The organism is Duganella sp. CF402 (genome assembly GCF_900109645.1).
In the GTDB taxonomy this organism is placed as follows: Bacteria; Pseudomonadota; Gammaproteobacteria; order Burkholderiales; family Burkholderiaceae_D; genus Rugamonas.
Map to the genome: position 1 here is coordinate 1305581 of NZ_FOBG01000001.1, position 57671 is coordinate 1363251.

The window sequence follows — 57671 nt, forward strand, 5'->3', positions numbered from 1 at the left end:
CATGTCGTAGGCCGGCGCCAGTTCCAGCGGCGCCCCCTCTTCCACTCCCGGCACGAAGGCCAGATTCCCCTCATGCATATCGCTGTTGGCGATCAGGCGGCCGAAATACCACAGGCGGTTGATGCGCTGCTGTGTATCGCCGCTGATGTAGCGGCCGGACCGCATGCGCGCGGCGGCCCGGCTCCAGTTCTCGCCCGCCATGCCAAACAAGGCGGCGTCCAGCGCGGCCCAGGTACAGACGGCGGAACGGCCGAACTCCCCGTGGCGGTCGAAGCGCTCTACTTCAAGAAAGGTGCGGTTGTCCGCGCGGCAGATGCGGCTCCGCGCCGCAGGCAGCCCCAATTCCGTGGCGACAGCTTCCAGTGCGAGATGCTCGCACACCAGCAAATCGGCCCAGCGCTGCACGCCCGGCGTATGGTCGTTGCCGGAGAATTTGACGATGACGTGGGCGCGATGGCCTTCATGTTCGCGGAAGGTGGTAAATTTCGGGAACTCGCCGCCCGCCGACGAACCGGCGTCACCGGCCTGCATGGCGGCGGCGGCCAAAGCCGGGTAGCCCGCTTCGCTCGCCGGCGCCGCGCTGTGCTGCATGGCCTCCAGGTGGCGGCGATAGGCCGCCTCGCCGATGATGTAATTCCCGGCCGTGTCGTGGCCAAAGTGCGCCAGCATGTAAAGAATGTCGTCCTCGGGCCATTTCTGCGGATCCGGCCCCACTTGCAGCAGGCTGGCATAGTTGCGCGCGAAGTTACGGCCCAGGAAGCCCTGCGGCCGCATGTCATCCATCGGATATGGCAGGCCGGGGAACCAGCCGTCGCGCATCTCGGGCGCCAGCGGCCATTCAAGCGGCTGTTCGTAGCGCAGCGCGCAGCCGGCCGGATAGATCGGATCCAGCATGGCGATCTGTTCGCCGCGTCCCTTGCGGTCGATGCGGTACACCGGCAGCGATTCGGCGCTACCGCGCAGCGGGCGGCGTGCCGCGTAGCTGGTGCGGCGGGCAGCGCCTCGCACCACCACCTGGTCGCCAAGCTCGCGCACCATGCGCATCATGGTGGCGCGACTGAGCGTCGGGCGGCTTTTTTGCAGCCGTAGCAGCAGGTCGGCGCCCGACAACACGCGCGCCAGCCGGAGAATATGCAGGATATCAGTCATATGAAACGTTACTTGAAACGATTCCAGTAACATAAATATAGCATATTCAATGACTTATAGCGTTACGGCACCATCAATATGAAACAATCAGGCAACAGGTGTCAACAGCGGTTTGCCGGCGAAATGGGCGCGCAGATTGTCCACCACCAGTTGGCCCATTGCGTGGCGTGTCTCCACCGTGAGGCTGCCCACGTGCGGCGTCAATACAACATGTTCAAGTTCGCGCAGCGCGGCCGGCACGCGCGGCTCGTCGGTAAACACGTCCAGCGCCGCCATGCCCAGTGTGCGGTCGCGCAGCGCTGTGATGAGCGCTTCCTCGTCCACCAATGAGCCGCGCGCTATATTCACCAGCGTACCTTGCGGCCCCAGAGCCGCCAGCACCGCCGCATCCACCGTGTGGCGCGTGGCCGGGCTGCCAGGCGCGGCAACCACCAGATAATCACTGGCCTCGGCCAACGCCAGCAGCGAAGGTGTGCGCGGCACACTCACGCCCTCTTTGACGCGCGGCTGGTAATACTGCACCTGCATGCCAAACGCCTGCGCCCGCAGCGCAATCGCCTGGCCGATGGCGCCGAAACCGTAGATGCCGCACACTTTGCCGCGCAGGGCGCGCGTGGGCGCCAGCGCCTTGCCGGCCTCCCACGCGCCAGTGCGCACATAAAAGTCCAGCGCCGGCAGCCGCCGCGCGGCCGACAACAGCAGCGTCAAAGCCAGATCCGCCACATCGTCGGTCAGCACGCCCGGCGTATTGGTCACCGCCACGCCCCGCGCTCGGCACGCGTCCAGGTCCACCGCATCCGTGCCGATGCCGTTCACCGCGACGATTTCGACCTTCGGCAACTGCGCCAGCTGCGCCGCCGTGATGCCGATGCCGCCCGTGGTCAGCACCGCGCGGACCTTGCCGGTCACGCCCTCCAGCCAAGCCGCCCGCTCGCCGGCCGGCTGCTGCCACAAATGGCGGCAATCAAAATACTGCTCCAACTGCGCCATCACACTGGCCGATTGGCTGGCCGCATATACCAATACTTCCGGTTTCATGTCTATACCTACTCTGGTTTGCCTGTGGCGATTGTACAAGCGAAGCCGATTTCCCGCTGGCAGTCGTAGACTTTCAGTCAGCATTTCCGTATGCTTAAACCACCCCATGAACGATCACGCCTACACCCATCGCGTCCTGATCGCCGCCCAGTGCTGGCTGTGCACCGCCGTTTTTGCGGTGCTGGCATGCCTGGGCACCGGCGGTACGGCCCATGCCAGTCCCGAACGCTGGGATCAACTGGCTACGCCGCTATTCGAGCATCTGGGGCTGGACCAGGGCATGCCGCACCCGGTCGCGATGGCGCTGGCTCAGGATGGCGACGGCTTTATCTGGATCGGCACCCAGACTGGCCTGGCGCGCTGGGACGGCTACCGCATGCGCAATTTCCGCCACGACCTGGCCGACCCTACCAGCCTGCCCGGCGACTTTGTCCAAAGCCTGCACGTGGACGTGGCCGGCCGCGTCTGGGTCGGCACCGTGGCCGCCGGCCTGGCGCTGTACGACAAGCACACCGAACGCTTCGTGCGGGTCAACGATGAACTGAGCCGGGGCCTGGTCAGCGCCATCGTCAGCGACGCCAAGGGCAATCTGTGGATTGGCACCCCGGACGGCCTCAAATATTACGACCTGGTCCACAAGACCATGCGCCGCTACAGCCACGAAGACACGCCCGGCCTGCCCGACAACCAGGTGCGCTCGCTGTTGATGGACCGCGCCGGCAACCTGTGGATCGGCACTGCCACCGGCCTGGCGCGCATGCGGCCCGGCGGCACCATCGTCGGGGTCCCGGTGCGCGGCGAAGGCAGCGGCAACTGGAGCGACACCGTGCTGGCGCTGGGCGAGAACGCGCGCGGCCAGATCGCCTTTGGCACGCTGAAAAGCGGCTTTGGCCTGGTCGAGGCGCAAGCCGACAACGGCCGCATCGTCGCCCTGCGTGGCGTCAAGGACGTGCAAGCCAATATGGTGCTGGCGGTGACCGAAACCTCGCAAGGCATCTGGTGGGCCGCCACCTACGGCGGCGGCGTAATTGAATACCGCACCGATAGCAATCGCGCGGTGCGCATCCAGCACCAGCCGGCGGTCTCCTTCAGCTTGAGCAACGACCGCACCGCCGCCCTGCTGCGCTCGCGTGGCGGCATGGTATGGGTCGCCACCGAACGCGGCGTCGACCTGTACGATCCGCACAGCGAAGCGATCGACTCGGTGTTCGGCGCCGAGGGCGCGCAGGAATCGGCGGTCTCCGCGCTGATGACCGACAGCCGTGGCGAAGTCTGGATCGGCCTGGCCGACCAGGGCATCGATATCGTGCCGCGCGATGGCGCCCGGCGCGCCGTGCTGCGGCCCGACCCGCACCAGCCCGATACCGCGCTGCCCAACCGCATGATACTGACGCTGGCCGAAGCGGAACCGGGCGAAGCCTGGATCGGCACGCAGCTGGGGCTGTACCACACCAGCCGCAATGGCAAGGCCGTCAAGCGCGTGCCGCTGGCGCAGCACAATCCCTATCCACGCATCGGCACCCTGCTGGCGCGCAAGGGCGAGCTGTGGCTGGGAACCTACGATGGCCTGCTGCGTTACACCCCGGCCACCGGCGTGCTGCGGAACTACGTACAGGGGCCACAGGAGGGCGGCGGTCTGAGCGACAATCGCATCACGGCGGTCATCGCCGACAATGATGGCGCGCTGTGGGTCGCCACCCGCAACGGCTTGAATCGGCTCGATCCCGACAGCGGCAAGGTGGAACAGGTCAAGGCCAACCCGGCGCGCACCGACGCGCTGTCGGAATCGGTACTGAGTTCGCTGGTAATGGACCGCCTCGGCCGGCTGTGGGTCGGCACCCACGGCGGCGGCATCTGCGTCATGACCGGGCGCGATGCGCTGGGCGAACCGACCTTCGAGCGCGTGACCGCCACCGCCGGCTTGTCCAACGGCACCGTCATGGCGCTGCAATCGGACCCGGTGGGCCGCATCTGGGCCGCCACCTCGGACAGCATCGCCGTCATCGATTCCGGCAGCCTGCGCGCGCGTTCGCTCAGCCGCGCCGACGGCCTGGCCTTCCGCACCTTCTTCATCGGCGCCAGCACCGTCACCCATGAACGCGACATCGTGTTCGGCGCCACCGCCGGCATGGCGGTGATCTATCCCGGACGGCTGAACGACTGGGTGTATCGCCCGCCGCTGGTCATCAGCGCGGTGCGGCTCGACCAGCGCAACGTCACGCCGGCCGAGCTGACCGGCAAGGAGGGACCGACGCTGGTACTCCATCCCGGTAACGAAACCTTCGAGGTGGAGCTGGCCGCGCTGGACTTTTCGGCGCCGCAACGCAACCGCTATTCCTACCTGCTGGAAGGCTTCGACCAGCGCTGGCTGGAAGTGGACGCCAGCCGCCGCATCGCCACCTACGGCCACCTGCCGCCGGGCCACTACGTGCTGCGCATGCGCGGCAGTAACCGCGAGGGCTTGTGGAATTCCGACGAAACCACGCTGCGCGTGATCGTGCTGCCGGCCTGGCACCAGACCTGGTGGGCGTGGCTGGGCTACTTCCTGGCCGCGTGCGCGCTGGCGTGGGCACTGGTGCGCTGGCGCGTGCGACAGCTGCACCGCAAGGGCGAGGCCTTGCAGGCGCTGGTCTACTCGCGCACCCAGCACCTGGAAAAGCTGAACGCCATCGTCAAATCGATCAACGAGCAAATCGATTTCGACGCGCTGCTGCACACCATCCTGCACGAATCGACCATCATCAAGGGCATCGACTCGGCACTGGCGCTGGTGCGCGACAACGGCACCGAGACCCTGAGCCTGCGCGCCGCGTGGGGCCGCATCGACGCCGCCGACGCCTACCGCATCGACCTGCGCCAGGCAGAACTGCGCTACGCGCCGCAGGCCAACATGATCGCGCCCGACATCTTCGAAGTGCACCATGCGCATTCGCTGCCCGGCGACGTGTGCGCGCTGCTGTCGGTGCGGGTGGTGATCGACGGCCAGGTCGAGGGCTACCTGATCTTCGAGAACTACCAGTACCAGGCCAGCTTCGCCGAAAGCGACCTGGATCTGCTCAAGGCGCTGAAAGAGCCCTTCGTCTCGGCCTTCCAGAAAGCGCATTCGATGCGCATGCTGGAGCAGGCCCGCGCCAACGCCGAAGCGGCTACCCGCGCCAAGAGCGACTTCCTGGCCAACATCAGCCACGAGATCCGCACGCCGATGAACGCCATCCTCGGCTTCGCGGGGTTGGGCACCCATCTCGACCTGCCGGCGCAGCCGATGGACTACTTCCGCAAGATCAGCCGTGCGGGCCAAAGCCTGCTGCAGATCATCAACGACGTGCTGGACTTCTCCAAGATCGAGTCGGGCAAGCTGGAACTGGAAGCCCTGCCGTTCGACCTGCCCGACACCCTGAACCAGATCGCCGACCTGTTCTCGTGGCGCGCCGCCGAGCGCGGACTGGAACTGGTGCTGTGGGCCGCGCCCGACGTACCATCCAACCTGCTCGGCGATCCGCTGCGGCTGGGGCAAATCCTGGTCAACCTGGTCGGCAATGCACTCAAGTTCACCGCGCGCGGCCACATCGAACTACGCGTCGAGTTGGACGATGCCACTCCCAACGTGGTGCCGGGCGGGCCGCTGGTGCTGCGCTTCACCGTCGAAGACAGCGGTCTTGGCATCAGCGAAGAACAGCAGGCGCGCCTGTTCCAGGCCTTCGCCCAGGCCGACGCCAGCACCACGCGCCTGTACGGCGGCACCGGCCTCGGACTGGCCATCTCGCAGCAGTTGGTGCGCAAGATGGGCGGCGAGATCCGGGTCGATAGCGAGCCGGGCGTCGGCAGCAGTTTCAGTTTCACCGTGCACCTGCAAGCGGCGGCCGACCAGACGCCACGCCTGCCGCCGGTGCCGCCGGCCGCGCAGGGCAAGCGCGTGCTGATCGTCGACGACAGCGAAAACACCCGCCACGTGCTGAAGATCCAGCTGCAAGGATTGGGGCTGAGTGCGCGCGCCGTAGCCTCGGGCAGCGCGGCGGTGGCGGCCATGCAGCTGGAAAGCTACGACGTGCTGCTGATCGACGCCGACATGCCGGACCTGGATGGCATCGAAACCCTGCAGCGCATCGCCGAAGACGGCGAACTGGCGACCGTGCCGGCGGTGCTGATGGTGACCGCCTACGCGCGTGAACACAACAAGGAAACCATCGAGCAGGTGCGCCTGATGCCCTTCCTCGACAAGCCGGCCAGCCCGCAACTGCTGCGCAATGCCGTGCTGGCGGCGCTGGGCATGGAGTCCAGCCAGCAAGCGGTCAGCATCAGCGCGCCGCCGTCGGTGGCGGTGCAGCGCATCCGTGGCGCGTACGTGCTGGTGGTGGACGACAACGCCATCAACCAGCAGGTGGCCAGCGAAATCCTGCAGCGCGCCGGCGTGCGCGTGGACGTGGCCAGCAGCGGCGAGGAAGCGGCGCGCATGACCGCGGCGGGTAATTACGACGCGGTGCTGATGGATATCCAGATGCCGGACATGGACGGCTACCAGGCCACGGCCCTGATCCGCTCCAACGAGCGCCACGCGACCCTGCCCATCATCGCCATGACGGCGCACGCGGTGGCCGGCTACCGCGAACGCTGTCTGGCAATGGACATGAACGACTACGTCACCAAACCGATCGACCCGGACACCCTGTACGCGGTGCTGGCCACCTGGGTAACGCCGGACCCGAGCCGCGTGGCGGCCGCGCCGGAAATACCGCTGCGCCGGCCGGAGTTCCCGGCCGGGCCGGCGCGGGCCCGGCCCGGCATCGACGTGCCTGCGGCGCTGGAACGGCTGGGCGGCCACGACGCGCTGCTGTCGCAACTGCTGGCTTTGTTCGCGCACGACTTTGAATCCAGTTTGCAACAGATTCAAGATGCAATCCACTCCGGCCAAATGTTACATGCGGCCGATTTGGTGCACCGGATTCGCGGCGCGGCGGGTAATCTTTCTGCAAACGAACTTTTTAAAACGTCAATTGCGCTGGAAGACCGTCTCAGAGAGGAACCGGCCGCGCTGTCCGACTTGCTGCGTGCATTCATGCAAGCGTTCGAAGTTGTCATGACTAGCGCGCGGCGCGAGATTGTGGCGCGCGAACCCGAGACCGAGCAGACTACCTAGCAACTTGCTAGCTTTGAAAAATGGCTTGAGATCGCATCGTGCATGTCTTACGATGAAATCGTGTTCTCCGCACAGGCAATCCCCACCCCAAACGAAAGGGCAAGACATGGCTACGCATTCCCCGCAAGACCTCGACCTGCTGCTGTCCAAACTCGCTGGCGACGACAGCTTCCGCCAGAGTTTCCTGAAAGATCCACAACTGGCCCTGGGCGGCCTGGGCATCAAGCTCGACGCCAGCCAGATTCCAAGCATCCGCAGCCTGCCTGCGAAAGAAGTCATTGCCGCCGACCGTCACGCCATCCAGGGCAAAGTGGAGAGTGCAGCCGGCGCTGTTCCGTTCTTCCTGTCGGGCCAACGCTAAGCGCTCCTCTCTGACAGATCCGCCCGGCCTCGCGAGGCCGGGTTTTTTTTACGGCTCGTAATGCAGCTCGACGGTATTTTGCGCGCCGGAGGCCGGGCCGCAGCCGCACACGGCGATCACCATGTCCTTGAGCGGATCGAGGCCGAGCGCGCGCTCAATATCGATTTCATTGACGGCGGCGGTGACGAAGGCCGGCATGCCGGCTTCGGTGGCGAGCAAATAGAAAGTCTGCGACAAATGGCCAGCGTCGAGCAATAGCGCGCGATAGGCCTTGGCGTGATTGCGGTACTTCCAGAAATTACGCTCCACGCGCGACACCAACACCACCAGCATCGGCGCGGGCTGGAACCAATCCTGGTCGGCCACCATGCGCAGCGCCAGCTCCTCGGTTTCAGAGGGCGCCATCTCAGCCAGCGGTTCCAGCGCGTGACGTACCGGTTGATAGTGATACAGGCCGGGTGCGATGCCCTCTATCCGCTGCGCCAGCACATACACCTCAGTGGGATGCAGGCCGCCGGCCGATGGCGCCAGCTTCTTCAATACGTAGGCGTCGGGCGCCATCTCCTTTTCGCCCTGTGAGCCGAAGGCGCGTTGCAGCAAGCGCGAAGCGGTCGCCAGCGGCACCACGGCGCTATGGTCGAAATTGCGGTTGGTATAGCGCTGGAATAGCGTGTCATCGAGCCGCGCGCGCTCCGGCTGTGGCAAGGCGATAGAGAGGCCATCGTTGCGGCGATCAACAGTGGGACCGGGCGGCGTACCGTAGTTATCGACCAGTTCTTCAAAACTGGGGAACTGCATGCCCTTGTCGACGCGCATGTCTGTCCAGCGGCTAAACATATGCAAGGCAGCGGACAACGGCCGCCAGTGCTGGGAGCGCAGCACCTCATCACGTTCGCGCAAGGCAGCGCTTTCAGGCGCGTCACTGAGCAGCAGGCCCTGTTTCAGCAGGCGCGCGATGACGGCAGCACCGAATTGCGATTCGCAAGTGGCGCGCTCCTGCCACAGCGTGAGACTGATGGCGCCCAGCGCTTGCACCTCGGCCGCATCGACGATCGCCTCCTCGCCGAGATGCGGCGCCAGCGCGACCCACTGTATCGTCGCGCCGATGGCGCCCTGCCCGGCAAACAGCGCGGCCCAGTCCACATCCAGATCCTCGCGCGGCTCCACGAACAGCACAGCACAACGCCTGATTAGCATGATGCCTCCGATAGAAATCGACAGCATCTAAACTAACATACTTCAGAATGTCCAGCGAGCCAGGATGTTGTAGGGGCGGCCTTGGCCGATGTGGCTGTGCAGAAGCACGAACTCGCGCACAGTCCACTCGACTGGCGCCACGCTTTGCGGCGTCGCTGCCACGTCGTCGTACAGCAGCGTGACGTGCGGCGTGTAGCTGGCCGTGTTGCGCAGGCCCGAAGTCTTCAGCAGCGCGCCGGACAGGTTTTTGTAGAAGCCTGTGAGGCCGACCACGCCCTCACCGCCCGTCAGTACCAGCGGGCGATGGCGCGGGCCGGTGATGAAGGTCTGCGCGGTATCGAAGCTGACTTTGAACGGCAGTGTGCTATCGGCCACCAGCGCGGCGGCGCGCGAGGCGGTTTTGATCAGCGCATCCGGCATGCCGGGGAAGTCGCCCAACACGCACAAGGTCGCGTGCAGTTTGGCGTCGTCGACAGGCTTACCGCTCATGCCATGCTGCGCCTTGAGTTCCGGCGTCAGCGCGCGAATGGCGCTAATCGCTTGCGGGTCCGGCATGACGGCGAAGAACAGCCGGTCGGTGTTCTTCGCCGGTGGCTCAAAGTCGAATAAAGATGCCTGGCTCATTTGACACGCTGCTTTTCAAGTTTGCGCGCCAGCGTGCGGCGGTGCATGCCAAGCCGGCGCGCCGCTTCGGAGATGTTGAAGTCCGTCTCCGCCAGCACGGCGTGGATGTGCTCCCACTCCAGCGTCTTCACCGAAGTGGCGCGCGTGGTCAGCTCAAGCTCGGCGGCGCCAGCCACATGCTCGAACGCGGCTTCGATATCGTCGGTGTTGGACGGCTTGGCCAGATACTGGCAGGCGCCCAGTTTGATCGCCTCCACCGCCGTGTTGATGCTGGCGAAACCGGTCAGCACCACGATCAGCATTTCCTCGTCATGCTCGTGCAGCATCTGCACGCAGGCCAGGCCGGACGAGTTGCCTTTCAGTTTCAAGTCCACCACGGCGTAACCCGGCGAATTGTCGACCAGCAGCGCGCTGGCTTCATCCACGTTCTCCGCCAGCAGCACTTTGTAGCCGCGACGTTCGAAAGAACGCCCCAAGGTACGGGCGAACGCCGCATCATCCTCCACCAACAGCAGTACTCGTTCTTCTTCTGTCGTCATTGTTGTTCCGATTCGATTTCAATGGCGGACATCGGCAGCGTCAGACGCACCAACGCCCCGCCCTGCGGCAAATTGGTCGCCTCGACTTCGCCGCCCAGCGTGCGCGCCACGTTCACCACCAAAAACAGTCCCAGCCCGCCGCCGGGACGGCCTTTGCTGGAATTGTATGGTTTGCCGAACTGCGCCAGGATGGTCGGGTCGAAGCCCGCGCCTTTGTCGGTCACTTGCAGCACCAGTGTATCGCCTTCCACGCTGGTCTCCATGCGCAGCCACGCAGGCGACGCTTCCAGCGCATTATCCAGCACATTGCAGATCATCTGCTTGAGCGTTGAATCGGACACCACCGGATGGTCCGGCACGATACGGTTTTTAAACTCAAATTCCACCACCGGACGGCCGACACGCCACTCCGCCACCACTTCCTCAAGGAAGGTGTTGATGGTGGTGGCCGCCGACGATTCGCCGCGCGTTTCGCCGGCCGACAGCAGGATGCCGCTGACGATGGATTTGCAGCGCTTGAGCTGCGTCTGCATTTCGCTGATTTCTTCCAGCAGTTCCGGATTGCCTTTGAATTCGGGCATACGCTTCCAGTCGCCAAGGATCACGGCCAGCGTCGCCAGCGGCGTCCCCAGTTCATGCGCCGCGCCGGAGGCCAGAAGGCCCATGCGCACGATGTGTTCTTCCTCTGCCGCCCGCTGGCGCAAGTCCGCCAGCTTGGCCGCGCTGCTGCGCATGTTCTGCGTGATCCGCGTGATGAACACCACCAGCAGCGCCGCATCGAGAATGAAGCAGATCAGCATGCCCTGCACATACAGGCTGAAGATGCCCAGCGCGTGATCCTGCGGCAGCGGCAGCGGTTCCGAGAACAGCGCCAGCCCGGCGATACACATGCCGGTGACGATCACGATGGTCCAGGTCGACCACGTTTCGAGCAGCACCGCGCCCAGAATCACGTGCAGCAGGTACAGGAACACGAACGGATTGGTGGCGCCGCCGCTCAGGTAGAGCTGCGCCGTCAGGCTGGCAACGTCCACGGTCAGCGCCAGCAGCAGTTCGCTGTTGGACACCACCTGGTTTTCTTGCCAGCGCAGGATGCTGGCGACGTTGAACGCGATCAGGCACGCCAGCACGTTCAGCATGGCCGGCATCGGCAGCTGCACGCCCAGCAAAATGGAAGCGGTGGCGATGGTGGTGATCTGCCCCACCACCGCGATCCAGCGCAGCTGGATCAGCTGCTGCATGTTCTTGTGGCCCGCCGCCGAGGTGATGGTGTTGGCGGAAGCATTCACCGCCGCCAGTGGCTCTATCACCGGCATGCCCGGCCGGCCACGATCATAAGGATTAGGATTTTTGTTTGCGCGCATCTCGGATTACCCAGACTACCGCAGCGGCCACCATCAGGGCCAGTGCGTACCAGGTGATAGCATAAACCAAGTGGTTGTTGACGAAGGAAATAACCGTCAATCCGCCTGTCGGCTGCACGCCCGCCACCGGACCGGCGGCCAGCGCCGACTGCGCATCGGCGTCAACGAAATACGGCGCAACCGGCGCATTGCCGAGGCCACGCGCGGCAGCAATCGCCTGTACGTCCCGCGTGTACCAGTAGTTCCGCGCAGGCTCATTGGCGCGCAAGCGCCCTGCCTTCTCGCTCAGGCGCAGCAGACCGTTGAAGGTGACGGTGGGACCGGCAGCCGCAGCGCAGGCATCCGCCGCAGCCGCAGGCGGCGCTGGCTGTGGCTTCCAGCCGCCGAGGCCCGCCTCAATGAAGCCACGGTTAATCATCACGATGCCATCGGCCGTGCACAGCGGCGTCACCACCCAGTAGCCGATGCCGCGTTCCAGCGACGCCAGCACCTGCGTGGTCGAACCGTCGAGCAGCACGCCGCTCAGTTGCACACGGCGATAGTCGTCCGCTTCGGGGCTCAAAGCCGGCCACTGCGCGCGCAACGGCGCCGGTACCGGTGCGCCATGCACGCGCTGGTCCACGCGCTCGATCAGCGCCAGTTTCCACTGCAACCTGAAGACTTGCCACGTCCCTAAAGCAAAAAACCCTGCAAACATCACCCCGGCCACGAGGGCCAGGATGACGCGCAGGGCGCGGGGACGTTGGCGCTTAATCGCGCCCGTCATCATTGCATGTCTTGCATGTTGTGAACATCGTTGCCCATCGAAGGCATCATGTTCTTGTTCATGTGGTACATGACCCAGATCGAACCGGACAGTACGATGAACAGCAGCACAACAGTGAACACGGTAGCCAGCATCGACCAGCCGCCTTCAGCCTTGCCGTTCATGTGCAGGAAGTAGACCATGTGGACGATGACCTGAACCGCAGCGAACGCCAGCACCACGATAGCGGTGGTGCTCGATTTTTCGAACTGGTGGGTCATCACCAGCCAGAACGGGATCGCGGTCAGGATTACGGACAGGATGAAACCGATCGCGTAGTCCTTCAGGCTGCCGTGGTGGCCGTCATCGCCATGACCGTGATCGTCGTGGCCGTGGCCGTGGTGGTCGTGGTTATGTGGTGCGCTCATGGCAGGACTCCCATCAGGTAGACAAAGGTGAAGACGCCGATCCAGATCACGTCCAGGAAGTGCCAGAACATCGACAGGCACATCAGGCGGCGGTTGTTTTCATGGGTCAAGCCGTGCTTGGCCAGCTGGAAGCACAGGGTCACCAGCCACACGGTACCGAAGGTCACGTGCAGGCCGTGGGTGCCGACCAGGGCGAAGAACGAGCTCAGGAACGCGCTGCGCTGCGGACCCGCGCCTTCGTGGATCAGGTGCAGGAACTCATACACCTCGAGGTACAGGAAGCACAGGCCGAACGCGCCGGTCACCACCAGCCACGAAATGGTGGCTTTCAGGTTCTTGCGCTGCGAGGCGATCATGGCGAAGCCGTAGGTGATCGACGACAGCAGCAGGAAGCCCGTGTTCAGGGCCACCAGCGGCAGGTCGAACAACTCGGCGCCCGACGGGCCGCCCGCATAGCTGCGGCCCAGGACTGCGTAAGCGGCGAACAGGCCGGCGAACAGCAGGCAGTCGCTCATCAGGTAGATCCAGAAGCCCAGCAGGGTGCCGTTTTCCGGATGATGGTCACGCACGTAGTAACGCGCGCTTGGGTCGGCGCTCACGGCGCCGTTAGCGTTAATTTCAGACATGGCTTTCCAGCAAACGAGTATGCGCTTCTTCGGAACGAGTTACTTCATCAGCTTTGATGTAGTAGTCGCGCTTGTAGTTAAAGGTGTGGATGATGATCGCCGCCAGCATCGCCACGAAGGACAGTGCCGCAGGGATCCACATCTGCCATACCATCGCGAAACCGAAGGCGAACGTCAGGGCCGAGATGATGAAGCCGGCGCCGGTGTTCTTCGGCATGTGGATGTCCACGAAGCCTTTCAGCGGACGCTGATAGTGGTTGGCCTTCATGTCGGCCCAGCTATCGCTGTCGTGCACCACCGGGGTGAACGCGAAGTTGTAGTCTGGCGGTGGCGACGAGGTGGCCCACTCCAGGGTGCGGCCATCCCACGGGTCGCCGCTGACGTCGCGCAGTTTGGCGCGGTCTTTCCAGCTGATCGCGATCTGCAGGATGAAGGCGCCGATACCGCCGGCGATAATCACAGCACCCAGTGCGGCGATCACGAAGTAGATCTGCAGCGATGGATCATCGAAGTGGTTCATACGGCGGGTAACGCCCATGAAGCCCATGATGTACAGCGGGGTGAACGCAACCCAGAAGCCCACCAGCCAGCACCAGAACGATACCTTGCCCCAGAATTCGTTCAGCTTGAAGCCGAAGGCTTTCGGGAACCAGTAGTTGATACCGGCGAACACGCCGAACACCACGCCGCCGATGATCACGTTGTGGAAGTGGGCGATCAGGAACAGCGAGTTGTGCAGCACGAAGTCGGCAGGTGGAACAGCCAGCATCACGCCGGTCATACCGCCGATCACGAAGGTCAGCATGAAGCCCACGGTCCACATCATCGGCACGGTGAAGCGGATACGGCCTTTGTACATGGTGAACAGCCAGTTGAAGATCTTCGCGCCGGTCGGGATCGAGATAATCATGGTGGTGATACCGAAGAACGAGTTCACACTCGCGCCGGAACCCATCGTGAAGAAGTGGTGCAGCCATACCAGGTAGGACAGCACGGTGATCACGACGGTCGCATACACCATCGAGGTGTAGCCGAACAGACGCTTGCTGGAGAAGGTCGAAACGATCTCCGAGAACACGCCGAACACTGGCAGGATCAGGATGTACACCTCTGGGTGGCCCCAGATCCAGATCAGGTTCACGTACAGCATCGGGTTACCACCGAGTTCGGTGGTGAAGAAGTTGAAGCCAGCCACACGGTCCAGCGACAGCAGCACCAGGGTGATGGTCAGGATCGGGAAGGTCGCGACGATCAGGGCGTTGGTGCACAGGGCGGTCCAGGTGAAGACAGGCATCTTCATCATCGACATGCCAGGCGCGCGCATCTTGACGATGGTGGCGATCAGGTTGACCCCGGATAGCGTTGTCCCCACACCGGCCACCTGCAGCGACCAGATGTAATAGTCGACCCCGACATCAGGCGACGCAGCGATGCCCGACAGCGGCGGGAACGCCAGCCAGCCGGTCTTGCCGAATTCACCGACGAACAGCGATACCATCGTCAGCATGGCGCCGAAGGTGGTCATCCAGAACGAGAAGTTGTTCAGGAACGGGAACGACACGTCGCGCGCGCCGATCTGCAGCGGCACCACGTAGTTCATCAGGCCGGTCACGAACGGCATGGCCACGAAGAAAATCATGATCGTGCCGTGGGCGGTGAACACCTGGTCGTAGTGGTGCGGCGGCAGGAAGCCAGGGTTATCGCCGAAAGCGATAGCCTGCTGTGCGCGCATCATCAGTGCATCGGCGAAGCCGCGCAGCAGCATGATGATACCAAGCACCATGTACATGATGCCGATTTTCTTGTGGTCGATGGAGGTGATCCAGTCGCGCCACAGCGGGCCCCACAGGCGGAATTTAAACATGGCAGCCAGCAGCGCGAGGCCGCCGATCGCCACCATAGCGAAGGTGCCGATCAGGATAGGCTCGTGGTAAGGAATTGCTTCCAGCGACAGCCGTCCAAAGATCAGACTGGTGAGATTCAGATCAGACATGGTCATTCTTTACGGGTAGGTTGAGCAGTAGTGGCGGCGACGTTGGTCGGCTCGCACACTTCTTCTGGCAGTTTCTTGATGGCTGCCGCTGCCTTGATGCGCGTTGCATCCTGGTGCATCTGGGTGTTGATGCAGGTGCTGCCTTCAGCCACGCAACGGTTCAGGATCAGGTCGTACATGCCCTTGTCCACGCTACCGAAATGCATGATCGGGTGCTTGATGGTCGGCTTGTCCAGGGCCAGGAACTCGGCGCGGGTCAGCGCGCTGGTGCTGGTCTTGGTCTTGGCGACCCAGGCGTCGAAGTCGGCTTGCGACACGCCGTGGTATTTGAACTTCATGTCCGAGAAGCCGGCACCGCTGTAGTTGGCCGAGAAGCCGTCGTACACGCCTACCTTGTTCATTACCGCGTTCAGCTGCGTTTCCATGCTAGGCATGGTGTAGACCATACCGGCCAGCGCAGGGATGTAGAACGCATTCATCACCGAGGTCGAGGTCATGTGGAAGCGCACTGGCACGTCGATCGGGGTGACCAGTTCGTTCACGGTAGCGATGCCCTGCTCTGGATAGATGAACATCCACTTCCAGTCCATCGACACCACTTGCACTTCCAGCGGCTTGACGCCAGCGGCGATCGGACGGTTTTCGTCGATGCGGCTCAGCGGACGGTATGGGTCCAGCAAGTGGGTGTAGATCCAGGTGATCAGGCCCAGCACGATGATGATCAGCAGCGGAGCGCCCCAGATCAGCAGTTCGAGCTTGGTGGAGTGGTCCCAGTCCGGCTTGTATTCGGCGGCGGTATTCGACTTGCGATAGCGCCATGCGAACCAGCAGATCAGGAACATGACAGGAACGATAATCAACAGCATCAGCAGTGTTGACACAACGACAAGGTGTGCCTGCTGCGCTGCGATATCCCCAGACGGATTGAGCACGACCGTGTCGCAGCCAGCGAGCCACATTAACGGTGCGAGGAGCAATCCACGACGAACGATAGGAGGAATCATGCGGTAATGTACGTTACAGATTGTTGGGATCATGCTACTGTACTTACTAAGGACCGTTCTTGCCATTGGACACTTTGTCCTACCCGCCTGGACAGCCCTTGTAATAACAACTAACACGAGACAAGAGACTATGGCTAACACGACTTCTATCAGTGACGTCCATGCAGCTGGCGTCCACGAACATCATCAAACGAGCCCTGGCGCACGCAGCATCAATGCCAGGGATGGACATATCTCTCCTGGGGAAATCGCAATTGGCGTGGTGATCGGGCGCGCCTCCGAGTATTTCGACTTCTTTGTCTACGCCATTGCCTCGGCCTTGGTGTTCCCGTCCGTATTCTTCCCGTACGAAAGCCGACTTGACGGAACACTATACGCTTTTGCGATTTTTGCGCTGGCCTTTATTGCACGACCGATTGGAACTGTCGCATTTATGGCAGTCCAGCATCGTTTCACGCGGGAAGCCAAGCTCACACTGGCATTGATGGTGATGGGCGTGTCCACCGCCGGCATCGCCTTCCTGCCGGATTACGCCTCGCTCGGTACCTGGTCGATTGTCTTGTTGTCCATCTTGCGTATTGGGCAAGGTATTGCCCAGGGCGGCTCGTGGGACGGCCTGCCGTCGCTGCTGGCGCTGAATGCGCCCGAGCACAAGCGCGGCTGGTATGCCATGCTGGGCCAGCTGGGCGCGCCGATCGGCTTCGTCATCGCGGCCGGCCTGTTCGCCTACATGCTGAGCACGCTGAGTTCGCTGGACTTCCTCGACTGGGGCTGGCGCTTCCCGTTCTACGTGGCGTTTGCCATCAACGTAGTGGCCCTGTTTGCCCGCCTGCGCCTGGTGACCACGCATGAATACTCGCACCTGCTGGACGAGCACCAGCTCGATCCAGTTCCGGTGGGCGAGCTGATGCAATCGCAGTCGCGCAACGTCATCATCGGCGCACTGGCTGCGCTGGCCAGCTATGCCCTGTTCCACCTGGTGACCGTGTTCCCGCTGTCGTGGATCACCCTCACCTCGCAGCGTTCGCTGGCAGGCTTCCTGCAGGTGCAGATGGTGGGCGTGGCCCTGATGGCGGTCGGCATCATCGTCTCCGGCTATGTGGCGGACCGCTTCGGCCGCCGCCGCACGCTGGGTACGCTGGCGACCATGATCGGTATCTTCAGCCTGTTCGTGCCGTTCCTGATCGACGGCGGCGAGCACGGCCAGGACGCCTTCATCCTGATCGGCTTCTCGCTGCTGGGCCTGTCGTACGGCCAGGCTGCGGGCGCGGTGACCTCCAACTTCCCGCAGAAGTATCGCTACACCGGCGCCGCCCTGACTTCGGACGTAGCGTGGCTGGTGGGCGCGGGCTTCGCGCCGCTGGTGGCCCTGGGCGTGTCGTCGCACTTTGGTTTGGCGTATGCGGGCTTGTACCTGCTGTCGGGTGCTGTCAGCTCGCTGGCCGCCCTGAGCATCAACCGGGCATGGAGCATCCGCGACAATTAATTGCGCCTTTAGCAGCAAAATAACAACACTGGCCGCCACATGCGGCCAGTGTTGTTTTGAGTATTTACCAACGTTGCTGCGGAGCAGCAACCCTGAAGCGGAAAGCGTCGAAAATGGACCCGGCAAGCCTGACCGATGAAATCATCAACAGTCTCCTGACCTGCGAAAAAGTCATCCGCAATAAGCGCGCCAAACAGACACCCAAGGCAAAACACAAAGAACAGAACCTTGACGTGCAAAGCGCCGACGGCAGTCAGAGCTTCACGCTGATTACCAGGCAGAGTACGATGGTGGCCGACAGCTATTCATGTGGACTACTTTGGCACGCCACAGCATCCCACAAAGTTATGCTGATCCGCTATAACGGTTCAGATCACGAACACAGCAATCCCATTGAAGGCACTCTCTTCGACGCCTCCTGCCACATACATCTGGCCACCGCTTACTGGCTGACTGCAATATTAGCTGGACGGAGCCGTCTGCTAACGTCAATGATGCGCAAACCAATCTGAGTTTCTGATGAGCGACAAAATTGAAGACTTGGAAGCTGAGCTCTGCGCCGCCCTGTGCGCCAAGGTAACACTCAAGCAACGGCCAAGTGGAGATATTGTAATTAGGACTCCGTTTGCCTTTCCCGACGGCGATCGCTTCTCCATTTATCTCAAGCGACTGCCAAGCGGCGGCTTCCGGCTGAGCGACAAAGGGGCGACGTTTATGCATCTGAGCTACGAACATGACATTTCGAAGCTCGCAGAAGGCACTCGCAACAAAGTATTCCAGCAAATCCTGTCTGAAATGGGCATCGCAGACGATGAAGGCGACTTAAATCTGGAAATCCCGGCCACCAATCTCGCAACAGGGATTTTCCAATTCGGCCAAGCCCTGACTAAAATTCATGATCTCACTTTCCTGAACCGGATACAGGTTGAGAGTACATTTTATGAAGACCTGAGTACGCACCTAAGCAATATTGCGGGTTACGATGCAATCACCCGCGACTTCATTGCCACGGGCGTTCCGAATGCTGATGAGTACACCGCCGACTTCTGTGTGGCGGGCGGCAAAAAGCCCGTGCTAATATGGGGCGTCCCTAATCAAACAAAAGCGCGTCTAGCAACCATCGTCATGCAGCACTTGCAAAAACATGGTTTCGCATTCCGCAGCCTGGTTGTTTATGCGGATATGACAATCATTCCACGTGCCGACGTATCGCGCCTCACCACTGCTGCCAACGACCAAATCCCTTCGCTAGCCGAACGGGAAGCCTTGCGCACAAAATTGCATGACGCGCTGCAAAACTGAGTAATTCCCAGCATAAGCTTCCATGTTTGTGAAAATGTGTGAGCTTTTCTTTCTCTTAATTCGCTATTCTCTCGGGCTACCATAAGAGTTAAAACTAAAAAGCGAAAATGATTAAACGGCACTTTATGCAAGGCAGCACGGGTTGGTCAAAGAATTGCAGGCACGTTTCCCTGGGTTGGACAACAGAGCGTTGGCGGAGGCTTCTGGTTGCTGTACCAACGCCTACTTTCTTCTTTGGTCTAAAGAATCGCTGGGATAGACTGCAGTCGGCCATAACCGGCCATTCGACAGAAATTCCAAAAAAATTTGGGTTTGATGAGAAGGAACCATGAGCGAATGAAATTGAGATTTTTAATTTATTTCAGTATTCTGGTATCCTGCGTGGCCAAGGCTGATTGGTCTCAGCCTTCTGTCGCTTATAAGTGTTCGCCTGAGGAGAAGCTATTTTCACTTCGCGGAGTTGTTCGCGCTAATGACGAAGATTCTATTCCCATATTGCCCGGGTATAGATTAATATCTGATGAAAAATCAACAGACCTTAATTGCCAGATAGGGGTGAATTTTGTCGAGGCTAAAATAGAAGTTATCCCGGTTCGGCAAGATGGAATGTGTCCTGAGAATGCTTTTTACTATATTCAAGAAATAAAATTGAATGATAGGAAAATAATGGGAATTGAATCTTTCAATTTGCTTTGCTCGTCAAATCCCTTCCTGTATAAATTTGATTTGTCTTTTTCTGGAGACATCGTTAATTCCCAAGTTTGCACGGGAACATGGGATTGGGGGAACGAGTATGAGGATAGTGAATGCAAAACTACGGAAATTAAATAGCTCTGATCGTCTGCAACGGGGCGGGAACGGACTAAGAGCACCAGTCCCGCCAGCTCTTGTGTCGCCCCCTCCTTCTTTCGTTGTACAAATGCCGCAGGCGCCCACCCTCGGCGCCATCGGAGATGACTCCCCACGCCATGCGTTTGGCTCCGCAAGCCAGTGCAAAGTAGCTAGTTACTTAACGGTTTCGCTCTAAGATCGGTTCATTGCAGTTCTGACACCGTTCGTTTCTGAGAAACCTATGACACCAGCATTGAATGTGCACGCGGCACTCTCGGGGAAGCGCATCCTGATTACCGGCAGCACCGGCTTCCTCGCCAAAGTGGTGCTGGAAAAACTGATTCGCAGCGTGCCCGATATCGGCCGCATCGTGCTGCTGATACGCGGCGGCCGTAACGGCGCCGACGCCCGGACCCGCTTTGAACGCGACATCGCCACCTCCTCCATCTTCGACCGCCTGCGCGCCGAGCGCCCTGCTTTCCTGGCCGAGTTCTTCGCCGAGAAGATCGAATGCGTCACCGGCGAGGTGACGGAACCGGGCTTCGGTATGCCGATTACCGCCTTCAACGCGCTGGCACGCCGAATCGACCTGATTATCAACGCCGCCGCCAGCGTCAACTTCCGCGAGGCGCTCGATGAAGCGCTGGCCATCAACGCCCTCAGTGTGCAGAACATCACCGAACTGGCGCGCGCTGGCAATGCACCGCTGATCCAGGTGTCGACCTGCTATGTCAACGGCTATAACCGTGGCCAGATGGTCGAACAAAATGTGACGCCGGCACGCGCCGCCATCCCGCGCCACGCCGACGGCCATTATGATTTGTACGCGCTGTTGCAGCACCTGAAACACCGCATCGCCATGCTGCGCGCCGAGGTACATGAGCCGGACGAACTGGCACGCCGCCTGACAGAGCTGGGTATCAAGGAAGCCAATTACCACGGCTGGAACGACACCTACACCTTCACCAAGTGGATGGGCGAACAGCTGGCGATGGCCGCCATGCGCGGCCGCTCGCTGACCATCGTGCGCCCATCCATCATCGAGAGCACGCTCGCCGAACCGGCGCCCGGCTGGATCGAAGGCGTGAAGGTGGCCGACGCTATCATCCTCGCCTACGCACGCGGCAAGACCAACTTCTTCCCGGCCAAGCCGAAGCAGGTGGTGGATATCGTGCCAGCCGACCTGGTGGCCAACAGCGTCATCCTGGCTGCGGCCGAAGCGCTGCTGTCCGCGCCGGCCATGCGCATCTATCAGGCTTGCACCGGCGCCACCAACCCCATCACCGTCGGCCGCGTGATCGATCTGATTAAGGGCGAGTCGCAGCGCAACTGGCGCCAGTACGAGCGCCTGTTCTACAACGAACCGAAACACGACTTCCGCGTGGTCAGCCGCCCGCTATTCCTGCTGATGCTGCGCGCCATGCGCATCGGCGCCACCAGCTGGAGCGCGGTGCGCAAGCTGCTCGGCGCGGGCGAGTCGCCGAAGCTCGAAGCGCTGCGCACCACCCAGTTGCTGGCCCTGACCTTCTCGTTCTACACCGCGCCGCGCTACGTATTCCGGAGCGACCGCCTGCAAGCGCTGGCCCAGCGTTTCAGCAGTGAGGACCGCGCACGCTACAACGTGGACACTGCCGCCATCGACTGGCAGGACTACCTGTGCCGCATCCACATGACTGGCCTGAACCGTTATGCCCTGCGCCCGCGCGCACCGAAGCCCGTAGAAGAAGTATCCGCAGCACCTATAACTATATAAAAGCAGCACCAGGAGACAGCACGAATGAGCAAAGCCCACGCAGCACCGGCGGTAATGACGCGACGCGACCATGCATGGCATCGCATGGATACGGAAAAGAATCTGATGGTCATCAACAGTATCCTGCTGTTCGAAGGCCGGGTCGACATGGAGCGGCTGGTATCGACTATCGCCCACCGGCTGCCCAACTATCCGCGCTTCACGCAGAAAGTGGTACGCCTGCGCGGCCGTCCGCACTGGGTGGAGGACGACCAGTTCGACATCACCCGCCACGTTGAGCTGGAGCGCATGGAGCACGACCTGCCGCACACAGGGCTGCACGAACACCTGACTCGCCTCGCCCACCTGCCACTGGAACGCGACCGCCCGATGTGGCACATGACGGTGCTGGACCGCGTCAACGGCGGCCACGCCATCGTGTTCCGCGTCCACCACTGCATTACCGACGGCCTCGGACTTGTGCACGTGTTGAACCATCTCACCGACGACAACGGCCTGCATGGCAAGACGCCTTCGCCGGTCGGTCATCCACACCGCGCGGTGGCGCATAACAAGGTCTGTTCGGCGGTGGTGCGCGGTCTGTCATGGCTAAAGATCGCTGCCCACGTGGCGCGCCTGTCCATCCTGTGGCCCGATGCGCACAGCCAGTTCAAAGCCCCGATGACCGGCGCCAAGCAGCTGGTGTGGCTGCCGCCGCTGGAAATGGAGCGCGTACGCGCCATGTCGAAACGCGTGGGCGTTACGCTCAACGATGTATGGGTCGCCGCCGTCTCCGGCGCGCTGCGCACTTACCTGAGCGAACGCGGACAGCGCCCCGATGGTCGCGCTCTTCGCGCCGCCGTCACCTTCAACCTGCGCGAGAAGGCCAACGCTTTCCAGCTAGGGAACGAGTTCGGACTGGTGGCGGTCGACCTGCCGACCAACGAGGACAATCCGGCCGAACGTCTGCGCCTGTCCAGCAGCCGCATGACTGCGATCAAGCGCTCGCACCAGCCGCGCGCCACGATGGCCTTCCTTTCCATCGCCGGCTGCCTGCCGACCGCCTTGCAGCACTTCGCACTAAACCTGTTCACATCCAAAGGCTCGGTGGTACTGACCAATATCGAAGGCCCCGCCAGCCGTCGCTACCTGGCCGGCTCGCGCCTGACCGACCTGATTTGCTGGGTGCCGCAAGCGGGCAAGCTGGGGGTGGGCCTGGCCTTCATCTCCTACGCCGGGCAGATCCAGCTGGCGCTGTTCGTGGACACCGACCTGGTGCCAGACCCGGACCGCCTGATGCAGCTGACCTACGATGCCTTCGAAGAACTGGAACTGGCGACGCAGGACGTGGAAGCACCGCAGCCGGCCGAACCGGCCTTGCCGGGCATGGTCATCGGCGCGTCATAATCGGCACGTATGCTGCTCCCCATTGCAAAATGAGGAGCAGTGCGTGAACCTGAACGAGCACGATTTACTGGACCGCGTCCAGCGCGAGCTGACCGACAGCTATGACGAGGAGCTGGAAATGGAGCTCGAAGACCGCGAGATAGACCCGCACACCAAGCAGGTGGTCGAACGCGAACGCAGCGCCGAAGCCAAGGAAGAGCGCCGCCTCTACTTCCGCGAACTATTCCGCCTGCAGGCGGAGCTGGTCAAGCTGCAGGACTGGGTGGTCCACACCGGCCACAAGGTCGTCATCATCTTCGAAGGCCGCGACGCCGCCGGCAAGGGTGGTGTCATTAAGCGCATCGTGCAGCGACTGAATCCGCGCGTATGCCGCGTGGCCGCCCTGCCCGCACCGAACAATCGCGAACGCACGCAGTGGTACTTCCAGCGCTACGTCTCGCATCTACCGGCCGCCGGCGAAATCGTATTGTTCGATCGCAGCTGGTACAACCGCGCTGGCGTCGAGCGCGTGATGGGCTTTTGCACCGACGAACAGTACGAGGAGTTCTTCCAGACCGTGCCGGAATTTGAGCGCATGCTGGCGCGCTCCGGCATCCAGGTGATCAAATACTGGTTCTCGATTTCCGACGAAGAGCAGAACGCGCGCTTCCTCGGCCGCATCCACGATCCGCTCAAGCAGTGGAAACTGAGCCCGATGGACCTGGAATCGCGCCGCCGCTGGGAAGAATACACGCGCGCCAAGGAGGTGATGCTGGAACGGACCCACATCGCGGAAGCGCCGTGGTGGGTGGTGCAAGGCGTGGACAAGAAGAAGGCCCGTTTGAACTGCATCCACCACCTGCTGGGCCAAATGCCGTATGAAGAGGTAAGTCATCCGGCGATCGAACTGCCGGAGCGCGAATACCATGACGACTATGTGCGCCGCCCGGTGCCGCCTGAGATCATCGTGCCCGAGGTGTACTGAGCGCGGGTGGTGTGCTAGAGTTGTCTGATTCCTAAGTGGCAGGAGGTCATCATGCAACTCGGCGCATTTTCCATCAGCCTGGCGGTCAAAGACTTGGCCGCGTCACGGGCGTTTTATGAGAAGCTCGGCTTCACCCAGTTCGGCGGCAATGCTGGCCAGAACTGGCTGATCATGAAGAACGGCGATCACGTGATCGGCCTGTTCCAGGGCATGTTCGAGAAGAATATGCTGACCTTCAATCCCGGCTGGGACCAGAATGCGCTGGCGCTCGACGGTTTTACCGACATCCGCGAAATCCAGCGCCAGCTCAAGGCGCAAGGCGTGGCACTGGAGATGGAAGCCGACGATACCACCACAGGTCCGGCCAGCTTCATCGCCATCGACCCGGATGGCAATCCGGTTTTGTTCGACCAACACCTGTAAAGGACGCGCCATGAGCCTGGGCACCGTCACACCTATCCTGCGCATCTTCGATGAAGCGATGGCGCTTGAATTCTATGTCGAATTCCTCGGCTTCAAAGTCGACTGGGAGCATCGCTTCGAGGATGGCATGCCACTCTACATGCAGGTATCCAAAGACGGCTGCCTGCTGCACTTGTCCGGCCACTTCGGCGATTGTTCGCCCGGAGCAGCCATCCGCATCGCCGCCACCGATGTCGATGCCTATCAAGCGGAACTCATCGCCAAACAATACAAGCACGCCCGCGCCGGCGTGAAGGAAGTGCCGTGGGGCGGCCGCGAAATGTCGATCAAAGACCCAGCCGGCAACAACCTCACCTTCTACAACCGCGAGCCTGAGATCTCCGCTTGAAGGATCTATCAATGCCAAGCCTGAAACGTGTCACCCTGCTGTGCATCACCGCACTGGCGATGCCGCTGCACGCCATCGCCGACGACAAGAGCGATGCGGCGCTCTTCGACAAGGTGGACGCCATCTTTGCCGACTATGCGCTCGACCAGCATATCCCCGGACTGGTCTACGGAATCGTGGCCGATGGACGGCTGGTCTATGTGCGCGGCATGGGCGTGCAAGACCTCGAATCGCACCGGCCGGTCACGCCGGACTCGCTGTTCCGCATCGCCTCGATGAGCAAGGCCTTCACCGCGCTGACGGTGCTGAAGCTGCGCGACGACGGCAAGCTGCGCCTCGATGCGCTGGCTGAAAGCTATGTGCCGGAGCTGAAAAACTGGAAGTCCCCAACCGAGGACGCACCGCGCATCCGCGTGCGCGACCTGCTCAACCACACCGCCGGCCTGGTGACCGATGATCCGTGGGGCGACCGCCAGACACCGCTGCCCGAAGCCGATTTCACACAACTGCTGCGCACCGGCGTGCCATTCAGCCATGCACCCGGCGTGACGATGGAATACTCCAACCTTGGTTACGCCATCCTTGGCCGCATCATCGGCAACGTCTCGGGCCGACCGTATGCGGACACCATCTCGTCCATGCTGATGCAGCCGCTGGGCATGTCGTCCACCGGCTATATGGCCGACGCCGCGCCGCGCGAACGCCGCGCCCAAGGCTACCACTGGGCCGACAACAAATGGACGCAAGTGCAGACGATGGCGCACGGCGCGTTCGGCGCAATGGGCGGTGTGCAAACCAGCGCCGTGGATTACGCCAAATGGATGGCCTACCTGCTGGCCGCGTGGCCCGCGCGCGACGGCGCGGACGCCGGCCCGGTCAAGCGCGCCACGGTACGGGAACTTGCGCATGGCTCCAACTTCCCCGCGCTGCGCCAGCGCTTCGGCCACACCGGTGCGGACAGCTGCCGCCAGGCGTCCACCTACGGCATGGGCTTGATCGCCGCCACCGATTGCGAATTGGGCCTGACACTGAGCCACGGCGGCGGTTATCCCGGTTATGGATCGCACGTCCTGCTGCTGCCGGATTACGGCGTCGGCGTGTTCGCATTCACCAACCGCAGTTATTCCGGTTCATCGGCTGCGGTATGGGATGCTGCGATGGTGTTGAGCCGTGGCGGCTACCTGAAAGCGCGCAGCCTCACGGCGGGACCGGAGCTGGCGGCCGCATACACGGCGGCTGGTTCGATTTACCAAAAAGGCGATGTGAGCGTCGCCAGCGGCCAACTGGCCATGAACTTCCTGCTCGACCGCGACGCAGCGGGCTGGCGCCGCGACCTCGAACAATTGAAAGCCGCCGTCGGCGACTGCGATACCTCGGCGCCGCTGAACCCCAGCGGCCCGTTGGCCGGCGGCTTTACGTGGCGCTGCGCGCGCGGCCGGGTGAGCGGCTCGGTGCTGCTCGCACCGACCACACCGCCCACCATCCAGACTTTGACGCTACAACCGAAGCCGCCTTAGTAAGCCGTCTGGGTGTAAGGGCGTGCAGTGAGGCCTTTGCCCCATTCGGTGTTCGGCTGGCTGGACATGGTGAATACCAGCTCGCCGCCCGCCGTGATCTGGTCGTGGCGCAGGTAGGTTTGCGCCAGCGGCTTGCCGTTCAGCGTGATGCCCGCCACGTACACATTGTCCTTGCTCAGGCCCGGCGCGCGGATCGTGAACTGCTTGCCGTTCGGGAGATTCAGCACCGCTTTATCGAGGAACGGACGGCCGATCACATACTCATTGCTGCCCGGCGCCACCGGGTAGAAGCCCAGCGCGGTGAAGGCCAGCCACGCCGACATCTGCCCCAGATCGTCATTACCCGACAGGCCTGCCGGCGTGGTGTTGTACTGCGTCGCCACCACTTGCGTCAGGCGCTTCTGCGTCTTCCACGGCGCGCCTGCATAGTTGTACAGGTAAGCCACATGGTGCGATGGCTCGTTACCGTGCGCGTAGTGGCCGATCAGGCCAGAGATGTCTTCCATGTGCGCGTACACATTGTCGTCCACCTTGGCGTCGAACACCTGATCGATTTTGCTCTGCAGGCCGGCATCGCCGCCCAGCATCTTGATCAGGCCTGCGTTATCGTGCGGCATATACCACGAGTACTGCCACGCGCTGCCCTCGGTGTAATCGCTGCCGAAGTTGGACTGCACCGGATTGAACGGCTCGCGGAAGGTGCCGTCCGATTTCTTCGCGCGCAGGAATCCGGTCTTCACGTCGAAGGAGTTGCGGTAGTTCTGGGCGCGCTTGTAATAACGGGCGGCGATATCCTTCTTGCCCATCTTCTCCGCCATACGCGCGATGGTCCAGTCGTCGAACGCATATTCCACCGTCTTGGACGCCGCTTCCGGCTCAAGGTCGATCGGCACGTAGCCCAGCTTCATGTAGTGCTGCAAACCGCCATACGGGCCGTACTCCGCGCTGCTGGTCATGGCCTTCAATGCCTCTTCCGCATCGAAGCCTTTCAGGCCCTTCATGTAGGCGTCGGCGATGACCGGCACCGCGTGGTAGCCGATCATGCACCAGGTCTCTTGCCCGTGGAAAGCCCACACCGGCAATATGCCGTACGCGCTATGCTTCTGCGACTCGACCAGCGAACGCACGAAGTCCACATTGCGCTGCTCCGGCTGGATCAGCGTCAGCAGAGGATGCAGCGCGCGATAGGTGTCCCACAGCGAGAAGGTGGAGTGGTAGCGGAAGCCCGACGCCTGATGTACCTCGTTGTCCGGGCCACGATAGCGGCCGTCGCGGTCCATGAACAGGCTAGGCGCCAGCATGCTGTGATACAGCGCCGTGTACACCATCTTGCGCATCTCCGGCTCGGCCTCGATGGCAACGGAGCCCAGCGCCTCATTCCATGCAGCAGACGCCTTGGCGCGCTCCGCATCGAAGTCCCAGCCCGGCATCTCGGCCAGATTGGCGATCGCGCCCTCCTCGCTCACGCCCGATATCGCAACCTTGACTTGCAGCTGGCCGTCCGCAGGCACGCCGAATTCCAGCGCGCCGACCAGCGCCTTGCCCTCCACCAGCACCTTGTCGGCCGGCCCGGCGAAGCCTTTGTATTCAACATCGCGCTCCATATTGCGCAGTGTGCGCTCCTTCAATGGATGCGAGAACTGGATTGCGAAGTACAGCTGACGCCCTGCCGCCCAGCCGCGCGTCTCGCGCATGCCTGTGATCAGGGTGTTGTCGCGCACGCGCAGGCGTGACCACAGATTCTTGGCTGCGTAATCGTAGATGCTTGAACGCAGATCCAGCATGACCTTGGCCTCGGCGCCCTTGGCGTAGCGGTAGCGATGCAGGCCCACGCGCTCGCTGGCGGTCAACTCGACATCGACCTCGTTATCGGACAAGCGCACCTTGTAGTAGCCAGGCTCCGCGCGTTCTTCCTTGTGGCTGAAGCGCGAACGATAGCCGCTGAACGGCCGCTCGGGATAGCCCGGCTCCCACTTGGTCTCGGCGCTGTATGGCATCAGCAGCACGTCGCCCAGATCGGAGTGGCCGCTGCCGGAGAAATGGGTATGCGAGAAACCGAGGATGCTGTCGTCGTCGTAGCGATAGCCGGCCGCCCACGGATAGCTCTGGCGGAACGGCCGCACCTGCGTATCGGGGCTGAGCTGCACCATGCCGAACGGGCGGGTCGCGCCCGGGAAGGTATGGCCGTCGCCGCCGGTGCCGATGAAGACATCGACCGCCGCAGCAGGCGTGGTTTGGGCGGTGGCGAGCGCCGGAAGGGCCAGGGAATGCGCCAGGGCCAGCGCGATAACGCCAGCCGGGAGGAAGGTAGTCGTTTTCATCCTGACGTTATAGCGCCGGCTTCGGCGACGGTCAATACGAAAACCAAATATGGCCCCGAGTTTAGTAAATCCGCTAAACAGTCCCGCCGACCATGTACTCGCCGATGACCTCACTGAGCCGCACCGCCTTGCGCACATTCGCCTTGTTGGACACCATCAGCGCCACTACCAGCGCTTCAATCACCGACACCGCCGCCACCATACTGCTCGGCAGCACGCCATGTGCGGCACTGGCGTACAGCACGTGGTCGGACAGCGACACCATCGGCGCCGACGGATTGTCGGTAATTGCCACCACGGTGGCACGCTGGCTGCGCGCGAACTGCGCCAGCCGCATCACATCGCTCGAATAGCGCGGGAAAGAGAACACCACCAGCACATCGCCGCGACGCAGGTGCACCAGCTGCCCGGCCGCGACTTCGGTGCCGCCGGCCGCCGCCATCTCCACCACGTGCTGACAGAATGGCTGCAGGTGCAGCGTCAGCATGGCGGCGAGGCTGGACGACATGCCGAGTCCCAGCACATACACCGTGCGCGCCCCGCTGACTTTGCGCGCCACTGCATCCAGCACCTGCGGCGAATGCGCGCCCTGCGTGGCAGCCAGGTTGCTGCGTGCGTACTCCATGCTCGCCTCGCCCGCCGATTGGGACACCTTGCGGCGCGCGATCGAAGTGCGCAGCTTTTCCACCGGCTGCATGGCGGTGTGCAGGGTTTCGGCCAGCGCGCTGCGCATCGCGCCGTAGCTGTTAAAACCGATATCGCGCGCAAAACGGCTGATGGTGGCGGTCGATACCTTGCAGCCTTCGGCCATTTCCTCGATCTTGAGCGCGGTGCCGCGCATCGGATTGCGCATCAGGTAATCCGCGATGCTGCGGTGGGAGGCGGAACCCTCGGCGCGCACGCCCGCCAGCACCTTGCCCAGCGCCGAATGGACGAATGCGACGTCCGCCGGAATCGTATTACCTGCCGTCATACTGCTCTCGATTTTTAAAAAGATGTAAGGATACGTACATTTCCGGCAACTGGGAACTTAGTATTTACCCGTAAGCGGCCGCCTTACCAGAATATACACAGCCGTTTGGGGGTACATCATGGCCTTATTAGTGGAGCCCAGTGCGCACGTGAGCGACATGGGAGCGCAAGGTCAGATCAATTCGATTCTTTCGCAGATCAAGGGTCTGCGCAAACAATTGACTGTCTTGCAAAAACAGCTGCGCGAATCGACTGACCCGATGGAGCAAACACTCCTGATGAAGCAAATCATGGATCTGCAACGCCTGATCGACATGCAGGAGCAGCAGATCGCCAATATTCAGCAGGCCGAGAAACGCAAGCAGGAGCAGCGCGACAAGATCAACGGTACCAAGGCCGCGTGATCTGCAGCGGACGCACGTCCAGACGCAGGTTCAGGATGGTGTAGGCTTCCGCCGTCGCCGATTCATAACCGACGCTGCCGGCGTCGCGGGTCAGCTTGAACTCGAATCCCAGCCCATCCTGCGCCTCGCCCGGCGGCGCGGTGGCGATGCCGATGGCTTCACTGCGGGCGTTGTTAATCAGGCGCTCCATCATCACCAGCACCATGTTGTGGCCCAGGATGTCGGCCGTGTACACCTGCTCATTGAGGAAAGGCTGTGCAGGATCCAGCTTGCCGTCGGCCTTGTCGGCGGATGGCGTGTACTGGCCGGTGACCAGGTTATAGCGGTCGCCGCGATCGAGGTAGCTGATGCGGGCGTTGGTCAGGTTGAATTCCTTGATGTCGCCATTGGTCTTGGCCTGGCGCAGATCCAGCAGCAACGCGCCCTGGTAGCCGATGATTTCCACCTCGCGTTTGGCGTTGATCACCATCGCGGTGTTTTCATCGATGCCCAGTCCCAGCTTGTAATTCTTCTTCAGCATGGCCGGCAACATGCGCGCGAAGCGGCCGCGTGCCAACAGGTGCTGGTCGACAAACAGGTCGGTGCCGACGAAGCCCAATCCCGGCGCCAGTTCGCGGCCGTCATTGACGCCGGCGGCCAGGGTCCCGAGCACCGTCTTGGCATCGTAGTACATGGTGCTGCTCATGATGGCGGCACCGGCGCTGCTGCCGCCGATCACGCCGCCCTTGTTGTACACATCCCAGATGGCTTGCAGCACGGCGGTGCGTGTGCCGTCCGGACGCACCAGCGCCTTGGTGATGTAGCTTTGGTCGCCGCCTGAGAAGTAGACGCCACCGGCTTCGCGGATAGCACGCGCCAGCGCTGGGTCTTCGGCTGCGGCCTTGTAATCGGTATTTTTGAGGCGGATCGACACCGGCACCACGAAGGCGGATGCACCGTATTTGCCCAGCGTGGCGGCGATGTTGGCGCCCGAACGCTCAGGATTGCCGGCCGCGCTGGGCATCACCGCGATGCGTGCGCCCTTGCCCCCGGCCAGCTGCACCAGCTTTTCCCAGATGATGGTGTTATCGGCGCGGATCGCACCGCCGGCGATGAGCAGGTTGCCCTGCGGCGGCGCATCGGCCGCGTGTGAAACCTGTATGGATAATGCCATCAACGATACGCACATCAGGCGCACCGCTTTCACCCAAATCGTCATACGCTATTCCCTGTCTAAAGAAAGAGAAACAGGGCTTGCGCCCCGTTCCCCGGTCCTGCCTTATTTGAACGCGTAGCTTACGCTGATGAAGGCGCTGCGTCCACGCGGATCCGTATAGGTAGGATCATACCCTGCCAGGAAATAATACGCCTGGTTCGAGTACGGCGGCGCGGTGTCGCCCAGATTCAGCACGCCGGCGCGCAGCTTGACCTGCTTGCTGATCGCCCAGCTGCCGCTCAAGTCCCACAGTGAGTAAGGCTTGACGCGGCGCGACGGCAGCAGCGCGTCGGCCACCGGGTCGTAGGTCGTATTCTGGTCGGTGTAGCCGGACGAGAACTGGTTCGACAGCGTCAGGTTGTACGCGCCGAGATCCCAGCCGAAGCTGATGCGATGGCGCCATTTCTGGATCACCTGGTCGTTCAGGAACAGGCCAAGGTTGCTGCGCACCGGCTCCAGTGGGCCGAACTGGCGGTCGTACTTCAGCACCAGCGTGCCGGTGGCGTTGACCGAGAAGCGGCCGGCGGCGCTGTTGGCGGTTTTGTAATCCACGCCCAGATCCAGGCCGGAAGTATTCAGCTTGCCCTGGTTTTCCTTCTGCAGAATGATGTTGGTGATGAAGCCATCGCCGTCACGTTCGATGTATTTTCCGTCGTACTTGGCGGCGTTGTCGACGATGATTTGTTCGCCCAGGGTGCTGATCACGTCCTTCTTGCGGATGTCCCAGTAATCCACGGTCAGGTTCAGGCCCGGCGCGGCCTCCAGCGCAACGCCCAGCGAGAACTGGCGCGACTTCTCCGGTTTCAGGTGCGGGTTCGAACGGCGCTCCACCGGCCATTGATCGGTACAGCCGTCGATGCTGTCGAGGCCATTCTTCACGCATTCCGGATCGGTCAGGAAGCTCGATGCGCTGCCGTAGGTGGTCGGGCGCTTCAGGTCCGACAGCGACGGTGCGCGGAAGCCGGTGCCGGCCGAACCGCGCAGCACCAGCTGCCTGGCTGGCTGCCAGCGCACGCCGAGTTTCGGATTCACGGTCGAACCGACTTCGGTGTAATGGTCGTAGCGCAGCGCCGCCTGCAGTTCCAGCTGCTTGCTGATCGGCGCATTGATTTCGCTGTAGACCGAGGCCACGGTGCGGCCGTCGTCGGTCGCCACCAGGTCGGTGGTGGAGCCGGCGGTGAGGCCGGTATCGCGGTCGCCGGCGATATTATTCGACAGCAGCAGCGCCGAAGGCGTGAAGGTGCTGCGCTCGCGGCGCGCTTCGGCGCCAATGGCCAGACCGAGGTCGCCCCCTTCCAGCGTCGCCAGAGAGGTCGATACCTTGCCGTCGATGGCGGTCGAGGTCCCCTTGGACTTGCGCGCTTCGTCGTTGACCTTGATGCTGTTGATCAGGTCCTGGCCAGCCTTGCTCGATGGCCCGAACGGATTAACCAGGCCCGAACGCACGGCGGCGTCGAACTTATCGAACAGCACATAGCCGTTGACGTATTTATCGACAGCCTTGTTCTCAGCGCGCGACAGGCCCAGGTCATAATCCCAACCGGCCACGGTGCCGGTGGCGCCCAGCACCAGCCGCTGCGCGTCGCTGGTGACCTGATTGGTGCGGTTGCCCGCTTCCGTCATACGGTAGCGGATGCCGCTGAAGGTGGCCGGCAGACCCGGTGCGCTAAGCGCCGTTCGGTATTTTTCCGGCAGCAGGCTGACAGGCAGATTGCGGATGCGCTGCGGATTCGGGCTCAATACATAGTCGCTCTTCGCTTCCGACTGCACCAGTTCGAGGAAGATCTGGTGATCGGCGCTGGCCTGGAACGTGGCGCGGCCGATGAAACCGATCTTGCTGGCCTTCGGATAAATCTCGGTGTCTTCCATGTAGTCGTAGCTGCACCCCAGCTTGCCGCCCGGGCCCTTGGGCGCGTAGACCGTGGCCGGCGGCGCGCAATCCGGCGCGCTTGGGTTGATGCGGTTGGCGGTGGAACCGGCAGGCAGCACACCGGCGGCAATCAGCGCCGCGCGCTGGGCGCTGTTGATGTCTATATTGGCCGGGTAGGTATTGCTGGACATGAGCGCCGGCAGGTTGGCCGCCAGTGGACGCTCCTGGATAAAGTCGCGCTGGCTGGAACGCAACGAGTCGAGCTTCTGCACATCCAGCACGCCGAACAGATTGAAACGGTCTTCCTGCAGCTTGCCGAAACCGCCCGCGATGCTGGCGGTGCGTTTGCCCGCGCCGCCTTCCTGCGTGCCGGCCGCCGAAGCATTCAGTTCGACGCCGGTGTAGTCCTTGCGGGTGATGAAGTTGATCACGCCGCCGATGGCGTCCGTGCCGTAGATGGCGGAGGCGCCGTCCTTCAGCACTTCCACGCGCTGGATCGCGCCGGCCGGGATGTTATTCAGATCGACGCCCGAGTTGTCGCCTGGCGAAGCGAAGTTGGCGAGGCGGCGGCCGTTCAGCAGCACCAGCGTGGACGATACGCCGATGCCGCGCAGGTTGGCGCCGTTGAAGCCGCGCTGGCCCGAGGTGCCGTCGGTGATGCTGGCGCCGTCCGACAGCGGCGCGGTGTTGGCGCTGATATTCTTCAGCAGTTCGGCGGCCGTGGTCACGCCGCTTTTGTCTATGTCTTCACGTCCAATGATCTGCACCGGCAGCGCGGTTTCGGCATCGATGCGCTTGATCGACGAGCCGGTAATTTCCACGCGCTGGATCTTTTGCTCTTCCTGGGCATGGACCGGCAGCGCCACCGCCGCCGATACGCCCACTGCGAGCTTCAATGCCAATTTTTTCTTCCGATGCAGACTCATTCCCCACTCCCTGTTGAAATTGCGGTTATGACGCCCCGCTCTTCGCGGTGCGCTTCTTCACCTTTTTGGTGTTGGTTCCTGCTGCGCCATACAGGTAGGCCGAAATCGCCTCCGTCAAGCGCGCAGCTTTTTCTACGTTGTCCTGGTTCGAGACCATCAGCGACACCGCCAATGCCTCGATCACCGCCACTGCCGCCGTCGCGCTGCTCGGCAGCACCGCATGGCTGCTGGTGGCGTACAGCACGTGCTCCGACACCTCCACCAGCGGCGACGCCGGCGCATCGGTAATCGAGATCACGCACGCCTTGCGGTCGCGTGCATACTGGGCCAGTCGAATCACATCCAGCGCATAGCGCGGGAAGGAAATCACCACCAGCACGTCGCCCACGCCGACATTGGCCAGGTGCCCTGCCGCCACTTCGGTGCCGCCGGCCGCCGCCACTTCCACCACGTGATGGCAGAACGGCTGCAGGTGCAGCGTCAGCAACCCGGCCAGGTGCGACGACAGGCCGAAGCCCAATACATATACGGTGCGCGCTTTGCTCAGTTTCTGCACCACCTGCTTCATCTCTTGCTGCGACTGGTTATTGCGCGTGCTGCTGATGTTCGCCAGCGCGTACTCCATACTTTCGTCGCCGGGCCACACCGCGCCCTTGCGGTTCTCAATCGTGTGCCGCAGCTTATCCACCGGCTGCATTTCCGCATGCAGTGTCTCGGCCACCGCGCTGCGCATGGCGGCGTAGTTACCGAAGCCGATGTCGCGCGCAAAGCGGCTGATGGTGGCATTGGATACCTGGCACACTTCCGCCATCTCATCGATCTTCAAGGCCGTCACGCGCAGCGGATTGCGCAACAGGTATTCGGCGATGCTGCGGTTCGACGCCGATCCTTCCGTCATCACGCCCGACAAACGCTGTCCCAGTTCCGAATGCGCGAACGCCACGTCCGCCGTATTCACTGATTTCATGCAGCTCTCCCATTTCCGAAAGGTGTAAGCATACTTTCATTTCCGGAAAATTTGGAACTCTATTTGCAAGCAACTTTAGCAACGACAAAAACAAAATTCAACAACTTTCTGTAAATTTGCTTACATCGATTTACTTTGTGTAAATTGCGATACATAATCGACCGCATTCCAACCACCGCGCCCCATGCCGGGGCAGCCCATCACCATGAGAGTGCAAAAACACCCTGTCTCGGCGCCGCACGGCAGCGCCATCTATGAGTTGAACAGTTTTCACTTCGGTCCCGCCGCTGAAAAACGGGTCTACATACAGGCCTCGCTGCATGCGGACGAGGTGCCGGGCATGCTGGTGGCGCAGTTCCTGCGGCGGCGCCTGACGGCACTGGAAGCTGCAGGCAAGCTGCGGGCCGAAATCGTGCTGGTCCCCGCCGCCAATCCGATCGGGCTGTCGCAGGCCGTGCACGGCGCGCCGTTCGGCCGCTTCGACCTGCGCACCGGCGCCAACTTCAATCGCGCTTTCAAGCATGTGGCGGCGGAGCTGAAACAGACGCTGGAAGGTGAACTGGGCGACGATGCCGCCGCCAATGTGCGTATCATCCGCCGCCATGCGCGCGCCGCGCTGGCCGGGTGGAAGCCGGCCGACGACGCCGAAACGCTGAAGAAGACCTTGCTGGAACTGGCCATCGGTGCCGACATCGTGCTGGACCTGCACTGCGATAACGAGGCCGTGCTGCATATTTACAGCGGCACGCCGCTGGCCGCCGCCATCGCGCCGCTGTCGGCGCTGATGCAATCGCACGCTACCCTGCTGACCACCGCGTCCGGCGGCGAGCCGTTCGACGAAGCCTGCAGCCGCCTGTGGTGGGAGCTGGCGCAGCACTTCGCCGAGCGCCATCCGATACCTGCAGCCTGCGTTGCCGCCACCATCGAGTTGCGCGGCGAGCGCGATGTCAGCGAACAGCTGGCGGAGGCCGATGCGAACGCGATCCTGCGCTATCTCACGCTCAACGGCATGCTGGAACTGGAATCGGCCGATGAAAATCCATTTCCATCACCGCTGTGCGCAGCCACCGCGCTGGAAGCCGTGCAGCCATTGCTGGCGCCCCAAGCGGGCGTGCTGTTGTACCGCAAAGCGCTGGGGGAACGGGTGGAAGCCGGCAGCGTGATCGCGGAGCTGATCGACCCGGTCAGCGGCGAGAGCAGCCAGGTGCGGGCCGGCACGGCCGGCGTATTCTTCGCCCGCAGCGCCTTCCGCCACGTCCTGCGCGGTATGAACATCGGCAAAATCGCCGGCCGCACCGCCTTCCGCGAAGGCCAACTTCTCAGCCTGTGACCATGAAAAAACTCAAACTCCCGCACACCTTTGTGCTGCTGTTCGCGATCCTGGTGCTGATTGCCGCCGCCACCTGGCTGGTGCCGGGCGGCCGCTACGAAACCCACACGGTCGACGGCAAGCAGCTGGTCGATCCGGCCAGCTTCCAGTATGTGACAGCGGCGCCGCAAGGGCCGGTGCAGTTGCTGATGGCGCCGATCAAAGGCTTTACCGAAGCGGCGCTGATCATCGGTTTCGTGCTGATCGTCGGCGGCGCCTTCGCCGTACTGCAAAAAACCGAGGCGATAGAAGCCCTGATCCGCAGCATCGCGCGCGCGCACCGGCAATCGCCGGCGGTGCGTGCCGCGTTGATACCGGTGTTCGTCACCATGTTCTCGCTGGGCGGCGCGACCTTCGGCATGAACGAAGAAGCGATTCCCTTCGTGCTGCTGTTCGTGCCGCTGGCGCTGGCGTTGGGCTACGACTCGGTTGTCGGCGTGGCGATTCCGTTTGTCGGCTCGCAGGTCGGCTTCGCGGCGGCCTTCCTGAATCCTTTCAATGTCGGCATCGCGCAGGGCATTGCGGGCGTGCCGGTGTTTTCCGGGATCGGCTACCGCCTGCTGGTGTGGGCGCTGGCGACCGTCGTTACGATTGTGTTCCTGATGTGGTACGCGGCGCGCGTGAAAGCCGATCCGCAGCGTAGCCCGACCTACGCGTTGGATCAGGAAAAGCGCAGCGCCATGCCGGCCGACGACCATGCCTCGCTGACGCCTACGCACCGCGCGGTGCTGTGGATTTTCGCCGGAACGCTGGTGGCGATGGTGGTCGGCGTAGTGCACTACGGCTGGTTTATCGAGGAAATCGCCGCGCTGTTCCTGGCGATGGCGATTGTGGTCGGCATCGCGGGCAAGCTGGATTCAGACACGCTGGTGGCGGCCTTCGTGCAAGGCGCGCGCGATCTGGTGGGCACGGCGCTGGTGATCGCACTCGCCCGCGCCGCGATGGTGCTGGCGCGTGACGCCCACATCATCGACACCATGCTGCACGCGCTGATGCCGCTGGTGGCGTCGTCCAGCCCCGTATTCGCGGCGCAGAAAATGTTCGTGATGCAGAGCGTGATCAACTTCTTCATCCACTCCGGCAGCGGACAGGCCGCGCTGACCATGCCGATCATGGCGCCGCTGGCGGATCTGGTGGGCGTAACGCGGCAGACAGCGGTGCTGGCCTACCAGTTCGGCGAATTCACCACGCCGATGATTCCTACGTCGGGCATCACCGTCGGCGTACTGGCACTGGCGCGCATTCCGTGGCTGACCTGGGCCAAGTGGATGGTGCCGCTGCAAATCGCCTACGCCGTACTGGCGATGCTGCTTCTCATCCCACCCTGCCTGCTGAACTGGCAGTAGCGCTCAATCCTGCTCGCGGCGGCGCAGCTGTTCCATGTAGTTGTAGACCGTGAAGCGCGATACGCCCAATGCCGCCGCCGCGCGCTCCACGCCTCCCTTGACGATGAACAGGCCGCGCCGCTGCATGGCGCCGACGGCCTGGATTTTCTCTTCGCGCTTCATGGTCTCGGCGCTGCCGCCGGGGCCGACCGCTTCGCTGATGATCTCCTGCATCAGCGTGTCCATTTGCGACTCCGCCGGCGCAACCGGCGCGTCCGGCGTGGCCGGTACCATCGCCGATACCATCGGCTTCAGCATCTGCGACAGCCAGCCATGCGCCGCCTTGAAGCCCGACAGGTCGACATTCAGGCACAAGGTGGCAAACGGCTCGCCGCTGGCGTCGCGGAAAATCGCCGAGGCCGAGCGCAGTTCGCGGCCATCGGCTGTCACCGTCACATAATCCTCCACGATGCTGTGCACCGCGCCGTCGGGCGATTTAATGCGCGTAGCCGCCGCAAAACCGCGATCGTTCTGCGGCCCTTCCAGCACCGAGCTGCCCACGCTGCGCCCGGAGATATGGCCGTTGGCGATGGCGATCACCGAGTTCTCAGGCTTGCTCACATCGTGCAGCACCACTTCCAGATGTGGCCCCGCCATCGCCGCCAGCATCGGCACCACCGGCCGCAAGGCGTTGATCACAGCTTCGCGCTCGCCCGCCACTGAAACTTTTTTCATCGATTTCTAACAAATTGTTGATCCACGCGTTTATTTTCCCACTTTTTAAACAAACTGTTTATAATTTTTCGCATCAAAGGAGATCGCCATGACATTCAAACACCTCACCGCCGCCCTGGCGCTGCTGGCTAGCGCAGGCCTCACCCATGCCGCCGACGCGGAGTTCTACAACAAAGGCAATCCGCCCGGCCGCCCGTTCTCGCTGGCGGTGCGCACCGGCGATTTCGTTTTCGTCTCCGGCCAGATGGGCACCGACGACAAGGGTCTGGTGCCGGGCGGCTTCGAAGCCCAGTCGCGCAAGGCGATGGACAACGTGTCCGACATCCTGAAAGGCATGGGCCTGGGCATGGACAACGTGGTCAAGTGCACCATCATGATCGCGGACATGGGCAAGTGGGGAGACTTCAACAAAATATACGCGACTTACTTCAAGCCGGGCCGCCTGCCTGCGCGCAGTGCGTTTGGCGCCAACGGCCTCGCGCTGGGCGGCGAGATTGAAGTTGAATGCATGGCCTACGCGCCAACTAACAAGTAAGGATGAACGCATGACCAAACGCCGCACCTTCCTCCACAGCGCTGCCGCCGCCAGCCTTGCCACGCTTGGCCTGCCGGCCGGCGCCGCCACGCCGACGCCGCGCGACAAGCGCCCGCTGATTATCGACGCGCTGGGGAATATCGACAACATCAACCTGCCGGCTGCGCAGCGCGACAGCGCCGCTTACGACTTCGGCATCGATGCGCGCGCGCTGGCCGACGCCAAGGCCTCCGGTCTGAACGCTTTCAACATGACCATCGGCTACGTGTTCGGCGACGGCGACCCGTACGAAAAATCGCTGGCCGACGTCCACGCCTGGAATGCCCTGATCCAGAAAAAGTCCGCCGACCTGCTGCTGGTGCGCAGCGGCGCCGACATCAGGCGCGCGCAGGCCGACGGCCGCCTGGGCGTGATCCTCGGTTTCCAGAACGCCGCCATGATGGGCAAGGACGCGCGCCGCGTGGAAGTCTTTGCCAAAGGTGGCGTGCGCGTGATCCAGCTGACCTACAACGGCCCTAACCAGCTTGGCGACGGCTCCACCGTTCCCACCAACAAAGGCCTGACGCCGTTCGGCCGCGACGTGGTGGCGGAACTGAACCGCAACCACGTGCTGGTGGACCTGAGCCACAGCGGCGAGCAAATCTGCCTCGACGCCGCCGCCGAATCCAAATCGCCGATCATCATCAGCCACACCGGCTGCCGCGCCGTGGCCAACCTGCCACGCAATAAAACCGACAAGGAACTGCGGCTGGTGGCCGACAAAGGCGGCTTTGTCGGCATCTACTTCATGCCGTTCCTGGCGGTGGGCCGCCAGCCGATGGCGGCGGACCTGATCACCCACATTGAGTACGCCATCAATATCTGCGGCGAGGACCACGTGGGCTTCGGCACCGACGGCACCGTGCCAAAGATCGACGACATGGCCGCCTATATGAAAGGCCTGGAAGAAGAAGTGCGCCAGCGCCGCGCCGCCGGCATCAGCGCGCCGGGCGAACGGCCGGACATCGTGCCCTTCCTGCCGGACCTGGTGGGCAAGGACAAATTCCGTAAACTGGCAGACCTGCTGGCCAAGCGTGGCCACAGCAGCAGCCGCATTGAAAAAATCCTCGGCGCGAACTTCCTGCGCGTGGCCGATGAAGTATGGAGCTAATATGAAATTGAAGTATGCAGCAATCGCGATCGCTATCGCCGCCTCGCTCGGCAGCGTGCACGCGGCGGAAGAAAAACCGAAAGCCAACACCCAGCAGGATCGCCTCGACAAACTGAATGGCAAGGCGCTGGGCCGCGTGATCTACAGCGGCGCGACGCTGATCGACGGCACCGCCGCCGCGCCGCGCGCCGGCATGGCCATCGTCGTCAAGGACGACCGCATCGAAGCCGTGTTGCCTGCCGCCGCGCTGACCGCGCAGCAAACCGAAGGCGCGCGCGTGGTCGACGTCACCGGCCAGTACCTGCTGCCAGGCCTGATCGACTCGCATGTGCACTACGCCACCAACCCGGACCGCCCCTACGCCGAGGCGGAACTGAAGCGCAATATCTACGGCGGCGTCACCGGTGTGCGTGACATGGCGGGCGACGCCCGCGAACTGGCAGGCCTGTCGCGCGACGCGCTGCTGAACCGCATCCCGTCGCCGGACGTGTTCTATGCATCGCTGGTGGCCGGTCCGAGCTTCTTCAAGGATCCACGCACCGTGGTGGCGGCGCTGGGCACCCAGCCGGGCACCGTGCCTTGGCTGTACGCCGTCGACGACAAGACCAAGCTGCCGCTGGCCATCGCGCAGGCGCGCGGCACAGGCGCCACCGGCATGAAAATCTACGCCAACCTGCCCGGCACGCTGGTACGCAAGCTGATTGCGGAAGCGCGGGCGCAAGACTTCCCGGTCTGGACCCACATGCAGGTCTACCCTGCCTCGCCTTACGATTCGCTGGGCGCGACCTCGGTGTCGCACGTCTGCATGATCGCGCGCCATGTGCGCGAAGCGGGCAAGTCGGCCTACGGCCATAACGGCGAGCCTTCCTACGAAGGCCTGACTGCCGAAGATCCGGGTATCAAGAAATACATCGCGGCGCTGGCCAAATCCGGCACCATCATGGACGCCACCCTCAGCGTGTACAAGACCGAAGGTCCGCACTGCCACATCGAGCTGGCCGGCGACATCACCCGCGCCATGCACAAGGCGGGCATCAAGATCATCGCCGGCACCGATACCGACAACACCGGCGAAGATCCGTTCCCGGTGGTCGACGGCGAGCTGGAAAAGCTGGTCAAGTACGCCGGCTTCACGCCGCAGGAGGCCATCATCGCCGCCACCGCCAATGCCGCGCATGCGCTGGGCAAGCAGAAGGAATTCGGCACGCTGGAAGCGGGCAAGCTGGCCAACATGGTGTTCGTGCAGAAGGATCCGCTGCAGGATATCGGCAACTTGCGTTCGGTGCTGTTGACGGTCAAGCGCGGCCACGAGTTTGCGCGCGCTGACTACAAGTTCACGCCATTACCTGTGCACGAAGACTAAGTTATGCGAGAATCAACTTTTGATCTTGCATAGGTAGGCAGATGAGTGAACTAAAGCGCGGCCTGAAAAGCCGGCACATTCAGTTAATCGCGCTGGGCGGCGCCATCGGCACCGGCCTGTTTCTTGGGATCGCGCAGACCATCCAGATGGCCGGTCCGTCCGTGCTGCTCGGCTATGGCGTGGCTGGGCTGATCGCCTTCTTCATCATGCGCCAGCTCGGCGAAATGGTGGTGGACGAGCCGGTGGCCGGTTCATTCAGTTACTTCGCCGATAAATACTGCGGCAAATGGGCCGGCTTCATGGCGGGCTGGAATTACTGGGTGCTGTATGTGCTGGTCAGCATGGCCGAGCTGTCGGCGGTCGGCATCTACGTCCAGTACTGGTGGCCTGCGGTGCCGACCTGGATGTCGGCGCTGGCCTTCTTCGTCATCATCAACGCCATCAGCCTGTTTAATGTGAAGGCCTTCGGCGAGATGGAATTCTGGTTCGCCATCATCAAGGTGCTGGCCATCGTCGGCATGATCGTGTTCGGCGCCTACCTGCTGATCTCCGGCGACGCCGGTCCGCAAGCCACAGTGGCCAACCTGTGGCAGCACGGCGGCTTCTTCCCGCACGGCGTCAGTGGACTGGTGATGGCAATGGCCGTCATCATGTTTTCCTTCGGCGGGCTGGAACTGATCGGCATCACCGCCGCCGAGGCGGACAATCCGTCGGAGAGCATCCCCAAGGCCACCAACCAGGCCATCTACCGCATCCTGATTTTCTACATCGGCGCGCTGGGCATCCTGCTGTCGCTGTACCCGTGGGAGAAAGTGGTCACCAGCGGCAGCCCGTTCGTGCTGATCTTCCATGCGCTGAACAGCAATCTGGTGGCGCATGCGCTGAATGTGGTGGTGCTGACCGCTGCGCTGTCGGTGTATAACAGCGGCGTGTACTCGAACACCCGCATGCTGTACGGCCTGGCCAAGCAAGGCAACGCGCCGCAATCGCTACTGAAAGTCAACGCGCGCGGTGTGCCACTGACGGCGCTCGGCGTATCGGCGCTGGCCACCGGCATCTGCGTGGTGGTCAACTACTTCATGCCGGCCAAGGCCTTCGGCTTCCTGATGGGACTCGTGGTGTCGGCGCTGATTATCAACTGGGGTTTGATCAGCTGGATCCACCTGCGCTTCCGTGCGCAGAAGAAGGCAGCCGGCCAGGCCACGCAGTTCCAGAGCCTGGGCTATCCGCTCACCAACTACCTGTGCCTCGGCTTCCTCGCGGCCATCCTGGTGGTGATGTATCTGACGCCCGACCTGCAACTGTCGGTATATCTGATCCCGGCCTGGCTGGCGCTACTGGCCGTCGGCTATAAGTTAGGTGTTAAAAAGGCTTGATCGCCTGACATCGATTTCAAGCTAGAATCCGGATGCCCCGGCGCGTGCCGGTCTTTCGGGATTCACTATGGTATCTCGCTTCATCCTGCTGCTTGCCGTGCTGCCTTCGTTCGCGCACGCGCTCAATCCACTGACGCCGCTGGCGGACTACAACCACGCCAGTTGGACCATCCGGGACGGCGCGCCGCCGGAAATCAACAGCATGGCACAGACGGCGGATGGCCGCCTGTGGATGTCCGGGGTCAATGGCTTGTACCGCTTCGACGGCGTGCGTTTCGAGAAATACCGCCTGCCGGGCAATGAAAGCAACGCGCGCCGCCGCGTGGGCTTTGTGCGTGCCCATCCCAACGGCGACCTGTATATCTCTCACGCCTTCGGCGGCGGCCTGTCGGTGCTGCACCCGGACGGCCGGTTCGAGGATGTAATCCCGATCGGCAAATTGGCATCGCTGGCGCAGCTGCTATTCGACGATAATGGCGATATCTGGACAGTGAATGTCCAAGGCCTGCACCGCGTACGCAAGGGGCAGCTGCAAAACATCCCGGTGGCGCAGGCACTGGCGCGCGAGATCACCGATGCCCGCATCGACCGCTATGGCAGGCTGTGGGTCGCCAGCGTGAATGCGGCCTACCTGTACGACCGGGCCAGCGAGAAGTTCACGCTGGTGCGCGATCTGCCCCAGCCTTCTGCGCTGATCGAGTCGCCCGATGGCCGCATCTGGACCGCCAACGGCAAGTCGATACAGGCGCTGCCCGCGCCATCCGATCCCGCGCTCCGCATGGGCAAGCCGAATATGGCCAACCTGCCGGGCTTCGGCAACGACTGGGTGGCGCGCTTCGATCGCGACGGCAACCTGTGGCAGCTCAAGTGCCCGACAGATTTGTGCGTAACGCCCGCGCACGTGGTGGCCGCCACCGACACCATCGTCACGCCGGAACAGGTCAATAAGCAGCAGCGCCCCAACACCAACACTGCGGGCAACGTCCTGATGGAAGACCGCGAGCACAATATTTGGGTCGCCACGCTGGAAGGCATCGACCGCTATCGCGACAACCGCCTGCACCGCCAGCAGATCCCGATGTCGACCAGCCCTTCCCAGTACATCATGGTCACCGACGAAAACGGCCAGGTGTGGGCTTCCGATCTGCGCAGCCAGACTGCATGGCGCCTCAAGCGCGGCGCACCGCCGGAACGCGAGCCTATGCCGGTTCAACTGGTGAGCAAGGACTTCGGCGGCGCCCTGATGCTCGCGAATGGGCGCGAAATCGAGCGCCGAGCGCAAGGTAAGGTGGAAAAGATCGCGCTGCCGGCCATTCCAGGCGCCGACGGCAAGCCGAAAGAGCTGCTGGTGCTGGGGGTAACCGACGACGGCAAGCGCCTATGGCTGGTCACCGCGCAGACCGGCCTGATTGGACGGCGTGGCGACGGCCCGTGGCTGCCGCGCGATAAGTTCGCACTGCCGCCGAATATCGTACTGGGCGTGCCGGGCACCAAAGCGGGCCAGCTTTGGCTGGCCTGCGGCGACGGCAACATCGTCCTACTCGACGAAAATGACAAGCAAACCGCTTACCCGGCCGGCGTGATCGGCCTGGCCTCCGGCATTTACATCACCGAAGACATCGTCGCTTCGGGCGACCAGGGCCTGGCCGTACTGGTCAAGGACCGCTTCCTCCAGCTGACGGCCGCCGACCCCGAAGTCCTGCAGGATATTTCCGGCCTGGCCGTGACGCCGGATGGCGACCGCTGGCTGAACGGCGGCAAAGGCCTGGTGCATGTGCGCCGCGACGACTGGAAAGCCAGCGTGGCCAATCCCGGGCTGCCGCTGCGCTATGAGGTCTTCGGCCTGCGCGACGGCTACGTCGGCAAGGCCATGCTGATCAACCGCCACGCCAGTGTGGCACTGGACAAGGATGGCCAACTTTGGCTGGCCAGCACCAGCGGCATGCTGCGCTTCGACACCCGTGACATCCCCCGCAACACGACGGCGCCGGTACCGCAAGTGGAAGGCCTGCATACCGGCGCCGCCAGCTACCAGGTGAGAACGGGGCTGAAGCTGCCGCCCGGATCGCGCAACCTCAATATCACTTACATCGCCGCCAGTTTGCGCCAGCCGGAGGCGGTGCGCTTCCAGTATCGGCTGGAAGGCAGCGACAGCGAGTGGCAGGACGCCGGCCCGCGCCGCGCCGCCTACTACACCAACATGGCGCCGGGCTCCTATCGCTTCCAGGTGCGCGCCGCCAATGAAGATGGTGTGTGGAGCCAGCAGCCGGCCAGCGCGGCTTTCGAGATTCCACCGACGTTCACCGAAACGCTGTGGTTCAAGGCCCTCTGCGTACTGGCCGCCGGCGCCGCGCTGTACCTGCTGTACCTGTATCGCCTGCGGATCGTCACCGCACGGCTGGAAGAACGGATGGAAGTGCGGCTGGCCGAACGCGAACGCATCGCCCGCACCCTGCACGACACTTTCCTGCAGACCGTGCAGGGTGTGGTGCTGCGGCTCGACGCGACGGTTGATTCGCTGCCCGGCGACAGCGCCACCCGCCAGGCGCTGGCGCCGATTCTGCACAGCGCGCGCCACAGCATCAACGAAGGCCGCGCGCAAGTACACGAGCTGCGCTCGGCCGAAGTGAACGAGGTGGAGAGCCGCCTGCGCGATGTGGCCGCGCTGCTGGCGGCCAGCTATCCCGGCGTGCAGTTCGCGCTGCATATCGACGGCGCCTGTCGCACGCTGCGTCCCGGCGCAATCGACGAGATCAGCGAAATCGGCCGCGAAGCGATACGCAACGCCTACCAGCATGCGCAGGCGACGCAAATCGAAGTGCGCCTCGGCTACGAAGCGCAGCAATTCGCGCTGCTGGTGCGCGACGACGGCAAGGGCATGGCGCCAGCATCCACGGCCACGACGCCGGCGCAGCGCGGCCACTGGGGCCTGGTCGGCATGCGCGAGCGCGCGGAGCGCATTGGCGCGGCACTGGAAATCAGCAGCGTGCAGGATCAGGGCAGCGAAGTTAAAATGGTGCTCCCGGCGCGCCGCGCCTATGCGGACAGCCACATACCGTGGTGGCGCCGCTTGTTTGGAAAATAAGATGCACGTATCAACACACGGCCGCCGCAGGGTGGCCGCGCTGGCTGTCACACTGGTTATAACACTGGCGATCACGCTGGGTCTCTCCGGCCCGGCGCATGCCCTCAATCCCGAGATCCGCCTGAACGACTACAACCATGCCTCGTGGGCCACGCGCGACGGCGCGCCGGCGGAAATCAAAAACATGGCGCAAACCCCGGATGGCTGGCTGTGGCTCAGCACCGCCACCGGACTGTATCGCTTCGACGGCGTGCGCTTCGAGCATGTCGAGCTGCCCAGGGTGGCGGAGGTGGCGCGCCGCCGCATGAGCGAACTGCGCGCCACTGCCAATGGCGACCTGTGGATCAGCTATTCGGTCGGCGGCCTGTCGGTGCTGCGCAAAGGCGGCAAGCTGGAAGACGTGGCACCGCTCGACGGCCCGATCGGCGTGGTAATGAATCTCGCCGAGGACAAAGACGGCAGCGCGTGGATCGCCGGCGGCGCCGGCCTGTTTCTCTACGCCGGCGGCCAGTTGCGCAAGCTGGGACCGGAGCAAGGCCTGCCCGCGCATGACGTCCGCAGCGTGCTGCTCGACCAGTACGGCCAGTTGTGGGCGCTGTACGTCGGCGGGCTGTATCGGCTCGATCGCGCCAGCGGCAGGTTCGCGCTGATGCAGGCGCAGCGCGACGAAGGCCAGTTGATACAGTCGCCCGACGGCAGGCTGTGGATCGCCGACGCGCGGCAGGTGCAGGCTGTCCCGCTGGAGAAGTTCCTGCCGCGTGGCCAACGCCTGCAGCCGCGCGCCGCCAGATTCAATTCGGCCGAATCGCGCGTCCTTGCGCAGTTCGACCGCGACGGCAACCTGTGGACGCTCTCTTGTCCGCAAGCGCTATGTCTGGTGGCGGGCGCCGCCAGACAAACCGGCAGCGCCGTCGCGCCGGCGCGCGACGCCACCGATACCGCCAGCCCGCAGCTCGGCATCACGCCCGGCTCCACCAACGCCGTGCTGGAAGACATGGAGGGCAATATCTGGATCGCCACGCAGACCGGGCTTCAGCGCTTCCGCGAAAACCTCCTGATCCCGGTGCGCCTGCCGTTCGCCAGCGGCTTGTTCAGCATGGGCGAAGACAGCGCCAGCGGCGTGTGGCTGAGCGACACGATCAATGACGCCACATGGCAGCTCACGCCGAAAGGCGTCGCCATACGTTCGCCGCGCAATTACCAGGCCTTCACGCAGGGCCGCGACGGCGCGCTGCTGATGGCGGGCCGCAGCGAGATCGAGCGCCGCCAGAACGGCGCGGTCAGCCACATCCCGCTGCCGCCGAACAAAGACGGTAAAGCCGATTACGACATCGCCGGCCTGGTGGATGACGGCAAGGTGCTGTGGATGGCGAGCCGGCAAAGCGGCCTGATAGGCTACCTGGACGGACGCTGGCAGCCGCGCAGCGCTTTCAGCCTGCCGCCTCGCATCTTCATCGGCACCTCGGGCCGCAAGCCGGGAGAACGCTGGCACGCCACCGGCGACGGCACCGTGGTCTTCAACGACAACGGCAAACTCACCACCTACGATGCCGGCGGCATCGGCTTGCCGACCCTGATCTCGGCCGGCGAAGACATCCTGGCCGCCGGCGACCTTGGACTGGCAGTGCTGCTGGAAGGCCGCTTCCGCAAGCTGACCGCCGTGCGCCCGGATGCGCTGAACAATATCTCCGGCATAGCGGTCAGCGCCGAAGGCGACCGCTGGTTCAACAGCAACCAGGGCGTGCTGCGCGTGCGCCGCGCCGACTGGCTTGCGGCGATGGCGCATCCCGAAGCGCCGCTGCAGTATCAATTGATCGGCGCCCTGGACGGCTACATCGGGCAGGCCATGCTGCGCAACCGCCTGCCCAGCGTCTTCGCCGACAAATCCGGCCAGATCTGGTTCATGACCAGCGCCGGTGTATTGCGCGTGTCGCCCGGCGAGATGCGCCGCAACACCATCGCACCGGTGCCGCAAGTGCTGCGCGTGGAGGCGCAAGACATCGTCTATGAAGCGCGCCACGGCCTGCGCCTGCCGCCCGGCGCGCAAAACTTCAGCGTCCAGTTCACCGCGCCGGCGCTGGGCAAGCCCGAGGCGATGCGCTTCCAGTACCAGCTGTCCGGCGTCAACGACGACTGGCAGGAAGCCGGCAACCGCCGCATCGCCTACTACACCAACGTGGCGCCGGGCAGCTACAGCTTCCGCGTGCGCGCTTTCAATCAGGACGGCGTGATGAGCGCAGAAGAAGCGCGGCTCGATTTCGAGATCGAACCGCGCTTCGTGCAGACGATCTGGTTCAAGGCCTTGTGCGGGCTGGCGCTGGCCGCCCTGCTCTATCTTCTGTACCTGTACAGGATGAGGGTCGCCACCCGGCGCGTGGCGGCGCGGATGACGGTGCGCATGGCCGAACGCGAACGCATCGCCCGCACCCTGCACGATACCTTCCTGCAAAGCGTGCAGGCGCTGATCCTGCGGCTCGACGTGGTTTCCGCCGGTCTGCCGGAAGACGCCCGCAGCAAGCTGGAGCCCATCCTCGACCAGGCCAACGACACCATCGTCGAAGGCCGCGACCAGGTGTACGAACTGCGCACCGGCCGCGTCGACGACGTCGAAAGCGCCACCGAGGAAGCCGGCCGCCAGCTGCGCAACGAGCATCCGGCCACCAGCTTTGGCTTTGCGGTCGCCGGCGCGCGCCGCAAGCTGCGTGACACCGTCGCTGAAGAGGCTTGCGAGATAGCGCGCGAAGCGCTGCGCAACGCCTTCCACCATGCCGCCGCCGATCGCGTGGAAGCGCTCGTGATCTACGACCGCGAACACTTCACGCTGCAAATCAGCGACGACGGCAAGGGCTTGGCGCCGGATGCCGAGAGCAAGCAAAAGCACTACGGCCTGACCGGCATGCGCGAACGCGCCGTGCGAGCGGGCGGCAAACTGGAAATCGGCGCGGCGCCGGGCGGCGGCGTGCGCGTCGTCCTCAACGTGCCGGCGCGAACAGCCTATATTGACAGCAAGCGCTGGTGGAGGCGCTGACGTTGTTGTTCCTAGCCGACAGCTGCGCGCCATCGCGCTGTCGCGCTGCCCTTGGAGCGTGAGTTTTTTGTACAGATAGTTGTTTTAATAACTACAACATTCAGTTCTTACCTGCTACACTTCCGGGTTTTGCATTCAAAGGGCAATCATGAAAGCACCGACGACCGCCTTGTCGCTGCTGCTCGCGGGAGCGGCGCATGCGCAGATTCAGGAAGTGACGGTGACGGCGCAACGCTCGCCATCGCTGGAATCGAAAACGCCGGTGTCCATGACGACGCTCACGGGTGATCAATTGAATACCGCCGGTCTCGATACGCCGGCCGCCATCGCCACCCGCATCCCCAACGTGGAGCTGGACTACGCCACCGACGGCCTGCGCATCACCATGCGCGGCGTCTCGAATGCAGACACCACCGAAAAAGGCGATCCATCGGCCGCCTTCCTGCTGGACGGGATTTATATCGCGCGTCCGCAAGCCCAGAACCTGAGCTTCTACGACCTGGAACGGGTCGAAGTGCTGCGCGGCCCGCAAGGCACGCTGTATGGCCGCAACACTACCGCCGGCGTGGTCAGCGTGATTTCGAAAGCGCCGATCAATCGCTTCGAGGCGTGGGTCGCCGCCGAAATCGGCAACTACAACAGCCGCAAATTGAGCGGCATGATCAACGTACCGGTCAACGACATGCTGTCGCTGCGCGCCGCCGTTTCAGCCAACAAGCATGACAGCTATCTGATCAACGGCCTGAATAACGGCCGTGAACTGGGCAAGGACCGCGACGATGTGTCGGCACGCCTGTCGGCCAAGCTGAAAATCACGCGCGACGCCACGCTGGTGCTGCGCTATGACCACGCCAAGGTCGACGACAACAACGACAGCTATGTCCCCGACACCAATTTCTACCACGGCGTCGCCACCGGCAATCCGGTGTGGTACGGCAGCGGCACGCATGCGCAGCTGACCTACAATTTCGTCGCGCCGAACGCCGCCATCGCACCGCCGGTACAAGCGCACAGCTACAAGAACACCTCCGGCATCGCCGCCGACCTGACGCTGGACCTGGGTGCGGTCACGCTGTACTACCTCGGCGCGCACCGCAACTACGATCACGACCAGCTGGCCAATTTCTACTACCGCGTGGCGCCGACGCTGGCGCTCAATGTGCGCGAGAGCTTCCTCGGCGACTACACGCAGAACTCGCACGAGCTGCGCGTGGCCACCAACGGCGATGGCCCGTTCAGCGCGCAGGCCGGCCTGTACTACTTCCGCGAAGAGTCGGCACAGCGCTACGCCTTCCGCGACCTGGACCTGGTTGGCCTGCCGCCCTACTACGTGTTTGAGAACGGCCCGACCCTGTCGACCAGCAAAGCGGTCTTCGGCCAGGCCACGTACCGCGTGACCAATGCGTTGCGCGCCACCGCCGGCGCGCGCTCGACCAAGGACGACAAGTCGCGCGTGGGTTCGACCAACTTCCAGCAGGCCGCCAGCTTCAATCCGGGCACCGACTTCAAGCTGCTGAACGATGCAGCGCTGAGCACGCGCCAGACTACCTGGCGCCTCGGCATGGACTACGACCTGGCGCCGGCCACGCTGCTGTATGGCTCCGTGTCGACCGGCTACAAGGCCGGCGGCTTCAATGACGGCTGCCTGGAAGGCTCGACCCAGTTCGGCCTGGGCTGCCCGGCCGCGCTAGCAGTGCCGGCGGCGGCGTTGATCTATCAACCTGAAACCGTGCGCTCATATGAAGCCGGCGTGAAAACGCGCTTCTGGGACAACAAGGCAAGCCTCAACCTGTCGGTCTTCAAGTACGACTATAACAACCTGCAGTTGTCCAGCGTCGCCATCGTCGCCGGTGCACCGCGCTTCGTCACCAGCAATGCCGGTGAAGCCAGCGTCAAAGGCCTGGAGGCCGAAGGCCAGTTGCTGCCGACCGCGCAGGACCGCATCAGCTACGCCCTGTCGCTGCTGGACGCGCACTACGTGCGCTACAGCCCGGACGGCGTGCACGACTGGGCCGGCAATAAACTGGACCGCTCGCCATCCAACACGCTGTCGCTGGGCTATGAGCGTTCGTTCGGCGACGTCACGGCCGGCGTCAACGCCCGCCGCAGCGCGGCCTACATCATTGCCGTGCCGGCGCAGCTGCTGCAGTACCGCGTGCCGTCCTACACCCAGACCGACGCCACGCTGCGCTACCATCCGCAGCGCGCCGCATGGAGCGTCACCGCGCGTGTGAAGAACATCGAGAACAAGGTCCATCCTGTGACCATCGACAGTTTCGGCATGCTGGCTCCAAGCGATCCGCGCACGGTGGACCTGCGACTGGATTACCGATTCTGATCCGATGCTGAGACACCTGGCCCGCTTCCTCCTGCTGATTCTCGCGTTGGCGTTTATTCCATCCGTGGCCCTTGCCGACGCAGGGCCGCTGGTGCTGCGCGCGCAGCACGACTACGCCGAAGCCTGGCCGGTGGTGCGCGTGATGGCCGATGCCGACGGCAGGCTGACGCCGGAGGCGGCACTGGCCGCCGCCGAGCACTACGCCGTCCCCAACTCCGCCTACGCCACACTGGGCGTGCACAAGGACGTGATGTGGCTGCGCATCCCGGTCTCGGTGCCGGCCGGCAGCGACGGCGAATGGATCCTGAATATCGACTACGCGGTACTGAATCGCGTCGATGTGTACGTGGCTAGCGGCGGCCGCATCACGCAGCACCGGGTGACCGGCAACCTGCAGCCCGATTCCGACGGCGCGGCGCCTGGCCGCGTGCCGGCCGTGCTGCTGCACCTGACGCCGGGCGCCGACCATGTCCTGCTGCTGCGGGTGCAAAACGTCGGCGCCATGATCCTGCCGATCAGCCTTGCCCGTCCGGCCAGATTCCACGGCGCGGCGCTCAACGAGCAAATGCTGCAAGGCGTGCTGACCGGACTGAGTCTGTGCCTGCTCATGTACAGCATTGCGCAATGGAGCACGCTGCGCGAACCGCTGTACGGCAAATTCGCGCTGCTGGTGCTGGGCACCACATTGTTCTCGGTGGAGTTTTTCGGGCTGGGCAACCAGTACTTGTGGAACAACAGCGCGTGGATGAGCAGCCACGCTGGCGGCGTGTTCGCACTGACCGCCTCCTGCGGAGCATACCTGTTCGTGCAAGAGGCGCTGGCGCGGAACGGCAAGGACAAGATCTTCAGCCGCCTGATGTACGGCGGCGCGGCGCTGTGCGTCGTCAGCGCCCTGTGCTACGCCACCGACTTTATGAGCGTGGAAACGCTGGTGATCGTGGTCAGCACCCTGGGCGTGATGCCGATGCTGCTTGGCCTGCCGGGCGCCTACTTCCGTGCGCGGCGCGGCGATGCGGTCGGCATCTACTTCCTGCTCGGCTGGGGCGTGAGCTTTGCTTCGTCGGCGGTGCTCAGCCAGGTCATTAGCGGCAAGGTGGGCGCGAATTTCTGGACCATGCACGCGCTGCAGTTCGGGAATATGTTCGACATGCTGGTGTTCACCCGCATCCTCGGCCTGCGCACCAAGGCCATGCAAAGCGCCATGCTGCGCGCCGAGGAAGCCACCCGCACCAAGTCCGAATTCCTGGCCCACATGAGCCACGAGATCCGCACACCGATGAACGCCATCATCGGCATGAGCCGCCTGGCGCTGATGACCGAGCCGAATCCCAAGCTGCAGAACTACCTCGGCAAGATCCTCGGCGCCGGCGAACACCTGCTGGCGGTGATCAACGACATTCTCGATTTCTCCAAGATCGAAGCGGGCAAGCTGGGACTGGAGTCGGCGCCGTTCGAGCTGCGCGAAATGCTGGACCACCTGGCCAGCCTGACCGTGATTAAATCCGACGCCGCCCGCGTCGAACTGAAAATGCGCGTCGACGACAGCGTGCCGGCACGGCTGGTTGGGGACCCACTGCGACTGAGCCAGGTGCTGATCAACCTGACCAGCAACGCCGTCAAGTTCACCGAGCGCGGCGAGATCAACGTCGCCGTCGAATTGATGGACAAGACGGCCGACACGGTGGCGCTGCGCTTCTCGGTCAGCGACACCGGCATCGGCATGCGCCCTTCACAGGTGTCCAACCTGTTCCAGTCGTTCCACCAGGCCGGCGCCACCACCACCCGCAAATACGGCGGCACCGGCCTTGGCCTGAGCATCTCGCGCCAGCTGGTGGAACTGATGGGCGGCGATATCCAGGTCTTCAGCACGCCCGGCATCGGCAGCCGCTTCAGCTTCATCGTCCGCCTCGGCATCGCCGACGAGCGCACCGCGCCGGTCGACTGGCCGCTGCATCCGCACCAACAGCGCCCGCAGCAGGCGGCGCGCGAAATGCGCCGCTCCGACAACGCCGGACTGGCCATGCGCGACCTGTCGGCGCTGGACGGCGCGCGCATCCTGCTGGTCGAAGATAACGCCAACAACCGCGAGGTGGCGCTGGACTTCCTGTCAGTCGCGCGCATGCAGATCGACGTCGCAGAACATGGCGGCGAAGCGGTGCGCATGGTCGATCAGGCCGACTACGACCTGGTGTTGATGGATGTGCAGATGCGCGAAATGGACGGCCTCACCGCCACCCGCCGCATCCGTGCGATGGAACGCTGCCAGCACCTGCCTATCGTCGCCATGACCGCCTACGCAATGGCCGGGGACCGCGACAAGAGCCTGGCGGCAGGCATGAATGACCACATCACCAAGCCGATTTCGCCGGAACAGCTGTTCCGCACCCTGATCAAGTGGATCCCGCCGTCGCGCCTGGCCGCGCGCCGCGCCCAGGCCAACGCCGCCTTGTACACGGCGCCAACGCCGGCCGACTACAGCGGCGTGGCGGCCAGCAGCGCGCCGCTGCCATCGATCCCGGGCTTAGACTGGCAACTGGCGCTGGAAGGCGTGGACCGCCAGCGCGGGCGGCTGGACCGCCGCATCCGCGGCTTCCTGCAGGAGTACCAGCCAGCCGCGCAGGCGGTGCGCGAAGCCATCGCCAGCGGCCATCACGAAGCGCTGCACAGCCTCACGCACAACCTGAAATCCACCGCCGCCTACATCGGCGCGGTGCATCTGGCGGAGCAGGCGCAGGCGCTCGAACACGCGCTGCGCAACGGCCGCAGCGACCGCATCCCGATGCTGGCGACCGAGCTGGCCGATGGCCTGGACCTGGTGGTTGGCGGCTTGTCGCAGCTGAACGAGACGCCGGCGCCGGTGCGCTATCGCGACGGCGACGCCGCCCTGTTGATCGCGCGGCTGGAAGCCTTCCTGCGCAGCGACGACGCCCGCGCCGACGACGTGCTGGACGAGTTGCGCGCGCTGCCGCTGGCCGTGCGCCATGCCGGGCTGCTGGCCGCCATCGCCGCCGCCGTCGACGACATCGAGTACCAGGCCGCACTGGCGCCGCTCAGCGCCCTCGCCCGCGCGCTGCAAAACGAAACGGAAGAAGAACGCGCATGAATTTAGCGGGAATCCAAAAAGTGCTGGTGGCCGACGACGACATCGTCAACCGCCAGGTGCTGGCTGAGTTGCTCAAGCCCGAACACACGGTGCTGCTGGCAAAGAACGGCGAGCAAACGCTGGAACGCGCCGCGCGCCACCTGCCGGACCTGATCCTGCTGGACGTGATGATGCCGGACATGAACGGCTACGAAGTGCTGCGCCGCCTGCGCGCCGACGCCCAGACCGCGCACATCACCGTGATCTTCATCTCCGGCCTGGGGAGACCAGAGGACGAAGCCAATGGCCTGAAAATGGGCGCGGCCGATTACATTTCCAAGCCGTTCAATGAAACCGTGGTGATGGCGCGCGTCGCCATGCACTTGCAGATGGTGCGCCAGCGCCGCATGCTGGAACACCTGGCGCACGTGGACGGGCTGACCGAACTGGCCAACCGCCGCCGCTTCGACGAAGTCTACGAAGCCGAATGGCAGCGCAGCCGCCGCAGCGGCCGCACATTGTCATTGGCCTTGCTTGATATCGACGCCTTCAAGCAGTACAACGACTACTACGGCCACCCGGCTGGCGACCGCGCCTTGCGCGCCGTCGCCCGCACCGCTGCGGCAGGCCTGCGGCGCCCGGCCGATCTGGCGGCGCGCTACGGCGGCGAAGAGATCGTACTGCTGCTGCCGGACACGGAAGCGCCGCAAGCGCAGCAGGTGGTGAACGCCATCTGCTGCGCGATCGCCGATTTGCAGATCCCGCATGAAGCGTCGTCGGTGGCGCCTGTCCTGACCGTCAGCGCCGGCGGCGCCACCCTCGACAGCGTCGCCTCCGAAACGAGCGCGGAACTGTTCACCGCCGCCGACACCTTGCTGTATCAGGCCAAGAAGTCCGGCCGTAACCGCGTGGAGTGGCGGACCTCCGTCTAAGCCAGCCGCTGCACCATGAAACGCTCGACCGTCTGGCGCGACTGCGTGGTGCGCAAACCAAAGTAGCCTCCGCCCAGCACTGGTCCCGGCGCCGAGAAGATCTCCTTGTCGTCCACATACAGCCGCGTGCCGCGCGCATCCACTGCGATGCGGATGCGGTAAGGCCGGCCGGCCTTCAGCAGGTATTCCGGCGCGGTGTACTCCTGCAGCAGCTTGCGTTCACCGCTGCCGTCGTAATAGCGGAAGCGCGTGGTGCTGTTGTTGTTGCCGCCAATGCCGGCGTAGAACAACCGCAGCTTGTCATACTCTTCCAGCTTGCCGGACTGGGTGAAGCCTGCCGGCAGTTGCGCCTCCCAGAAAAAGTTCAGGTCCGACAGCCTGGCGTCCGCCAGCACGGTGCGCGTGAAGCTGATTTCATAATGGCCGATCAACTGGCGCCGCAGCCAGACCGTCAGGCCCCGCTGCGCATTCAACACCAGGGCGCCGCGTTCGACATAAGCCGCCGTTGCGGCGTTGCCGGCTTCCGCCTCCGCCGCCCACGCGCGCGGATCAAAGCGTGCAAAGTCATCGCGTACCAGCGTGCGGTCGGCCGCCTGTGCCTCCAGTGCCATCATGCCGATTGCGCCCAGCCCCCATTGCGCCACTGCGTTGGTCGATAGCGCCGGCGCTTCCTCTACCTCGTTCAGTACCAGCGGTGGCTTGACCCGGCGCGATACCAGATCCTTGTCGCGCAAGCCCGCCCGGCCTTCATTGAACTGCGCCCAGGCGCGCTTCAGCTGTGCGTGGTCCTGCTGCTGGACGGCGTCATAGGCCAGCAGGCGCGCATGTCCCTGGCCGAGATTCAGCTTGCCCAAATCCTGTCCCAGTTCGGCCTTCTGCTGTTCCGGGCTGGCGCTGTACAAGCGGCAGTAGCGCAGCCACGCGTCGCGGAAAGCCGGCTGCGGCACGGTGCGTATCAATTCGCTGGCGATTTCCGGCAGCCCGAAGACGGCGCTCAGGTGCGACACGTTGATTTTTGCGCCGGGATCCGGCAGGTACGCGCCGCTGCGCAGGTCCATGATGCCGCCACCGGCAAAGAATCCCAGCGGTTGGGCGGCGATGCTGGCCATGCTGTTTAACAGCTTGTCGCGATATTTCGGCTGGCCGGTGCGCTCCCACTCCGTGAACCACGCGGCGGCGACAGCACCCCAATCCGTGCCGAAGGCCACGCTGGCGTGGGTATCTGGTTCACTCGCCGGCGCTTGCTGGCCGATCTTGCGTCCGGGGATGATGGTGCGGAGGCGGTCGACGGCGTCGGCCTGTTCGCGCAGCAGGTCGCCCCCCCGTTCGTCGGCGCTCAGGTAATAGAAGAAGCGGCGGTTGATGGCGGTGGATACGCGCAGCTGCTTGGCGCTGTCGCCCCAGTGCTGCACGCCGTGGCGCGTACCGAGCGGGCTGTATGGGCCGATATGGTGGACGTCCACTTCGCCGGTGTGGCGGGTCATGGCTTCGGCCATGCGATAGGCGTCGGCGCGGCCGCTGTGCAGGTAGTAGTGCCACAGCCAGATCTCTGTGCTCAGTTCCGAGTTATCCCATGCGAAGCCGCCGACGTCGTAGCGCCAGTTGTGGCGCTGCGGGTCGTAGGTGTGCATCACATCGCCGTAGTCCCAGTAGCCGTACCAACGGCGCTGCTCGATCTCATTGCGATAGAAATCGAAGGCCCATGCCAGCTGCTTATCAAGCTTGGTCGGCTGGATGGTGGCCGGATGCCAGTATTCGCTGAAGATGCCTGCTTGGTGCAGACGTTGCGGCGATGCGGTCAGCAGCGGAGGCGATTGGATGCGGCGGCTGATGGCGGCCAGTTCTTCGTTGCCTGGGGTGGCCGGCAGCAGTTGCAATTCCAGTTCGCTGGTGCGGGCGATGCCGTAGGGCGTACCGAATCCCGGTTCGTAGTCTTCGTAGGTGATATCAAGCGCATCGCGCTGTGCGGCGTGGGTGGTTTGGCCCATGCCGTCGTGATAGAAGCGCAGGTCCATCGCTGGCGCTTGCGGCGCCCACAGCCAGAGTGTGACGGTGGCGAGGCTGGTTTCGGCGTCGCGAATGTCGATTTGTGCAGGATAGCTTTGCCAGAAATTGCGAATGCCGAATGCAACACCACCGCTGGGGGTGCCGAGATATCCGGTGCCGGATGCGCGGTTGCCACTGGCGGCGTGGATGGCGCCGCGCTGTTTGCCGGTGCGTTTGCTGATGCTGTAGCCATCCGGATGCGATTGCAGCAGCGTGTAGCTGCCGAAGGCCGGCACGTAACGCAGGTTTTTAGCGACGCTGGCCGGGATGTCGGCGGCTTGCACGGCCTTGCCTTGCAGTTGCGCTTCGGCTGCGGCGCCGGCATCGCGCCGCAGGCCGGTTAGGCCTTGCACTGCTTCCGCGAACACGCCGCCATTGGCGCCGACGAAGCGGATGTGGC

General features: G+C 63.4%; 42 protein-coding genes (2 of these 42 running past the window's edge). 24 read left to right on the plus strand and 18 right to left on the minus strand.

Annotation, left to right across the window (positions count from 1 at the left end; translation table 11 throughout):
- A protein-coding gene (gene yjjJ / locus BMZ70_RS05885; RefSeq protein ID WP_092271193.1) for a type II toxin-antitoxin system HipA family toxin YjjJ crosses the window boundary here: on the minus strand, nucleotides 1-1149 show its 5' portion. The gene continues 225 nt to the left of window position 1, outside the view; only the first 1149 of its 1374 coding nucleotides appear in the window; its start codon is at nucleotides 1147-1149; its stop codon lies beyond the left edge, outside the window.
- A gap of 87 nt (nucleotides 1150-1236) precedes the next feature.
- The gene (locus BMZ70_RS05890) at nucleotides 1237-2187 is read right to left on the minus strand and encodes a 2-hydroxyacid dehydrogenase (protein WP_092271196.1); all 951 of its coding nucleotides are present in this window, start codon (nucleotides 2185-2187) and stop codon (nucleotides 1237-1239) included.
- 106 nt (nucleotides 2188-2293) lie between these two features.
- On the opposite strand from BMZ70_RS05890, the gene BMZ70_RS05895 reads away from it, so the two are divergent.
- Together BMZ70_RS05895 and BMZ70_RS05900 are read left to right on the plus strand one after the other, a co-directional pair.
- The gene (locus BMZ70_RS05895) at nucleotides 2294-7321 is read left to right on the plus strand and encodes a response regulator (protein ID WP_092271199.1); all 5028 of its coding nucleotides are present in this window, start codon (nucleotides 2294-2296) and stop codon (nucleotides 7319-7321) included.
- 106 nt (nucleotides 7322-7427) lie between these two features.
- Nucleotides 7428-7682, plus strand: a complete 255-nt coding sequence (locus tag BMZ70_RS05900) for an NHLP-related RiPP peptide (protein ID WP_092271202.1) — start codon at nucleotides 7428-7430, stop codon at nucleotides 7680-7682.
- A gap of 48 nt (nucleotides 7683-7730) precedes the next feature.
- Here BMZ70_RS05900 and BMZ70_RS05905 read toward each other — a convergent pair whose 3' ends face one another.
- Genes BMZ70_RS05905 through cyoA form a run of 9 tightly spaced genes read right to left on the minus strand, consistent with a single transcriptional unit; the run spans nucleotide 7731 to nucleotide 16202 of the window.
- Complete coding sequence (locus BMZ70_RS05905; protein ID WP_092271205.1) at nucleotides 7731-8879, minus strand: putative peptide maturation dehydrogenase; 1149 nt, start codon at nucleotides 8877-8879, stop codon at nucleotides 7731-7733.
- 42 nt (nucleotides 8880-8921) lie between these two features.
- Nucleotides 8922-9503: a 2'-5' RNA ligase family protein gene (locus tag BMZ70_RS05910; protein WP_092271208.1), complete on the minus strand. Its 582-nt coding sequence runs from the start codon at nucleotides 9501-9503 to the stop codon at nucleotides 8922-8924.
- Complete coding sequence (locus tag BMZ70_RS05915; RefSeq protein WP_092271211.1) at nucleotides 9500-10042, minus strand: response regulator transcription factor; 543 nt, start codon at nucleotides 10040-10042, stop codon at nucleotides 9500-9502. Before BMZ70_RS05915 ends, BMZ70_RS05910 begins: the two co-directional genes overlap by 4 nt.
- Nucleotides 10039-11358, minus strand: a complete 1320-nt coding sequence (locus BMZ70_RS05920; protein ID WP_092271214.1) for an ATP-binding protein — start codon at nucleotides 11356-11358, stop codon at nucleotides 10039-10041. The genes BMZ70_RS05915 and BMZ70_RS05920 overlap by 4 nt, the downstream gene beginning before the upstream one ends.
- 25 nt (nucleotides 11359-11383) lie before the next feature.
- Nucleotides 11384-12175, minus strand: coding sequence for an SURF1 family protein (locus BMZ70_RS05925; protein ID WP_092271217.1), 792 nt, complete (start codon nucleotides 12173-12175; stop codon nucleotides 11384-11386).
- Nucleotides 12172-12579, minus strand: a complete 408-nt coding sequence (gene cyoD / locus BMZ70_RS05930) for a cytochrome o ubiquinol oxidase subunit IV (protein ID WP_092271220.1) — start codon at nucleotides 12577-12579, stop codon at nucleotides 12172-12174. Before cyoD ends, BMZ70_RS05925 begins: the two co-directional genes overlap by 4 nt.
- Nucleotides 12576-13205: a cytochrome o ubiquinol oxidase subunit III gene (gene cyoC / locus BMZ70_RS05935; protein WP_092271222.1), complete on the minus strand. Its 630-nt coding sequence runs from the start codon at nucleotides 13203-13205 to the stop codon at nucleotides 12576-12578. Before cyoC ends, cyoD begins: the two co-directional genes overlap by 4 nt.
- Nucleotides 13198-15204 carry a cytochrome o ubiquinol oxidase subunit I gene (gene cyoB / locus BMZ70_RS05940; RefSeq protein ID WP_373922470.1) on the minus strand — a complete coding sequence of 669 codons (2007 nt, stop codon included), beginning with the start codon at nucleotides 15202-15204 and terminating at the stop codon, nucleotides 13198-13200. The genes cyoC and cyoB overlap by 8 nt, the downstream gene beginning before the upstream one ends.
- Nucleotides 15201-16202 (minus strand): ubiquinol oxidase subunit II, encoded by a 1002-nt coding sequence (gene cyoA / locus BMZ70_RS05945; protein ID WP_092271224.1) that lies wholly within the window; start codon nucleotides 16200-16202, stop codon nucleotides 15201-15203. The genes cyoB and cyoA overlap by 4 nt, the downstream gene beginning before the upstream one ends.
- A gap of 130 nt (nucleotides 16203-16332) precedes the next feature.
- Here cyoA and BMZ70_RS05950 point away from each other — a divergent pair, with 130 nt between their 5' ends.
- The 10 genes from BMZ70_RS05950 to BMZ70_RS05990 all read left to right on the plus strand — a co-directional run bounded on the left by BMZ70_RS05950 (nucleotide 16333) and on the right by BMZ70_RS05990 (nucleotide 26252).
- Entirely contained in the window at nucleotides 16333-17688 is a 1356-nt protein-coding gene (locus BMZ70_RS05950) for an MFS transporter (RefSeq protein WP_092271225.1), read from the plus strand.
- A 113-nt stretch (nucleotides 17689-17801) separates the two neighbouring features.
- Nucleotides 17802-18200, plus strand: coding sequence for a DUF6978 family protein (locus BMZ70_RS05955; protein ID WP_092271227.1), 399 nt, complete (start codon nucleotides 17802-17804; stop codon nucleotides 18198-18200).
- A 7-nt stretch (nucleotides 18201-18207) separates the two neighbouring features.
- Nucleotides 18208-18990: a DUF1828 domain-containing protein gene (locus BMZ70_RS05960; protein WP_092271229.1), complete on the plus strand. Its 783-nt coding sequence runs from the start codon at nucleotides 18208-18210 to the stop codon at nucleotides 18988-18990.
- Between the two features lie 336 nt (nucleotides 18991-19326).
- Complete coding sequence (locus tag BMZ70_RS27905; protein WP_130300890.1) at nucleotides 19327-19821, plus strand: hypothetical protein; 495 nt, start codon at nucleotides 19327-19329, stop codon at nucleotides 19819-19821.
- Nucleotides 19822-20062: 241 nt separating this feature from the next.
- The gene (locus BMZ70_RS05965) at nucleotides 20063-21574 is read left to right on the plus strand and encodes a fatty acyl-CoA reductase (protein WP_092271231.1); all 1512 of its coding nucleotides are present in this window, start codon (nucleotides 20063-20065) and stop codon (nucleotides 21572-21574) included.
- Between the two features lie 24 nt (nucleotides 21575-21598).
- A complete protein-coding gene (locus BMZ70_RS05970) occupies nucleotides 21599-22960 on the plus strand; it encodes a wax ester/triacylglycerol synthase family O-acyltransferase (RefSeq protein ID WP_092271232.1) in 1362 nt (453 codons plus the stop codon).
- Nucleotides 22961-23078: 118 nt separating this feature from the next.
- Nucleotides 23079-23924 carry a polyphosphate kinase 2 gene (gene ppk2 / locus BMZ70_RS05975; protein WP_373922512.1) on the plus strand — a complete coding sequence of 282 codons (846 nt, stop codon included), beginning with the start codon at nucleotides 23079-23081 and terminating at the stop codon, nucleotides 23922-23924.
- Nucleotides 23925-23975: 51 nt separating this feature from the next.
- A complete protein-coding gene (locus BMZ70_RS05980) occupies nucleotides 23976-24347 on the plus strand; it encodes a VOC family protein (RefSeq protein ID WP_092271234.1) in 372 nt (123 codons plus the stop codon).
- 10 nt (nucleotides 24348-24357) lie between these two features.
- Nucleotides 24358-24735: a glyoxalase superfamily protein gene (locus BMZ70_RS05985; RefSeq protein WP_092271236.1), complete on the plus strand. Its 378-nt coding sequence runs from the start codon at nucleotides 24358-24360 to the stop codon at nucleotides 24733-24735.
- Nucleotides 24736-24746: 11 nt separating this feature from the next.
- The gene (locus tag BMZ70_RS05990; RefSeq protein ID WP_092271238.1) at nucleotides 24747-26252 is read left to right on the plus strand and encodes a serine hydrolase domain-containing protein; all 1506 of its coding nucleotides are present in this window, start codon (nucleotides 24747-24749) and stop codon (nucleotides 26250-26252) included.
- Here BMZ70_RS05990 and BMZ70_RS05995 read toward each other — a convergent pair.
- Together BMZ70_RS05995 and BMZ70_RS06000 are read right to left on the minus strand one after the other, a co-directional pair.
- Complete coding sequence (locus BMZ70_RS05995; protein ID WP_092271240.1) at nucleotides 26249-28573, minus strand: GH92 family glycosyl hydrolase; 2325 nt, start codon at nucleotides 28571-28573, stop codon at nucleotides 26249-26251. The two genes, BMZ70_RS05990 and BMZ70_RS05995, sit on opposite strands and share 4 nt — an antisense overlap.
- A 73-nt stretch (nucleotides 28574-28646) precedes the next feature.
- Entirely contained in the window at nucleotides 28647-29546 is a 900-nt protein-coding gene (locus BMZ70_RS06000) for a MurR/RpiR family transcriptional regulator (protein WP_092271242.1), read from the minus strand.
- Nucleotides 29547-29694: 148 nt separating this feature from the next.
- Between BMZ70_RS06000 and BMZ70_RS06005 the strand changes: the two genes are divergently transcribed.
- A complete protein-coding gene (locus tag BMZ70_RS06005) occupies nucleotides 29695-29949 on the plus strand; it encodes a FlxA-like family protein (RefSeq protein ID WP_165403519.1) in 255 nt (84 codons plus the stop codon).
- Here BMZ70_RS06005 and BMZ70_RS06010 read toward each other — a convergent pair.
- The 3 genes from BMZ70_RS06010 to BMZ70_RS06020 are packed head-to-tail and all read right to left on the minus strand — an operon-like array spanning nucleotide 29927 to nucleotide 34907.
- A complete protein-coding gene (locus BMZ70_RS06010) occupies nucleotides 29927-31147 on the minus strand; it encodes a cyanophycinase (protein ID WP_307183503.1) in 1221 nt (406 codons plus the stop codon). The two genes, BMZ70_RS06005 and BMZ70_RS06010, sit on opposite strands and share 23 nt — an antisense overlap.
- A gap of 60 nt (nucleotides 31148-31207) precedes the next feature.
- Nucleotides 31208-33916 carry a TonB-dependent receptor gene (locus BMZ70_RS06015; protein WP_229205312.1) on the minus strand — a complete coding sequence of 903 codons (2709 nt, stop codon included), beginning with the start codon at nucleotides 33914-33916 and terminating at the stop codon, nucleotides 31208-31210.
- A gap of 49 nt (nucleotides 33917-33965) precedes the next feature.
- A complete protein-coding gene (locus tag BMZ70_RS06020; protein ID WP_092271248.1) occupies nucleotides 33966-34907 on the minus strand; it encodes a MurR/RpiR family transcriptional regulator in 942 nt (313 codons plus the stop codon).
- A gap of 205 nt (nucleotides 34908-35112) precedes the next feature.
- Between BMZ70_RS06020 and BMZ70_RS06025 the strand changes: the two genes are divergently transcribed.
- Both BMZ70_RS06025 and BMZ70_RS06030 read left to right on the plus strand, forming a co-directional pair.
- Entirely contained in the window at nucleotides 35113-36237 is a 1125-nt protein-coding gene (locus BMZ70_RS06025) for a succinylglutamate desuccinylase/aspartoacylase family protein (protein WP_092277602.1), read from the plus strand.
- A gap of 2 nt (nucleotides 36238-36239) precedes the next feature.
- A complete protein-coding gene (locus tag BMZ70_RS06030) occupies nucleotides 36240-37622 on the plus strand; it encodes a YfcC family protein (RefSeq protein ID WP_092271249.1) in 1383 nt (460 codons plus the stop codon).
- 3 nt (nucleotides 37623-37625) lie between these two features.
- On the opposite strand, the gene BMZ70_RS06035 is transcribed toward BMZ70_RS06030, so the two are convergent.
- A complete protein-coding gene (locus BMZ70_RS06035) occupies nucleotides 37626-38336 on the minus strand; it encodes a helix-turn-helix transcriptional regulator (protein ID WP_092271251.1) in 711 nt (236 codons plus the stop codon).
- 88 nt (nucleotides 38337-38424) lie between these two features.
- Here BMZ70_RS06035 and BMZ70_RS06040 point away from each other — a divergent pair, with 88 nt between their 5' ends.
- From BMZ70_RS06040 to BMZ70_RS06080, 9 genes are all read left to right on the plus strand, one after another.
- Nucleotides 38425-38871: a RidA family protein gene (locus BMZ70_RS06040; protein WP_092271253.1), complete on the plus strand. Its 447-nt coding sequence runs from the start codon at nucleotides 38425-38427 to the stop codon at nucleotides 38869-38871.
- A 10-nt stretch (nucleotides 38872-38881) separates the two neighbouring features.
- Entirely contained in the window at nucleotides 38882-40021 is a 1140-nt protein-coding gene (locus BMZ70_RS06045) for a dipeptidase (RefSeq protein ID WP_092271255.1), read from the plus strand.
- Nucleotide 40022: 1 nt separating this feature from the next.
- Nucleotides 40023-41384: an amidohydrolase family protein gene (locus tag BMZ70_RS06050; RefSeq protein ID WP_165403518.1), complete on the plus strand. Its 1362-nt coding sequence runs from the start codon at nucleotides 40023-40025 to the stop codon at nucleotides 41382-41384.
- Nucleotides 41385-41425: 41 nt separating this feature from the next.
- A complete protein-coding gene (locus tag BMZ70_RS06055; protein ID WP_092271259.1) occupies nucleotides 41426-42760 on the plus strand; it encodes an amino acid permease in 1335 nt (444 codons plus the stop codon).
- 67 nt (nucleotides 42761-42827) lie between these two features.
- Entirely contained in the window at nucleotides 42828-45845 is a 3018-nt protein-coding gene (locus BMZ70_RS06060) for a sensor histidine kinase (protein WP_092271261.1), read from the plus strand.
- Nucleotide 45846: 1 nt separating this feature from the next.
- Nucleotides 45847-48873, plus strand: coding sequence for a sensor histidine kinase (locus tag BMZ70_RS06065; protein ID WP_165403517.1), 3027 nt, complete (start codon nucleotides 45847-45849; stop codon nucleotides 48871-48873).
- Nucleotides 48874-49021: 148 nt separating this feature from the next.
- Entirely contained in the window at nucleotides 49022-51211 is a 2190-nt protein-coding gene (locus BMZ70_RS06070; protein WP_092271265.1) for a TonB-dependent receptor, read from the plus strand.
- A gap of 4 nt (nucleotides 51212-51215) precedes the next feature.
- Complete coding sequence (locus BMZ70_RS06075; protein WP_092271267.1) at nucleotides 51216-54314, plus strand: hybrid sensor histidine kinase/response regulator; 3099 nt, start codon at nucleotides 51216-51218, stop codon at nucleotides 54312-54314.
- The gene (locus tag BMZ70_RS06080) at nucleotides 54311-55225 is read left to right on the plus strand and encodes a diguanylate cyclase domain-containing protein (RefSeq protein WP_092271269.1); all 915 of its coding nucleotides are present in this window, start codon (nucleotides 54311-54313) and stop codon (nucleotides 55223-55225) included. Before BMZ70_RS06075 ends, BMZ70_RS06080 begins: the two co-directional genes overlap by 4 nt.
- On the opposite strand, the gene BMZ70_RS28550 is transcribed toward BMZ70_RS06080, so the two are convergent.
- On the minus strand, nucleotides 55222-57671 hold the 3' portion of the coding sequence (locus BMZ70_RS28550) for an exo-rhamnogalacturonan lyase family protein (protein WP_207231520.1). It continues 898 nt past the right edge of the window; 2450 of the gene's 3348 nt are visible here — the last part of the coding sequence; its start codon lies off the right edge, out of view; it ends in the stop codon at nucleotides 55222-55224. The two genes, BMZ70_RS06080 and BMZ70_RS28550, sit on opposite strands and share 4 nt — an antisense overlap.

Coding starts and splice junctions, on each gene's coding strand:
- BMZ70_RS05890 (WP_092271196.1), bottom strand. CDS start 2,187: ATGAAACCGGAAGTATTGGTATATGCGGCCAGCCAATCGGCCAGTGTG.
- BMZ70_RS05895 (WP_092271199.1), top strand. CDS start 2,294: ATGAACGATCACGCCTACACCCATCGCGTCCTGATCGCCGCCCAGTGC.
- BMZ70_RS05900 (WP_092271202.1), top strand. CDS start 7,428: ATGGCTACGCATTCCCCGCAAGACCTCGACCTGCTGCTGTCCAAACTC.
- BMZ70_RS05905 (WP_092271205.1), bottom strand. CDS start 8,879: ATGCTAATCAGGCGTTGTGCTGTGCTGTTCGTGGAGCCGCGCGAGGAT.
- BMZ70_RS05910 (WP_092271208.1), bottom strand. CDS start 9,503: ATGAGCCAGGCATCTTTATTCGACTTTGAGCCACCGGCGAAGAACACC.
- BMZ70_RS05915 (WP_092271211.1), bottom strand. CDS start 10,042: ATGACGACAGAAGAAGAACGAGTACTGCTGTTGGTGGAGGATGATGCG.
- BMZ70_RS05920 (WP_092271214.1), bottom strand. CDS start 11,358: ATGCCGGTGATAGAGCCACTGGCGGCGGTGAATGCTTCCGCCAACACC.
- BMZ70_RS05925 (WP_092271217.1), bottom strand. CDS start 12,175: ATGATGACGGGCGCGATTAAGCGCCAACGTCCCCGCGCCCTGCGCGTC.
- cyoD (WP_092271220.1), bottom strand. CDS start 12,579: ATGAGCGCACCACATAACCACGACCACCACGGCCACGGCCACGACGAT.
- cyoC (WP_092271222.1), bottom strand. CDS start 13,205: ATGTCTGAAATTAACGCTAACGGCGCCGTGAGCGCCGACCCAAGCGCG.
- cyoB (WP_373922470.1), bottom strand. CDS start 15,204: ATGACCATGTCTGATCTGAATCTCACCAGTCTGATCTTTGGACGGCTG.
- cyoA (WP_092271224.1), bottom strand. CDS start 16,202: ATGATTCCTCCTATCGTTCGTCGTGGATTGCTCCTCGCACCGTTAATG.
- BMZ70_RS05950 (WP_092271225.1), top strand. CDS start 16,333: ATGGCTAACACGACTTCTATCAGTGACGTCCATGCAGCTGGCGTCCAC.
- BMZ70_RS05955 (WP_092271227.1), top strand. CDS start 17,802: ATGGACCCGGCAAGCCTGACCGATGAAATCATCAACAGTCTCCTGACC.
- BMZ70_RS05960 (WP_092271229.1), top strand. CDS start 18,208: ATGAGCGACAAAATTGAAGACTTGGAAGCTGAGCTCTGCGCCGCCCTG.
- BMZ70_RS27905 (WP_130300890.1), top strand. CDS start 19,327: ATGAAATTGAGATTTTTAATTTATTTCAGTATTCTGGTATCCTGCGTG.
- BMZ70_RS05965 (WP_092271231.1), top strand. CDS start 20,063: ATGACACCAGCATTGAATGTGCACGCGGCACTCTCGGGGAAGCGCATC.
- BMZ70_RS05970 (WP_092271232.1), top strand. CDS start 21,599: ATGAGCAAAGCCCACGCAGCACCGGCGGTAATGACGCGACGCGACCAT.
- ppk2 (WP_373922512.1), top strand. CDS start 23,079: ATGGAGCTCGAAGACCGCGAGATAGACCCGCACACCAAGCAGGTGGTC.
- BMZ70_RS05980 (WP_092271234.1), top strand. CDS start 23,976: ATGCAACTCGGCGCATTTTCCATCAGCCTGGCGGTCAAAGACTTGGCC.
- BMZ70_RS05985 (WP_092271236.1), top strand. CDS start 24,358: ATGAGCCTGGGCACCGTCACACCTATCCTGCGCATCTTCGATGAAGCG.
- BMZ70_RS05990 (WP_092271238.1), top strand. CDS start 24,747: ATGCCAAGCCTGAAACGTGTCACCCTGCTGTGCATCACCGCACTGGCG.
- BMZ70_RS05995 (WP_092271240.1), bottom strand. CDS start 28,573: ATGAAAACGACTACCTTCCTCCCGGCTGGCGTTATCGCGCTGGCCCTG.
- BMZ70_RS06000 (WP_092271242.1), bottom strand. CDS start 29,546: ATGACGGCAGGTAATACGATTCCGGCGGACGTCGCATTCGTCCATTCG.
- BMZ70_RS06010 (WP_307183503.1), bottom strand. CDS start 31,147: ATGACGATTTGGGTGAAAGCGGTGCGCCTGATGTGCGTATCGTTGATG.
- BMZ70_RS06020 (WP_092271248.1), bottom strand. CDS start 34,907: ATGAAATCAGTGAATACGGCGGACGTGGCGTTCGCGCATTCGGAACTG.
- BMZ70_RS06025 (WP_092277602.1), top strand. CDS start 35,113: ATGAGAGTGCAAAAACACCCTGTCTCGGCGCCGCACGGCAGCGCCATC.
- BMZ70_RS06030 (WP_092271249.1), top strand. CDS start 36,240: ATGAAAAAACTCAAACTCCCGCACACCTTTGTGCTGCTGTTCGCGATC.
- BMZ70_RS06035 (WP_092271251.1), bottom strand. CDS start 38,336: ATGAAAAAAGTTTCAGTGGCGGGCGAGCGCGAAGCTGTGATCAACGCC.
- BMZ70_RS06040 (WP_092271253.1), top strand. CDS start 38,425: ATGACATTCAAACACCTCACCGCCGCCCTGGCGCTGCTGGCTAGCGCA.
- BMZ70_RS06045 (WP_092271255.1), top strand. CDS start 38,882: ATGACCAAACGCCGCACCTTCCTCCACAGCGCTGCCGCCGCCAGCCTT.
- BMZ70_RS06050 (WP_165403518.1), top strand. CDS start 40,023: ATGAAATTGAAGTATGCAGCAATCGCGATCGCTATCGCCGCCTCGCTC.
- BMZ70_RS06055 (WP_092271259.1), top strand. CDS start 41,426: ATGAGTGAACTAAAGCGCGGCCTGAAAAGCCGGCACATTCAGTTAATC.
- BMZ70_RS06060 (WP_092271261.1), top strand. CDS start 42,828: ATGGTATCTCGCTTCATCCTGCTGCTTGCCGTGCTGCCTTCGTTCGCG.
- BMZ70_RS06065 (WP_165403517.1), top strand. CDS start 45,847: ATGCACGTATCAACACACGGCCGCCGCAGGGTGGCCGCGCTGGCTGTC.
- BMZ70_RS06070 (WP_092271265.1), top strand. CDS start 49,022: ATGAAAGCACCGACGACCGCCTTGTCGCTGCTGCTCGCGGGAGCGGCG.
- BMZ70_RS06075 (WP_092271267.1), top strand. CDS start 51,216: ATGCTGAGACACCTGGCCCGCTTCCTCCTGCTGATTCTCGCGTTGGCG.
- BMZ70_RS06080 (WP_092271269.1), top strand. CDS start 54,311: ATGAATTTAGCGGGAATCCAAAAAGTGCTGGTGGCCGACGACGACATC.